Source organism: Shewanella sp. Pdp11 (assembly GCF_002838165.1).
Lineage (GTDB): Bacteria > Pseudomonadota > Gammaproteobacteria > Enterobacterales > Shewanellaceae > Shewanella > Shewanella hafniensis.
The window spans coordinates 4,663,355-4,721,025 of sequence record NZ_CP015194.1 but is presented as its reverse complement, the minus strand read 5'-3'; the positions used below and the strand labels follow the sequence as shown (position 1 = coordinate 4,721,025).

The window sequence follows — 57,671 nt, the reverse complement described above, 5'->3', positions numbered from 1 at the left end:
GAACTTGCTGGTTTTCGTAATATTCGATAAAGGGGGCTACCGAGAGGTTATTTTTATATTGGCCTTCAGCCGAGAGCACGCCACTTTTGTAATAGCTTTTAAACAGGCCTTCCCTGAGTCCTTTCTCTAGGTACATTTCGAGAGACAGTTGGCCATTGTCATGGTACCAGTAGGCCATGCCTTGCTCTTTACCCTGTTCAAATGGGATTTTTGCCTCAAGCTGGCCATTGGCGTACCACTTTTCACGATTTCCCTGTGCGAGACCGTTGTCGAAGTTAAGTTGTAATGCGAGCTGGCCATTAGGGTGCCATTCTTGGCGAATACCATAGATAAGCCCCTGCGGATTAAATTGCTCACGCCATGACAATTGACCATTTTCAAAAAAGGTTTCAAAGCTCTTGCCCGCGTCATTGACGAGTATTTTTTGTTTGAGCTGGCCATTAGGATGAAACCATACCTCTTTAACTAAGTTGCCATGCTCGTGACTCAGTTCGGCCTGAAGGGCGCCACATTCATAGTACATATATTCAATGCCGTGGATTTTATTCGCCAGCATAGGTCGAGTCAGCCAGCGTTTGCCTGACTCATAATAGCGACTCAAGGTATTGACGTAGTTGCCATCACGATCAAGTTCAGCATCCTCTCTGACTTGCCCATTACTGTAATAGCGTTTGACTAATATGCCGCTCGTACTGCGTTCTTCACTCTGGGTTATGTTGCCCTCATGATCATACCAAGCTTGCTGTCCAAGTTGTTGATCATTAATAAAGTTACCTTCAAATAACAAGGTCCCCAGAGCGTCGAACTGGCGGGAAACGCCATGACGTTCACCAAAGTAGTTTGAGTCAACGGCTTCTGTGAGATTGGGCGTTTGGGTGACAATTCTGAGCATACCCGCGCCGTCTTCAGAATCGAGTTGATGATAAGTGCGATGTAGTTGGCCAGTTAAGCTGGCGTAATCTTGAATGTCGCCTTGTACTTTATAGTCTGCATCGAGCGTAAAGTGGCTTATTAACAGAGCATCTCGATTGTTAAGTTCAACCTGCCATAATGTGGTTTCCTGGTGGTTCTTTTGAGCTGTGATACTGCAGACTTTTTCTGTGCCGAGCCAAAAATGTTGCTCTGGAAACGGGAGTTGATTGCCCATTTCAAGGCGGTCAAATTCGGTATGATGAAATTCGCAGCATTCATTAGCATTTTCCCAGCCTAAGAGTTCTATTGCTTGGGGCGCATCGTAGTGATAGAGAGTTAAGTTGTGGTCGGCATTTTCTTCACAAGCGCTCGCGTCTGCCTTTGTTGCATAAATTTTTAAGCTGAAGTGACGCTGGAATAGCGGTACAGCGACTGACGGCGCCTGAGTTAGCGCTTGTTCTTGGCAGGCTACAGGTGATTCAGTTTGAAGCTGAATGTCTTTTGGATCGCGGCTAGTTTGGCTTGAGGGGAATAACTTGGCTTTGAGTGCGCGAAACAACGACATCAGGGGAAATCTCCATATCCATATGTAAAACAATAAGCTTATCTGAGGGATACTCATGGACCTTGAGTATTTCAGTGCGCATATCATAGCGGTTAATGGTTTCGTTTCTCAATGTTTGATTGTTAAAAATACTGTTTAATCAGCAGAGAGAGCGAATAAAAGCAGAGGAATAAACACAAAATGCTTGATAACTTTTTTGCAAAATTACCCACAGATTTATCGGCGGAAGTGTTTGAAAAACTGGCGGGTAATGACTCTGTGACCATAGAGCGCATCGTCTCTAATGGGCAATATACGCCTGACGGTCAATGGTACGATCAAACTCAGCATGAATGGGTGATGCTGCTCAAAGGCGACGCGACGTTTGAATTTGAACAAGGTGAACCCGTTACGCTAACCCCTGGAGATTACTTAACGATTCCGCCCCATCAAAAACATCGAGTCGCTTCGACTTCTATAAGTTCAGAAACCCTATGGCTCGCGGTATTTTACGATTGATTAAGGCTATAGGTTAACGATTCTGCCATAGCCAACTGGGCGTATTGAGTAAGTCTTGGCCTTGGATCTGCGTTTGACCTAAGGTTTTGTCTAGGGCCAAGGTATTGCAGTGTTCAAATTGACTTAAAGCATTGATAAGCCTGTTGGCGTGGGACACCACCCATAGCTGGCAATCCTTAGACACCTTAGCGATTAAGCGGGCAAGTGCGGGCAATAAATCCGGATGCAGACTGGTTTCTGGCTCGTTTAACACCATAAGTTCAGGCGGTCTTGGCGTCAGTAGGGCGGCGATTAACAGCAAATAACGCAAGGTGCCATCCGACAATTCACTGGCATTGAGTGGCCTTAATAAACCATGTTGATGAAACGCGAGCACTAAAATGCCGCCCGCTTGCGGCTCGATTCGTACTTTAGCACCGGGAAACGCATCACTGACCGCATGATCAAATGCGGCTTTGTCACCTATCTCAAAAATGGTTTGGATTGCCGAGGCTAAATCACGGCCATCGTGGTGCAATACTGGTGTGGTCGTACCTAATTGTGGTCGCCTTGCGGGGGCTTCGGTATCGGTTCTGAAGTGATCGTAAAAGCGCCATGCGCGGATACTATCACGAAGCTTGATCACTTCAGGGCTGCGCTCTGGATCGGCAAGCTCAGTAAAAATACTGTCGCCGGTTTGCAGGTGAGCACCTAAGGTTATCCAGCCTTGTCCATTTGCACTGCGGCTTTTCACCATAGAACCGCGGCGCTCGACTAACACAGTAGAGGGGCGATATTTAGGCCCGTTCCAAATGGCTTCGCGCTTGATTTGTGGATCTAAGCCAAATAGCGTTGTGACGTCGGGTTTAGGCAAACCGAGTTCAATAAGATAGCTAAAGTCCTCACCGGCAAAGCCAAGTTTTAAGCGTTTCGGCGCTTGCCTGACGGTGGCTTCAATGGCGGTTTCGCCCGCTAACATGCCTTTGGTGAGGTTTTCTGGCCCCGCCCAAAAGCTAGAGTCGAGCCCGCCTTCTTGGGCTAAAGCATTGACAACGCCACCTTGTGCTGTTTGTGCGAGTAAACGTAGCGCCTTGTATAGATTAGATTTACCACTGCCATTCGCCCCAGTGATCAAATTGAGTTGCCCTAGGGGCAAGACGATTTCACGCAGAGAGCGATAATTGAAAATGGCGAGTGTGGTCAGCATAGAATATCCAAGACTGAAGCGGGTAGATAAGCCAGTAAAATTATCGACAACGTAAATTAAACAGAGCGATAAAACAATGGCGTTTACACTAGTACTTTATTGAGCACGCGTTGCCAGTTACCACCCATGAAACGGTCGCGATCGGTAGCTTTAAAGCGCGCCTTGGCTAAGGCATCATCGATACGGCTCATGCGATCGATATGATTTAGCTCGGGGATCACGACATGCCTTGGCTCTGCATCGAAACCTAGCACGCCTTTCGCCCTTAAGCTGTACCACCATTCTTGATATTCTTTAATGCCTTGGGCGTTGTCATTATTAAGAACGAGCAAGTTTTCTTGGCCGCGCAGTGGGAAGTCGTTGGCAATTGCCACGCTATCTACACCGCCGACGCGCGATACGTATTCCAACTGGCGAATATAATCATCGATCGTAGGCACAGCATTATTAGTGAGCCAGAAGCTCATCATAAATACGCCGAATACGCCGCCGCTATCGCCGATAGCGCGGATCACTTCATCGGGGGAACAACGGGCATGGTTTACTATGCCGCGCGCCGCGCCGTGACTCTGCACTATGGGAGATTTCGTGATTTTTGCGACATCTAAAGCGGTTTGAGCGCTGGAGTGACTCACATCGACCAAGATGTTGGCGTGATTGAGTTTGGTGATAAGTTCGCGTCCGTGGGCGGTGAGCGGCCGATTGAGTCCGCCGTTGGCATCATTGTCTAACGCACCACCAGCGAAGGTGTTGCCATAGTGGTGGGTGAGCTGCAATACGCGCAGCCCTTGTTGATGAAACTCATCCACCTGTGCCCACTGGTTAGCTTCACTGTCTGCTTCGACACAATCTGCGCCTTGGATTTGAAAAAACACCGCAGTGCGCTGGCTGTCGCGAGCACGTTGAATATCTCGTCCACTCAGGCCTTGCAACAAAATGTCAGGATGTTCGCTTACCCGTTTTGCAGCCTGCTTGATACTTTCCATACAGGCTTTATAGGTGCGTTTGTAGTTTTGAGTGCCATCGGCTTGTTCTATAGTCTCAATCGCCGAAATATCGCAAAGATAGGCATCGAGTTTAGCGGCGGTTACATCACTTAAGTCATCGGGTAGGAAGGATAAACCATCGACATATATCCGCCTCTGTGCGGCGGCAAAGCTAGGTAAACTGGCGAGTGGGCTTAACAGGGTTGCTGCGCCAAGACCTTTAAGGAGTGTACGACGGTAGTGATTGACTGCCTTGATGGGCATGCTCGATTCCTATCAATAACGCAAATGTAACTTCTTTATACCTTTTTAGGGCGTAGAAGTCTTTGATTAAATCCCTTTTTTGGCCTTTGCCCCTAGGCTGGAGTGATGATGATTTATTGTTGCAGAGCTGTGTTCATTATCGTTTGTGCCAGTACTTTTGCCAGTAAATGAAACCCTAAGGTTATGATTATCGAGTGGCTTCAAGCATGGCTTTGGCGAGGGAGTTAAGGCCGTTGGTGCGTGATGGGCTGAGCTGGCCTTCTAGTCCCAATTGTTTGAAGTAAGCTGCAGGATCAAATGCTTGGATCTCAGCGCGACTTTTGCCATGGCAGGCGCCAAGTAATAAGCCAATCAATCCCTTGACGATGCGGGCATCGCTGTCGGCTAAATAATAGTGTTTACCAGCCTGTTCTAGATGATAAATCCACGCATCACTTTCACAACCTTTTACTTGAGCGGCTTCGACGCGAAGTTCTGGGCTTAAACTCGGTAAGTCTTTCCCTAACAACATAATTTGGCGATATCTTTCCTGCCAGTTTGCTGCCTTGGTAAAGCGCGCCAGCAAGGTCTCGGCATCTTGCACTGAATAGTGAAAGTCGGCCTCATTTGGCATAGGGCTAGTTGAATCTGTCATAGGGCTAAATCCTGTCTCACTTATTTGAGCGTAACTTGTCTTGAGCTTAACTTATCTGGGACGTAACTTATTTTGAGCACATGAGTCGCGTGGTTCAGTGGCTAAAGACTGGATCACAGCAGCAAGTCTTTTACCGAGACCAACGCGGCAACAAAACGGTCGATATCGTCTTTATTGGTGTAGATCCCGATAGAGGCGCGGCAACAGCCCTTAAGATTCAGACTCTGCATTAATGGCATGGCACAATGATGGCCGCAGCGCACGGCAACCCCTTGTTGGTCCAGCAAAATGCCCACATCTTGATGATGTTCATCGGCAAGATTAAAGGCGACGACACCGATATTGTCATCAAAGGCGCCGTATAAATGCACTTCGCCGAGCGCGCGCAATTGGCTTTGTAAATAGTTAACTAATTCAGCTTCATAAGCTTGAACTTGCGGCGTGAGCTCGGTTTGTAAAAATGTAATGGCCGCGCCCAAACCTATGACTTCGGCAATTGGCGGCGTGCCCGCTTCTAAGCGATTCGGTAGGCTGCCAAATTCTGTCGCTTCAAAACTCACGCGTTTAATCATCTCGCCGCCAGTTAATAGTGGCGCGAGAGTATCTAACAGGTCGAAACGGCCGTAAAGCACGCCAATACCAGTGGGACCATACATTTTATGCCCCGAGAAAACGTAAAAATCACAATTAATTTCAGTCACATCCAGCGTTAAATGCGCCACTGCCTGCGCACCATCAACTAAGGTTATTGCGCCTTGGGCTTTTGCTAGCTGAACTAACTGAGCCACGGGATTAACTGTGCCTAGGGCGTTGGACACATGGCATAGGGCGACAATTTTTGGCTTTAACTCGAGCAAAGTTTTATAGGCGCTGACATCTAAGCGGCAAGCTTGATCGAGAGGGATAGGCTTAATCACTGCCCCCGTGCGTTTGGCCAGTTCCTGCCAAGGTACGATATTGGCATGGTGGGCGGCGGCGTCGATTAATATTACATCGCCTGCGCTTACGTGTGTAGTGAGTCCAAAGGCGACTAAGTTGATTGATTCTGTGGTGCCGTGGCTAAAGATGATTTCTTCACGGCGTTCGGCCTTTAAAAATTGCTGCAGTTGATCGCGTACTTTTTCATAACTTAAGGTCGAGCGCGCCGATAACTGGTGCGCCGCGCGATGCACATTGGCATTGTCGTTAGCGTAAAACTGCGCCATGGCATCTAACACCATTTGCGGTTTCTGGCTGGTGGCTGCGGTGTCAAGATAACACAAGGGATAGTCATCAAGCATTTGATGTAACGCTGGGAATTGCGACCGGATCTGAGCATTTTGCTTTTCTGCCTCTGATGAGCAAAGTGTCACTGTGGAATCAGGCACAGCATTCGCCGAGGCATGGGATGTTTCAATGTCGGCCATTGTATTCGTTGCTGTGTGAGTCACAGTATTTGGCGTAGGTGATGCAGCTTGAGTCATGAATGAGGCTAAAGGCAATGAAAAAGGCCAAGGGATCTTCTGTGATCTGCCATGTTAATGCAAGTTTTAGCGCTTTGTTGACTCCAACGTATCATCGAGCTTAGCTATGATGCGATTTTTCTAATGTTTAAGTTTTTTTTAAAATTCAGCTAATACTTTATGCTTAATTCAACCACCAAAAGTGAAAACTGCGACTATCTTCAATGGGACATCCTTTGATATCTGTGTTTGCTGGAGATTCGTTTTATGGTGCAGTTTTTAAAAGACTTACGGATTAAACATAAAATGATCGCCCTCGTTGGGGTGATGTTAATGCTGATCCTGATTTTGTCTGGTTTTAGTTTGTTGAAGATGCAGCGCGTGTCGGAGGAAATTCAAGGCATTGCAAAGGAAAACATTCCGTTAGTGAGATTATCAACCGACGTTACCATTAAGCAGCTCGAAAGCTCGGTCATTTTAGAAAAAGCGTTTCGTGCGGCGGATATTGAAGCCGCATCGAGTCAGCCCATTTTAGCGGCTTTTATTGGGGAGGTGATTCAGCGTAAAGAAGATATTAATAAGGAGTTACTCTCGACTCAGTCTATGCTCAATGAGGCATTAAAAGAGGCTAAAAATCCGCAATTATATGAAAAAACACAGCAGTTAAATCAAGATATTGGCACGATAATTCAACATTTTGGTGATTATGAAGCTTTACTTACCACTGTGATCACTGGAATTCAGCAAAAAGAAGAACCCGCCGTTTTAGCTAAGCGGGTTGAATCCTTAGAGGTCGCGCAAAACGAGTTTAATACTGAGCTGAGACAGTTGGTTGAGCGGTTAGAGCAAATGACCCAAACCGCAGTTTCTGTGACTGAAGATGAAGAGCTCAGGGCGATTTATGGTTTAACGATTATTTCTATCGTGTCTTTAGTCATAGGCTTATTGATAGGCATCGCTTGCAGTCAATACATGGTCAAATCTATCAATCGGTTACGTAATTCTGCGGCTAAGATGGAACAGGGTAATTTTAACCAAGAGCTGCGCGTCGATTCTAAGGATGAACTGGGCGAACTCACAGTCAGTATGAATCAAATGGCGTGGACCTTAAGTAAAACCGTCGGCCAAGTGATTGCTCGAAGTGAAGAAATTGCCTCTATGGTGACTGAGCTTAATGCGGTAGCCGAAAATAATCGTGAGGCCATGCTAAGACAGCAAGATAATACCGATCAAGTCGCCGCTTCTATGACTCAAATGGCGGCAACGATCACTGAAGTGGCGAGCAGTGCCGAAACCGCTTCGTACTCAGCGGGACAAGCCGAGCATAAAGTGAAAGAAAGTTGCGAGGTTGTCGATGCGAGCGAAAAAATTTCTAAACAGTTAGTTGCCAGCGCCCAGTATTCGAATCAACTTATTCAACAGGTTCAGGCGAGTACAGGAAAAATCCTCAACTTTGTCTCAGTGGTCGATGCGATAGCAGGGCAGACGAACTTGTTGGCCTTGAATGCATCGATTGAAGCGGCGCGGGCGGGAGATCAAGGTCGTGGGTTTGCTGTGGTCGCCGAAGAAGTGCGGTCGTTGGCAACTCGTAGCCAAGCGGCCACGCAGCAAATCAGCGATCTTATTCAAACGCTCGTGAAAGATGCTAAGTCTTCAGTTGAATCCTTCGCCAATAACGATAAGCAAATCAGTGAATCGTCACTGCTCGTTAATCAAGCCAAGCAGCACCTATTTGAGATTTTAGATGCCTTAACTGAACTGACTCAGGCCAATTCTCAAGTCGCGACCGCAAGCGAGCAGCAAGCCGTCACCGCCGAGGATATTAGCGAGCGGATTAATGCGATTCGAGATTCAGGGGAATTGGTACTTGGCAGCGCCAATGAAACGGCAAAAGCCAGTGAGTCATTGTCTCAGCAGGCCAACTCATTAAGGGAAACCATGCAGCAGTTTAAGGTACGCGCTGTTTAGTCATATAATATAAAAAGGTAATTCTCTTAATCCTAATTCTCTTTCTTATATTGGAGAGTTAATGTGAGTTATCTTCACCGAATTCGATACCTATCCCATCTTCTTTGGCGTACAAGGCTTTGATCGCGGTAATTGGCACAATGACTTCTGTGCTTATTTTATCAAAGGTTGCATGAAATTTGAGCGTATTGTTTTGATAGTGGGCTCCCCTTATCGCTGCAGTGTGTATGCTCAGTGTTATTTCATCTTTTACATGATCTATTTTCGATTCAGGTACCGAAACAGCATAATGATTTGTATCGATAATAATATAAGGCGTTTTGCTAGCTTTAATGATATCAGAATAAATTGGATAGAATTTTCTGGCATTATCAGTACTTTCTAACATATCTCTCATTCGGTATAAGTTAAGGCGTGTTGACCAGGGAAAGAATCGATTCCGTTTATAAAAAATAATTATGAACGGCAGTATTAACAAGGTGATTAAAACAGGGCAACCGCATGAGTGTTTAAAATTCGTCCAGCTGCAACCCTGCTAATAGAACCGATTCTAAATATTCAGGTTTCATCCAAGCTCTTTTCTGTTTCGCTGGAATGCTTCCTTTAGAAGGTTCAGCCCTAAGCATATTCAGTGATATTTGCCTAAGCATGGCCCAATTTTCTGCCCCATGATGTTGGTAAATCTGGCAACTATCTTCTTTCATTGAGACATCTAGCACCCAGTGTAAGCTGTTCTCAATCCCCCAATGGCCACGAACTGAATTGGCTAACTGCTGCTCATCGAGTGTGGCTGAACTGATATAGTAACGGTAGGTCAGTTCTGCCTCTTTCCCTTTCGTATACCGATAACTCAAACACATACCTAATGTGTTCAATTTCATCCACTTAGGAAAATAATCTTGGAGCTGGTTTGCAGGTATTACATAGTAGGCTCTTGCCTCGATACGGCCTCTATTTTTTTCAATAACGAGTCCATCAAGAGGATTACTGCGCGCTTCACTGAAAGCACTGACCACGGCCTCATGCAAGGAACTTTGATTTGCCTTTACAGCAAGTAAGTAGTCACCTCCTTGCTCGACTATCTGTCTTGCAATCTCTGTCTGGCAACCCATGGCGTCGATTGATACAAGTGCTCCTTCTATATCTAACAACTGCAGCAGCGCTGGGATTGCGGTTATCTCATTGGATTTATTTGCCGTTTTTACTTGCCCCAGCACCACTTTATTGGCACAGGCAAACGCATTGACCATATGAATGGTTGAGCGCCGATCTTCACGATTGTATGAGGCACGAAGCGTTTTACCATCGATAGCAATAAGATGACCATCACTCATCTCATGGACGGCTCGCATCCAATTGGCGAAGCACAGTCGGAACTGTTCCGGCTCGATACGAGAGATAATACGTGCAATGGTATCATCGACTGGGACACCTTCAGTCAGAATTCCCTTTTCTTTAAACCAGTTATGATGTCCGGCAGCATAGTCATGGATTTCTGACCAGCCTTCGGCACCAGCAATCACACCACACAGAGTAACGAACAATACATCATGCAATGGGTAAGTCACTTTGGCAGATTGTCGGCTGTCAGCAATCGAGTTGAAATGAGACGTGAAGGCTTCAAGGTACATGCTCTGATGTTCTCTATAAGAAAAAGAGAGCATAAGATCATAATCGATACCGTTCGTCAAATTGGGTTCAAAACGGTTAAAATACATTCACGATCTCACCCTGGTGATTAAAATTAGTTCCATTAAATTTTATCCTGCATTTTTCGCTTTTATGTTCACAGTGAGATATTCCTTTACTGTTTTTGTTCTTCAGCTCCCATGGCATCAAGTCATTGAACTTTAGGCGTTACTATGTGAAAAATAGTCATTTAATAGGTATGTTGAGTTAACTTAAGTGTTCCATTATCGACATTTAATGCCACTAGATGCTCATATACAAACTAACGTATGAGCTGATTTTTTCGCTGCTCATGTATGATAAGAAGATTCAGAAGGGAAGGAAAGTTTAGTTGGTGATAATCGACCTTGGTGAACTGGCTTTATTCTGGTATTTGAACATTAATTGCCAGTTTTTTAAACGGAGATTTATCATGGCAGGAAAAAATAAAGCATCTTTGAAAAGTCTGTTCAAGATTGAGACTCAAGAACAGTGTCAGTCTGCAATTAAAAATGGTTGGATAGTGACATTAATCTCACTCAGCATAACATTAGTTTTTAGTACCATTGGTTTCTTTACCCAAACTGAAAACGCGACGCTGAATTATTTCCTTGATCCATTTCTTATGATTGATGTCGTGCTAATGGCTGTGATGGCTTTTTTTATCTATAGAAAATCGAGAATCGCAGCCACTTTGATGTTGTTTTATTTTGTCTTATCTAAAATTCTTCAATGGAGCGATTTGGGTAATGTTCAAGGACTTCCATTAGCCATCGTTTTTATGTTCTTCTATTTTAATGCCATGCGCGCGACTTTTGTATGGCACTCAAAATATAAGATAGTTGATGAATCGTTATCTCTCCATACTGACATGTAACCAGATCATACCTTGCAATCTAGTGACTTATATTGTGTGGTGTACTACATGGTATTGATTAATATAGCTTATTTAGATGTTTTTATGGTGGTGACGTTAAAGGTAGCGCTATAACGACTTAACGGTTCTCAACGTTAACGGTTATTGCCAGATAAACGTATTTTGGACAGCTCATTGAAGCTGTTTATTGGCCGTGTCTGGCTGGTTACTTGTCGATAATCAGATTTGGTTTAAATTGATGTAAACCTTTTTTGCTAAATCAGCCTCGCGATAATAGCCGCTGTGATTTGCTACTGATGTGAATATGCCTGTAGCAACTTGTCTTACGTAGTGACTAATAGATGAATAAAAGCGAAGTCTAGGACTTCGCTTTGGGCTTAACTTATTGTCTTTTACAACTCTTGTTTTTAGAAGTTATAGGTGACACCTAACATAAAGTTGCGTCCCATCAGTGGGGCGTAATCTTTGAGTAACGAGGTGTGTGGCCGCGCGTCTTGGTCGAGTAGATTTGTGCCTTTGACATAGAACAGCATGTCACCCGCAGAAGTGTATAAACGGTAGGTGACGGCGGCATTCACTAGCGCATAGCCTGCTGTTTCGGTTTCATTTTCGGCGGTATCCGTTTGTTTTGCATAGCCAATCGCGCCGACTTCAGCGTGCCATTGTTGTTGGTCAAAGTTTAAAGTTGAACCGATACGCATGGGCGAAATGAGTGGCAAGTTACCACCATCGACCAGCTTGCCACGGGTGTAATCGCTGAACATATCCAATGACCAAATATCGTTAAACGGGATGCTGGCTTGGGCCTCGAGGGAATAAAGCTCGGCATCACCTTGGGTGTATTGGTAAACCGGTAAATCACCTTCAGCATCGCCGTTGACTATATCAGAGGCGACTAAGCCCGTATTTTTCTCGTAATAGAAATTATTGACTCGGTTGTAGGCCATGCTCAATGAGCCTGTCCACGCACCCTCTAATTTGCGCAGGGTTAAGTCGATATTGTTGGCGATCTCTTTATCGTTATTGCCACTGTTAGTGATGATTTGACCAGTTTCAATGCTGAACTGTGAACCAAGCTCAAAGCTTTGGGTGGCATCGTGGGGACCATAGCTGTAAAGCTCTTCGGCGGTGGCCGAACGTTGGGCGCGGGTGAGCGACAGTCCTAAGTTATAGACAGGATCTAAGTCCCACACCATGCCCGCCGATACAGTTAAATCATTATCGACTAAGTCTTCGGCTTGGTAGTGTTGTTCGCCATTTAGCGTGTCTAGTGTCATGCTGTCTGGCGCTAAGCGGTAATGCTCTAAGCGGCCGCCAAGCTCGAAGCGAAAATCCCCGACCTTACGTTCTTGCACGATAAAGGCGGCTAAGGTATCGGTTTTGCTGTCTGGTGTCAGCGCTTCTTCGCCTTCAACGGCAAAGTCACGGTGCACAGCATGTAGCCCCATAGTGCCTTGCCACTCACCCCAAGGATGATTGTTAAGGCTTAAGCGCGCTTCACTTTGTTTGTTGAAGAAAGTTGTGCCGGCAACCCCATCTTCTTCCTCAGCATGTTGATAATCGGTATAGCCCGCATCAAAACGCAGTTTACTGAAGCCTGCAAAAGGATCTAACAAACCACTGTGCAGTTGCCATGCGGTTTTCTTTAAATCTATGGTGATGTCGGGCGCATCGGCTTCGCCGCGGCCGGGAATACCGTAATTCGATTCAGTGCGCGCGCCGGATACGCTGACAAATCCCGTGTCACCGGTATAGCCAACACCCGCGGCATAGTCGTCGAGTTTTTGATTACTATTCGCCAGCTTTCCATGGGTTTCGGGCAGATTGGCAATGGCATTTCCCGGAATATCGACATCGTCGGTAATGCGGTGGGTGCCATCTACATGCCAATTGAACTGACCATTGCCACCATCGATATCACCGTTAAAGGTGCGGCCATTGCTGGCCGTGTCGTAGCGAGTGCCAAATTGTCCCGACAGTTCATCGACTGGGCTCTCGTGGTAGCGTTTATCCACCACATTGACCACGCCGCCAATGGCGCCGTTCCCGTAAAGCAATGTACCTGGGCCGCGCAGGATCTCTATTTGCTGCGCCGAGGCGGCTTCCGCTGTTACCGCGTGATCGGCCGATACCGTTGATGCGTCACCAACAGACAGACCATTTTCAAGCACTTGTACTCGAGGACCACCCATGCCGCGAATGATGGGGCGACTCGCCCCAGCACCAAAGTGAGAGGCTTGTACGCCGGGCAGTTTTTCTAAGGTGTCACCTAGCGTCGGCTCGATATTGAGCTTGAGTTGGTCTTCGGTTAACACACTGATTGGCGTCGTGCTTTCGAGCGCAGAGCGGGCGAGCGGCGATGCGGTCACGACAATGTTTTCCATCGCCGTTTTCGTCAGTGAAATATCCTGCGTCATCGCGCCAGTGGTTATCTGCAAATCCCTGTCAACGTGCTTAAAATCGGCATCGCTAATGTGGAGGTGGATATGGCTATTGTCGGCCACGGTTAACTGATACTGGCCCTGAGAATTGGTGCTTGTGCTCGTCCCACTGTCGATGCTGACAAGGGCGCCAGCGATAGGCGCGCCTTGCAGATCGGTTACTTGACCTTGTAATTGAGCGGCCATAACCGGTGAACACACGCTAGCCACTGCTAGCGCTATTGAAGATAGTGCAAGTTTCATTGTGCCTTTCCTTTAGATAAGCAAAAAAATAGATTTTTTAAATGATTGAATTTGCTTAAGACAGTAAGGGCGGTGCACGCACGTTGAAGTGACGTAACCAAGGTAAACTCGGTTGTTGATAAGGTTTCTGTGGGATGCTTTCAGCTTGCTGCAATCCCATCGGTGGCATAAGCACAGACGATGGGCCCGCATTTTGCTCATGACCAAAATCGCACAGGAAACAGTGGGCATGCTCATGTTCCAAACTGTGTTCAGCAGAATGCGACAGCGCAACCGATTGGATGACAATCAGCCACACGCCGAGCAGTAGCCAAAGCCACTTTCTGTGAGTTGGGGAACTTGAGTGAGTCATTATTCTTCTATGGGTCAGAGTTATCTTAGCGTCGCACCAGTCGAACGCGAGATACAGTTGATCCTAATTTGTGACTCGACCCTACTTGAATTGTCAGTATTGGGTCTAGTTAACCTTTGTTAATAAAGAATATTTAATCGGTTTCGATGATGGGATGATTTAATCTATTAATTTGTTTTTATTATGGATTCTATCATCCTGATTAATGTTGAATGACGAACATGAAGGTTTTAAGACCTTAGTTACATCCTCAATCGTTTCAGCGGATAAGCGTATTAGGCGCGAAGTTTCCCCCTCGTTTAAATTCACTTCCTTGCGCTTTGCTGACTGTTCTTGCTATCTGACGATATTTTCGTCGCAAAAATGCAATGGCTTGTGCAGTGGCGGATAAAAAGACTAACAAACTGTTGTAATATGTAGCGCTAAATAACGACTAGAAATGTGGATTAAATGGGCATGCGTATTCTTTGTTTTTTTGTGTTAACGCTCAGCATGCTTTCCGGTACCGCTGCCGCATCGGATATTGCAAGTAGTGTCAACGGAGGCACCAATCGCCTAGCCGATGGCGGTGATTTTGAACTGGGTATGAGTGTTTACGGGATCAATCAAATTGATGTTCGGCAAACCGATTCCGGCGCTGCGCAATTGTCGCTGTTGGTCAGTGGCATGTATCAATACAAAGGCATGTTTGTTGAGATGATCCACCAATCTCAGGATGGGGTTAATCTTGGGGTTAATCTTTGGAGTTCAGAGGATTGGTCCTTTGATCTGTTACTGGCGAACTTACAAGGTTCATGGTCTCGTCCAGATGTGGACCCCAGCACACTCGATGAAGCTGGCCGCAATGCTTATCTACTATCGGAAGATTCGCTCTATATTGGCGCAGGTTTTCGTGCAACGCGTTATTGGGGCGATAACTACGTTTTCCAGTACAGATTAGTGTCTGATTATTATGATGATCAAGGTATTCAGAGTTCTGCCAGATTGGGTAAGTCTTGGCAGGTACGTAATTGGAACTTTCACGTTTTGGGAAGCGTAGGCTTTTCATCAGCCACCTTGAATCGTTATCTTTTTGGTGTCAGTAAAGAAGAAGCGACCGAACGCTTTCCCGAATATCACCCGAACAGTTCTTTTAGCTATGGCATGGAGCTCGGTGTTGCCTATCCGCTGAGCGAGAGTTTTGTATTTAGAGCCATGTATCGCTTCAATGTGTTATCCCAAGAAGTGACCGACAGCCCTTTCAATCAAGCTGGCTATGCATCGTACTTTAATGCCTCTATCAGCTATGTGTTTTAGGGGCGTGGGCATGAAGCGATTTTATTTGTGGCTAGTGTTACTGAACGCGCCTTTTTTTGCTTGGGGTCAAGATGATTCGGTGATTTTTACTGCGACCCCAGAGCGCTGCATTGCGCTCCATAAGGGGCAAACTTGCTATCAAGATGTGTTGTTTCGATGGCAAACACCTGCGAGCGGCGAGTATTGCCTCATACTGACTGACCGCCAGCACCAGCTAATCTGCTGGAGCGGCAAAGCCATGCAAGAATACCAATATAGTTTTGAAGGCGATAAAACGGCGACCTTTAGTTTGATCCGTAATGATGATGTGCAACCACTGGCGCAGGTCAAAGTGGTGGTGACTTGGGTTTATAAGGCCCCTAAACAGAGTCAGTCAGGTTGGAGGTTATTCTAATATGTCAGTTGAAAAACACATCTTAGTGGTCGAAGACGATATCTCGCTGGCTGAGTGGATCAGTGATTATTTACTCGACCACGGTTACGAAGTCACGGTTGCCAGCCAAGGCGATTTTGCTTTAGAGATGATAGCCGAAGAGATCCCTGACTTAGTGTTACTCGACGTAATGTTACCCGTTAAGAATGGTTTCGATGTCTGTAAGGAAGCGAGAGCATTTTATGCTGGGCCGATTCTCTTTATGACGGCTTGTGTTGAGGATGGGGATGAGATCCGCGGATTAGATGTCGGGGCAGATGATTACCTGACAAAGCCGATCCGGCCACAAGTGTTGTTAGCGCGGATAAAAGCCCTGTTACGCCGTGTGGGTGATGAGGAGCAAAAACAGCAGTTAGTTTTTGATTCGCTGGTGCTCAATGCCACGGCAAAATCGGTCACTATCGATAAACAGCCGCTGGATTTGAATGCCAATGAGTTCGATGTGTTGTGGCTACTGGCATTGAAGGCGGGCACGATTGTCAGCCGTAATGAACTGGTGGCTCAGCTACGGGGCATTGAATACGACGGCCTAGATCGCTCAGTTGATATTCGCATATCGCGTTTACGCAAGAAATTACAGGAAGCGTTGAGTCAGCCCTATAAAGTGAAAACCATCCGTGGCAAGGGATATTTGTTTTGCCGCGACGAAGGTGAGCAAGCTTTATGAAGAAGTTGATGACTTCTCTGGTGCTGGTCGTGCTGGTGGCCATTGCCAGCCTAGGCTGGTCGATAAGCGAGTTTGCTAGTCTGCTAGATCCTGATAATGACACGCAAACCCCAGCCACTCACCTCGCCGCATTAAAACTGCTGGGCGGCACACTGGCGCAAACGCTCGATAACGATAGCGTTAACAATCAAAGTTTTATCGCAAACTGGAACCAGCTAAATTCAGATCAACTCTCTTTAGCGAGTGAAGCCGATTTCGTTTTACCCTCAGATCTAAAAACCGCGTTTTATGCCGGGGAATCACTGCTGCTGGAATCCGATGATGGCATCTCCTTGCATTATTTACTGCCGAAAACGGGGCAGGTATTGAACATCAATACCGATATTGTCACGCCCACCGATGGCAACTTTGACTTGAATAAGCTGTATACCATGCTTTTTTATGCTGGTGTGGTGCTGATATTGTTGGTGTGGGTGTCGCCCTTGATCCGTCAGTTGGTTAATCTCAGTCAGGCGACCCAAGCGTTTGGCATGGGGGAGTTGCAGCAGAGAATTCCTGTTAGTAAAACGTCTTACATAGGCACTATTGAAAGTGAATTCAACCGCATGGCGGATCGTATTCAGCAATTGATCGATGATAACAAACTGCTCAGTCGAGCGGTTTCTCACGATTTAAAAACCCCGATAGCGCGGCTAAGATTTGGTATTGAGGCGCTGGAAGAAACCCAAAGCGAACAGCTCAGAGTGAAGTATTTCCAGCGCTTGAACCGCGATTTAGACACTATGGAAGACTTGGTGATGACGTTGCTGAGTTATGCCCGCCTCGATGAAGCGAATATCCAGCCCGATTGGCAGTCGATTGAACTCAATGCTTGGCTACTCGAAAAGTATCAAGGTCAAGTGTACCCCGATTTTTCAGTTGAACTGGTTCCCTATCCCACAGCACTTAAGATCAAGACAGACCCTAAGTACTTATCAATGCAGGTTAATAATTTGCTCAATAATGCGCTGCGTTTTGGTAAGGCAAAGATTAGGCTGACGTTGGCAGTCGAGGAGGGCGCGACTTGGTTACACGTTGACGATGACGGTCCGGGGATTGATGAACTGGAGTCTGCGCAAGTGATTAAACCTTTTGTGCGTGGTCAGCACAGCCGTGGAAATTCCGGTCATGGCATGGGATTGGCGATTGTCGACAGAATTGGTTGTTGGATGAATTCCCCATTACGAATTGGTCGTGCTCCTGAGCTCGGTGGCGCTCGCATGTCACTAAAATTCAAGGCTGACGTTTAAGGCTGAAATTTAAGGCTGAAATTTAAGGCTGAAGTTTAAGGCTGAAGTTTAAGCCTGAGGGCAGAGTTGTTTTCATCGGCAGTCTAAGGATAAAACGCACCAGTCTTGATGCCTAACGAGGATCTAGACTGGTGCATTTTGATGAGCAATTAACTTTTCACATTAACATTGTTAAGTATGTAATCCGTTTCATAGATGCGAGAACTCGCATTTTCTGGCTTGCTATGTAAACCTGTAACTTCGACCATGACAGAGGTTTCTTGGTTCATCGTTGAACTTCCCCACAGGATATCCTTACTTGTGCTTGCTCCTACTCCAAACTGGCCAATTGCATCACGTTCGGTTTGTTCGTGAGTAAAAGTGAAGTAGTTATAACCAGCCTGTTTGCATAACTCTGCTGACTTACGCATGACGTACTTTCGGGCCAATGCGCGGTCAGTGTTGCTATTGCCAACAAAGCTTATCTGCCAGCTATCGGGTGCAATCTGTGCGGTTTCAAAGCCTTTACCGAAAGACCAAAATTGCTTTTCGGTATCGTAGGAAGTGGCGCAAGCTGAAAGCATCAGGGCTAATCCAGCACATAAAAACGTTTTTCTGATAAGTGTCATGGTCTTGTCTCGTCAGGTTGGTTAGAAGCTATAGCTCACGCCAAGGGTGGTAACCCACTGGTTGCTACTGTCGATTAGCGGAGAGTCAGCCATGTTGGCAGCTATGTGCGAGTAACCTGTGGCTTGAGTAATGTCTAAATGCTTAGTGACTGGAATTACCAAAGCGTAACCTAGCTTATAGGCAAAGGTGCCGTCGGCTTGATAAGCAGGGCGCTGCGCAGTGGCTTCAGATGACGTCACACCTGTGTAGTAGTTTGCGAAGTCTTTACTGAAATAGTGCACACCCGCATAAGGCACCAGATCCCCAAAGCCCAGATTGATTGGATGGTAGTAGGTGATATCAGCTTGAAAACCATCATAAACATTTGTCACATCGTGTTGGAATTTGGTTGATAACGTGCCCGTGCCTAAATGAATGTCGGCGTTTAATCCCAGATCGCCACTGAATTTGCGATCTTTCATGCCAGTTAAAATATCGGCGTCATTGGCATCAAAGCCAGGATTGGCAACCACAAAAATGCTGAAGTTAACGGCACTGTCGTTGGTGCCTAAAAAGCGGTAGTTGATACCGGACAGGTCGGCGTTGAAGTCATCACCGTGGTAGCCGCCATTGAGGTAGACACCTGTCTGGTGATCTTGACCCTTATAAAATTGACTGCCAGTAGCAACACCTGCGCCAGCAAAAAACTGATCTTGATGACTATAGATATTACCGTTACGAATGTAGGTATTGCTTTCAGCAAGCGCGTGGCTCGACATCAAAATACTTGTGATAATAAAGCAAAGTTTTTTCATTTTTTGATCCTTAAGACATCTGTCTAGTGACTGTGGTGCCACTATATTTCAGTTCTTAAAAGGACTCTGTATCCGAATGTAACCTAGATAAGGTTTGAAAGGAGGGGAATCTCTTATTAAACGAGGAGGGATTGGGTTTGTAATAAGGTTTTGAGATTATTAATTTTAAAATTGATAGCATCAAGTGCGTTTCTTGATGCTATTAGGTCATCGAATTAACCAAGTAGCAGACTAATTCCAAACTTTACACTGATTACAAATAGCGACACCGTTATATAGGTCATGCGTTCTTCTACTTTTACAGATACTGCACGGCTGGCCGTCAGCATTTTCATCTAAGATTGCAGTATGTTCTGCTTGGGGTATTTCCTGCGGCACTACCTCTGAGCCACAATGTTTACACTTTCGGGCCGCGCATTTTATTTCTTCAGCGCATTCTGGGCAGTCACGATAAAGTGATTTATCTTCTTGAACATTTTCATTTGGGTGTGCTTGAGCTTCGTTTTTCGCTATTGCAGGCATACAAGCAACGCAAATAATGCCAATCAATGGGCTCACAATAAATGAGATAAAGAACCATAAAATGGCTGATCTGTTTTTACTGGAAGCTATAATTGCAGTGACAAAACATAATATTAGCCAAAAAAGTATATAGAACATGATAAGGTCCATTTAATCAATTGAGGTGAGATTCTACCGCTGAAAAGCTAATAGCATCAGGTGTATTTACCTGATGCTATTGGTAATTCAAACGACTAGCCGACTAAGCCTTGGAGCCAAGATTCCTAAGGTTAGGGCTAAGGGCAAGGTAATCTGAATTTATCGGACAGTTGGTTTAATCGCACTAATAGCTCGGGCGATAAGGTGACTTTCAGGCTGTCGATATTTTCTTTAAGTTGATACAAGTCGGTGGCGCCAATGATGTTGGAGCCAACAAATTTACGTGAGTTAACAAAAGCTAACGCCATTTGTGCGGGCGAGAGTTTGAACTCGCGGGCCAAATCGACGTAGGCTTGTGTGGCCTCCAGTGCCAGTTGCGAACCTGTGTAACGGGCGAAACGCTTAAACAAGGTCAGGCGCGCACCTTCGGGCCATTGGTCGTTGCAATATTTTCCGGTTAGGGCACCAAAGGCTAGGGGCGAGTATGCGAGCAACGGCAACTCTTCACGGTGGCTGATTTCGCTCATGCCGACTTCGAAGCTGCGATTGAGCAAGTTATAGGGATTTTGCACACTCACAATACGCGGCAAGCCGTGTTTTTCGGCGAGTTGCAGGTACTTCATCAAACCCCAAGGCGTTTCGTTCGACACTCCTATATAGCGCACTTTACCTTGGCGGATTACTTCGGCAAGGGCTTCTAGGGTTTCGAGGATTGGGGTTTGAGTTTCTTGATCTTGCGCTTCGTAAAACAGTTCACCAAAGAAGTTGGTATTACGGTCGGGCCAATGAACTTGGTAGAGATCGATAGTATCGATTTGCAGGCGCTCGAGTGACGCATCGACCGCTTGATGGATATTGTTCCAGTCCAGCGCCATATTCTTGCGAATATAATCACTCTTACCACCCGGTGCGGCAATTTTAGTGGCAATCACTAGGTCGTCACGGTTGCCGCGAGCCTTAATATATTGCCCAAGAATACGCTCTGTTTCCCCTTGGGTTTCGGGCTTAGGTGGGACGGGATACATTTCTGCCGTATCGATAAAGTTGATGCCATTGCCTATGGCATAGTCCAGCTGTGCAAATGCTTCGGCTTGGGTATTTTGTTCGCCCCAAGTCATAGTGCCCAAACAGATTTTGCTGACCTCGAGATTAGAATGCGGTATGCGTCTGTATTCCATCTGTTTCTCCTACGAAAACTCTCTTAGTTTGAGGCTACCAAGCTTTTGCTGTAAAGCAAAGGTTAAACCATAGGATGAAATGTTAGTGCGTTAAAAATAGCCAGTACCCAAAGTGGTATTGCGCCATGTTGAGGCATGCCATTGGTTGAAGTTTGTGCTCTGAGTGGTGCTTTTAGCGGTTCTATCGCTTTGCTGCACTGAAATGGGGATTTTGGCTTATTTTCGTAAACCTTAGGTATGACTAAATCAGTAATGACGTAATTATGAATAAATTGTTATAAAACTACATTTATAGATCGCGGCGAGTTTGGAAGTGAACCTGTGTCACAAAACTGCGTAAATTTACGTATCTAACTTACGAATTTGCGGCGGAATGTGACGCCAATATCGGAAACTGCGTTAACAAATCTCTACCCTAAATTTATCTAAAAATTTTTCATGGTTGATATTTGTGATGGCAGATTTTTCAAACCAAATTGTAACGATCAAAAAAGGCCTCGACTTGCCGATTGCTGGCGAGCCGCGACAGGTCATTGAACTCGGTGCTAAGCCATCCCAAGTGGCTGTTCTGGGTGAAGAATTCGTTGGACTTAAGCCGACGATGTTGGTCGAAGAGGGCGATTGGGTTCAAAAGGGCCAAGCCCTGTTTGAAGATAAAAAAACACCGGGCGTGTTGTTCACTGCACCCGCTAGTGGCCAAGTCGTGGCGATTAACCGCGGCGAGCGCCGAATTCTACAATCGGTTGTCATTCGTTGTGATGACGGCGAAAACCGCGATGGACAGATTTCCTTCGACATCCATCAAGACATCGCTGCTCTCCCTCGACCAACCGTTCAAGACCAGTTGGTGAAGAGCGGTCTATGGACTGCACTGCGTACTCGGCCGTTCTCGCGCGTGCCTGCGCTCGATAGCACGCCCGCAGGGATTTTTGTTACCGCGATTGATACTAATCCACTGGCCGCCGATCCGCGTTTAATCATCGCCGAGCAAACCGAGGCTTTTAAAGCTGGCTTGCTGGTGTTGAGCCGTTTAACCGAAGGCAAGGTTTACCTGTGTCAGGATAAGGGCGAAGCGATGGTGAAAGAGGCATTACCACAACTTGAGGTTCGCCGTTTTGATGGTGTTCATCCTGCGGGTTTAGTCGGCACTCATATTCACTTTACGTTACCTGTGAGTTTAGAGCGTCAGGTATGGCATATCGGCTATCAAGACGTGATTGCCTACGGCAAGTTATTCCAAACCGGTGAGTTATATACCGACCGCATCGTCGCCTTAGGTGGCCCGAGCGTACTGAATCCGCGTTTACTGCGCACTCAGTTGGGTGCTGAGTTAAGTGCCTTAGTCAGTGATGAGATCAAACCCGGCCATAATCGCGTGGTATCGGGCTCTGTGCTATCTGGCCATACCGCAGTTGGCGTGCATGACTTTTTAGGCCGATTCCACAACCAAGTGTCAGTGTTGAGTGAAGATGCGCAGCACCATGTACTTTCTTGGGTACGGGGTGGCTCGGATAAATTCTCTATTACCCGCGCGGTGACATCACGTTTGTTTGGTGCCACTAAGTTGTTCGAATTTACCACCCATCAGGGCGGCTCAGCTCGCGCCATGATGGCCTTTGGTCAGCTAGATCGCGTGATGCCACTGGATATTTTACCCACCTTACTCGTTCGAGACTTAGTGGTGCGTGATACCGATGAGGCGCAGGCCTTAGGTGCATTGGAGTTAGATGAAGAAGATCTGGCGCTGTGTACCTTCGTATGTCCCGGCAAATATGACTTTGGTAAAGAATTACGTGCCTGTCTAGATGTTATTGAGAGGGAAGGTTAATGACCAAACAAGTGAAAAAACCTGATTTACAGGACGCCTCTGATTTACAACAAGAGTACTACGCAACGGGTAAGTCGATGAAGGGCTTTTTGCGCTCACTCGTCATTGCCAATGGCCGCAGCACTAAGGGTAAAGTGCATGTGCGTGACGCGATTGACGTGAAACGTACCATGACGTTAGTCGGTTTGTGTTTACTGCCTGCCATTTTATTCGGTCTATATAACATTGGCCTACAGGCGCAGCTTGCGCTCGCGGGCGGATTATCGACCCCAGATGTGTGGAAGTTAGAAATCTTTAATACCCTGTTTGGCGGCCTTAGCCAAGACACTGGGGTATTGGGTTTATTCCTCTACGGTCTTAGTTTTTATCTGCCGATTTACCTGACGGCGCTGCTCACCAGTTTGTTTTGGGAAGTGGTGTTTGCGCGGGTTCGCGGCCAAGAGTTGCACGAAGGCTTCTTCGTTACAGCCCTGCTATTTACCTTAATCTTGCCAGTATCGACACCGCTATGGCTGGTGGCCATGGGGATTTCCTTTGGTGTGGTTGTGGCTAAAGAGCTGTTTGGCGGCATGGGATATAACTTCCTTAACCCTGCGCTGGCGGGCTTGGCTTTTATCTACTTCGCCTATCCCTCTGAAGTTTCAACCATTAAACAGCTGGTTGCCGTTGATGGTTTCTCTGGTGCAACGGCGCTGGCACAAACCGCAGCGGGCAAACTGAGCTTTACCGATTACGCTTGGTTTAGTGCCTTTAGCGATCCTAACTGGTGGAACAATTTCTTTGGCTTTACCGTGGGCGCGATTGGCGAAACCAGCACCTTAGCCATTTTGATCGGCGGTTCACTATTGCTGATCAGCCGTTTAGCGGATTGGCGCATTGTGCTTGGTGTGCTGCTGGGCATGATTGCGACTGCAACCATCTGTAATTACATCGGTTCTAGCAGCAATGACATGATGGCAATGCCGTGGACTTGGCATCTGGTCACTGGCGGTTTTGCGCTGGCTATGATGTTTATGGCCACCGATCCTGTGACCACTTCCTACACTCGCCAAGGCAAATTTGCCTACGGTGCCTTGATTGGTTTTATGACAGTGCTTATCCGTGTCGCTAACCCCAAAATGCCTGAGGGCGTGATGTTAGCCATTCTGTTCGCCAACCTTTGGGCGCCGCTGTTCGATTATCTGGTGGCCCGCGCCAACATCAAACGGAGATTAAAACGTCATGGTCTTTAAGAAAGATACTGTGGTGGGGACCATGATCTTCACCATCACGCTCTGTCTCCTGTGCTCATTTATGATCACAGGCACTGCAGGCATATTGAAAGAACGTAAAGTCGCCAAAAAACGTGACGAAGTTAAGCGTTATGTGTTGATGGCCGCTGATGTGAACTTAGGTCAGGGCACTGAATTTAGAGATATTTTCGCTAAATCGGTTAAGCCATTATTGATCAACTTAGACACAGGTAAGGTGGACTCTGACGCTAATGTGCTCGATTTCGATGAGCGTATGGCGGCGATTAATCCTGAGACCTCAAGCGCACCGAAAAAGGACATCGCCAAGATTAAAACCCGTGCAAACGATGCGCGCGTATTTAAAGTGCTCGATGCCAACGGCAAGTTAGACAGTGTGGTTGTGCCTTTCTACGGTAAAGGTCTGTGGTCGATGATCTACGGTTATGTGGCGGTTGAACCCGATTTCAATACCATCAAAGGGTTAGTCGTGTACGAGCATGGCGAAACCCCAGGTATCGGCGACTTTGTGACCGATCCCCATTGGTTATCGCTATGGAAGGGTAAGCAATTATTTGATGAAAAAGGCAAGTTCTCGATACGTCTTGTTAAAGGCGGTGCCAAAGAAGGCGATGTTCACGGTGTGGATGCGGTCAGTGGCGCGACTATGACAGGCCGCGGCGTGCAGCGCGCGATGGAGTTTTGGTTTGGCGTTGAGGGATTTCAAACCTTCTTCAATCAGCTGAAAGCGTCGGCCGCGCAGGGTGAATTGCAAGGTGAGATGGGAGAGGCAAAATGAGCAACACTTTATCCATGCGTGACATGCTAACGGGGCCAGTGTTTGCCAATAACCCCGTCGCCATGCAAGTGCTGGGCGTATGTTCGGCGCTGGCGGTCAGTAATTCAATGCAAACCGCTGTGGTGATGACGCTGGCAGTGACCTTTGTGTTGGTATTTTCCAACCTGATTATCTCTGCCATCCGTAACTTTATCCCAACCAGTGTGCGCATTATCGCCCAGATGACGGTTATCGCCTCTTTGGTGATTATCGTCGATATGGTACTGCAGGATGTGGCCTACGAGTTATCTAAACAACTTTCTGTATTCGTTGGGTTAATTATCACTAACTGTATCATCATGGGCCGTGCAGAAGCCTTCGCCATGAAGTATCCACCGCATTTAGCGGTCGTCGATGCGCTCGGTAATGCGACGGGTTATGGCTTGATTTTGATCAGCGTTGCCTTTGTACGCGAGCTGTTAGGAACGGGCAATTTATTCGGTCATAGCGTGTTTACCACCATTGAAAATGGCGGCTGGTACTTGCCAAACGAGATGTTCAAGTTACCACCGAGCGCCTTCTTCCTGATTGGTGTGTTGATCTGGACCATCAATGTGATCCAGCGGAAACGGGGTTAAGGAGCAGATATGGAACACTATATAAATCTATTTTTGCAGGCCACTTTTATCGACAACATGGCGCTGTCATTCTTCTTGGGCATGTGTACTTTCTTGGCCGTGTCTAAAAAAGTGTCAACCGCCTTTGGTTTAGGCGTCGCCGTGATTGTGGTCATGACCTTAGCCGTGCCGTTAAACCAGCTGATTTACGTCAAAGTGCTCGCACCTGGTGCATTGTCTTGGGCGGGATTACCCGGTATCGATTTAAGTTACCTGCAGCTGATCACTTTCATCGGTGTGATTGCGGCGTTAGTGCAAATCCTTGAAATGTTTTTGGATAAGTACATTCCTAGCCTGTATGACTCCCTTGGGATCTTCTTACCTTTGCTCACAGTAAACTGCGCGATTTTTGCTGGGGTGATCTTTATGGCGAACCGTGATTACAACTTCGGTGAGTCAGTGGTGTTTGCTATGGGCTCGGGTTTTGGCTGGGCGGTGGCAATTGTGCTGCTGGCGGGGCTGCGTGAAAGAATGAAATTCAACGCGATTCCCGAAGGCTTACAAGGTATTGGTATCACCTTTATCACAACAGGCTTGATGGCGCTGGGCTTTATGTCTTTCTCAGGGATCTCGCTGTAACGCTACAGTAGGCGAGCCAAGAATTGAGAAAGTGAAACCAGATTCTTTTTAGAAAAGAGCTAGAAAAGGGTAATACGATGGAAATGGCAATTGGCATAGGCATGTTCACGCTAGTGGTCTGTCTATTGGTGATAGTGATTCTAATCGCCAAAAAGAAATTAGTGGCTACAGGTGAAGTGACGATTGGCATCAACGAAGATGCTGAAAAAAGCATACAAGTTGCCGCGGGTGACAAGTTACTCGGCGCCTTGGCGAGTCAGAGTATTTTTATTCCGTCTGCCTGTGGTGGCGGCGGAACCTGTGGTCAGTGCCGAGTGAAAATCAAATCGGGCGGCGGGGATATTCTGCCGACTGAAATGGGCCATATCACCAAGAAAGAGGCTAAAGAAGGTTGTCGTCTCGCCTGCCAAGTCTCAGTGAAAACCGATATGGAACTTGAGCTCGACGAAGAAATCTTTGGGGTGAAAAAGTGGCAATGTAAAGTGATCTCTAACGATAATAAGGCGACTTTTATCAAAGAGTTATTGCTTGAGTTACCCGAAGGTGAAGATGTTCGCTTTAAAGCCGGTGGATATATTCAAATTGAAGCGCCAGCCCATGTGGTGAAATACGCTGACTTTGATATTCCGGCTAAGTACCGCGACGATTGGGAAAAATACGGCCTGTTTGATATTGTCTCTACCGTCAACGAAGAAGTGTTGCGCGCTTACTCTATGGCCAACTATCCCGATGAAAAGGGTCGCATTATGCTGAATGTGCGGATTGCGACGCCGCCATCGGCCAACGTGCCAGCGGGAAAGATGTCATCTTACATCTTCAACCTGAAAGCGGGCGATACAGTGACGATTTCTGGTCCATTCGGTGAGTTCTTTGTGAAGGAAACCGATGCGGAAATGGTGTTTATCGGCGGCGGTGCGGGCATGGCACCTATGCGCTCACACATTTTCGATCAGCTTAAGAGTAAGAAAACGAAGCGTAAAATGAGCTTCTGGTACGGCGCACGTTCGACCCGTGAAGTGTTTTACCAAGTGGATTTCGATGCCCTAGCGGCCGAGAATGACAACTTCGTCTGGCATGTGGCGTTATCTGAGCCATTGCCTGAGGATAATTGGACGGGCTACACTGGCTTTATTCATAATGTGATTTATGAGAATTATCTTAAAAATCATAAGGCACCAGAAGACTGCGAGTACTACATGTGTGGTCCTCCAATCATGAACTCTTCAGTAATTAAGATGCTTGAAAGCCTAGGCGTTGAGCCAGAAAACATCCTACTCGATGATTTTGGTGATTAGCCGTTAAACTTAAGCTAGAGCTTAATCAGAGCTTCAATTAGCGGTTAAAGCTTGAAACTAAAAACTCGCGTTAAGGCAACTTAACGCGAGTTTTGTTTATTGCTTGTTAGCGTTTTTTAAGTTCAAAGCCTCTAACAATGACATATGCAATAAGGGCAAATATGAATACGATAAGGTACATCCATGCGATACTTTGCAAAGTTTCAATAATTGTTCGATATATCTCAATAGTCCAACGTTCTAGAGTTAGCTGTAGAATTTCAACATCTTTATGTCGAGCGGTAATGTAGCGTTCTAAATCATAAATTCTAACTCCACCAGAAATACCCACAACGTATGTGGCAAAAATAATATATTTTTGCCAAGCGGCACTTATTGAATCTTGAATTATTCGAGAAAATATTTCTCCTAGTGGTCTTTTGAAAATCGAAACAACAAGAAATGAAACGGTTATAGATAGTGCAAATGTAATAAGCAGTAATGTAAAGAACATGCTCTCTCCTTAGAACAGATAATCAAATCGACAATTTTACCAGTCATTTAAAATCAACAACATAATCCGCTTTCGGCTTACGTTCAAGTGAATAGTAATTGAGGTTGCTTTAAGGATAGGTACCTTCATATTAGCCAAGATGCCCCTAACGAAGTTGAAAGCGCCTTGGGCATAAAGCGTACTTATGCTATCGCGTCAGACGTTTGACCCTGACCGTTGTGTCCCATCTTTCGATTGCGGCCTTTTGGCAGAGGTGAATCAAGGTCGTGGGGCTTCACCCCACACCCGACCAAAAGGGGAAAAGCGCCCGTCCCCCTTTTGGAAATCCCCCGCCGTCCCTAGCGAAGTTACATGCATTGATTAGTGGCTTCGTGCTTATTCGAAAATCGCTAACGTTTCCGATGGGCTGTCCCTTCCCCCCGAAAGCTACGCAGACGTCCTGTCTGCGTCACGCGATTTTCTTCAACGCCCTTCAGCAACTTCGCAGGGGAAGGTGAACTTCTGCGGTCTGGATGTTGGCAGTTAATCTCAAAGAGTTATGCATGTCCCATCTTTTCGATCTTTTCAATTTAGTACCTCACCTAGCTAAAGGATTTACCACCATGGCGAGTTAAATAGCTCACCATGCGCTCACTCTCAGCGGTATAGCATCCCATGCGAAACTCTCCTTGCCAGTAAGCAATATCGAGCGGACTATACCCCAGCGCATTTGGATGATTTACATCGGCCCCCGCATCCACTAATAGTTTGAGAAGTTCAAAAGACTGTAGCTCACAGGCATGCAACAGTGCCGTCATCCCGCCATCGTCCACGCCTTCAAGATTAGCGCCATTGGCAATAATAAGCGTATCTTTGGCTTTAACCGCATCGATGAGTTCAGTGCTCATTTGATCGCTATTTAACCTCATCCAAAGGATTTAATTTAAGTGGATTTAGTCTAGGTTTCTTTAACTTGTGGGCGAAACTCCGTAAGCTGAGTAGCATATACCTAAATGCTTATGTCTACAGGTATAACTTATCATGGATGTAATAGTTGTAGGATAGGAGGCTTGTTTGAAAAAGTTAGCAGTAGTATCACTTATCTGTTTCTCCCTCTGCGCATGCTCTTCACTCAATCAAGTTAAATTGGATTCTCAATCGGTATCCAGCTACATAGGTGAAAAGGTCAAAGTCACCACAATATCTGGCGAACAAATGGAATTTCAAGTCGAAAGTGCAACGGAACAGCAGATCGAGGGAGAAGGGCAACTAGTCAAAATTGAAGATATACAGACGTTGGAAGTTGAGGAGTTTAGCCCACTAAAATCGATATCACTTTCTGCAGGCTTATATATGTTAGGTGCGATAATTATTACTATTGTCGTTTTATAGCCATTTTGAATGTGTATTCGCTGCAACTTGAGATATTCAGTCTACAAACTGGGGCAGACTGCCACTTGGTTTATACTGCTCGGATTAGCTTCGTCGCCCTAGGTATCACTTTGTTGTGTCATTTTTATATGGAATATTTCTTTTATAATTCAATTGTAAAGATTAAATTGTATTATCCATAAAAAGCGCTTGTGATAAGCTTGCTTTTTTCTAGCAGGTAGCATTATTTGTTAATTACGTTAAGGATAACCCATGCGTTTGAGTGTTATCAGTACCCTGTTGACTGGTTTTTTATTATTCCCAAGTGCCAATAGTTTTGGTCTGTTATTAGAAACAGGTGCTGAACAAGAGCAAATCGGGCAAGGCAGTAATTCGATTGCCGTTGAAAGTCAAACCGCATCCTCTGTCTCAAAGTCGGCAGAGATTAAGACCTTAATCCAAGCGGCAATAATGGATTCGCCGCAACCGTTTAGTGGCAGTGTTATCCTGCTTGAGCAGGGCAAGCTGCAGCTTGAACTGCAAAAGGGCGAAGGTATTAATCAAGATTCGCGCTTTGTGATGGCATCGCTCTCTAAACAAATTACCGCAACGCTAGTGTTGCAGGCACTTGATACGGGGAAACTCGATTTAAATCAAACGCTAAATCATTACCTTTTTGGCGATCTTGACGTGGAAGCTAGGGGGCTAAAAGCCACTGAAGCGGCCACAAATACGAGTGTTTTGAACCCCAGTCGTTATGACGTGCGGATTACGCTGCATCAACTGCTGACTCATACATCGGGTGTCGATAAACTGGGTAAGGCCAATCGCTTTGAGCCCGGAAGCCAATTTGAATACTCTAATTTGGGTTATTCACTGCTTGGGCAAGTGCTTGAGAAGGTCAATCACCAATCCTTTGCCGAGCAAGTGGCGCAGTTTGCAACGCGATACCAGCTTAATGGCCTGAGTGCTGAGCTTGGCAGTATTGAGACTATTCGCGCTAAAGTGCCTTTACTCGCCGTAGGTTTACAGGAAAGCGAGGTGATTTCCCCCTCTGACTTAGTGCTTGATGAAGCTTTGTTGCCCGCAGGGGGATTAATTGCTTCAGCGCCAGCTTATGCCGCCTTTCAGCATCTATTACACTCTGGCAAGTTGCTGAGTGCAAAGAGTTATCAACGTATGACTACGGCGTATACCGGGATCCAATTTTTATGGCCGAATATGCGCTATGGCTATGGGGTGAGGCTTAATCAGGATGATGGTCTCGTTGAATACAGCCATACGGGCTATTTATCTGGCTATATGTCGATGACACTGCATTATCCCGAATTTAATTTGGATCTGGTGATGCTGGAAAACCTCTCCTTAAACCTTAACGACCGTAACCGAGTATTTGAACTGCACAATCAGATACGTCAAATCATTCGTAGCCAGTTACTGCGTGCTAAAGCCTCTAATGTTTAAGCCTCTGATATTTAAACCTTAGCTTTCGCCATTATGCTGGCTGATAGGCCGCTAAGTTTGCTGGTGTCAGTCTCCTAAGCGTCACTTTTTGTTAGCGTTAACCTTGAAAGCATAAAGCCCCAAAATTGGGGCTTTATGCTTGGTTCTCGTTGGCAGTTAAGGTGCTAACCGCTACCCAAAGTAGGTGATAACAGTTACCAAAAGCGCTTTCTCAGTGCGGTTTCAATCTCGATATCAACCCTAAAGTACTGCAAAATCGTCCAGACAGAATCGACTAAGGCTTCGGTTAGGGCGGGATAGTCATCCTCGATTAACTTGTTTATCTCATCGACCGTATCATCAATATATTCCTGCACGCTTTCTTCAAACTCCGCTTGGGTGGCCTGATTGCGGAAAAAGCTAAAATCATTCAGTTTTTCAATCAGCAGATCGAGCTGTTCTTCTATGCCTTTAAATTGGGCGACAGTGATATCGGGATCCTTTGCGATAAGTTTAAAGAAGCTCTGCACTTTGGTTTTGAGATCAAACAGCGTTAGGATTTGGTTTTTATCTGAAGCCGCATTACTTACCTCTAATTTGGCCTTTTTAGACACTATATCTGGTTGGCCAGCAGGAGCGTTATCATCTGCCGTCTCGGTTGTCTGCATATTTGATATAGGCTTAGTTTCAGTTTGGACCTGAGCTTGAGTCGGCTGTTGCATTGTTTCGCCATTAATATGTTGCTGTAGGCGACGGCTGAAATAGCTTTCTGGCTCCGCTACTTCGAGTGCTCGCTTAAGCTGAGTTTCACTGTAGGAGGCTATTTGCAGCAGCGCTTCGAAAATTTCCTTATATTCCAGCTCTATAGCCGCGACCAGCGCGCTATTGCCGCGGCAGTTCTCAGTAGTTAAGTTGGCGCCATATTGTTGCAATAGCCTTAAGATCCGCACCGCCGTTGATTCAAAGCGGGGGAACTCGATTGAACTGCCGCCTATCACAGCGCAAAGGGCGGGGGTGGTGTCTTCGGCATTGATGGCATTGGGATTGGCGCCATGTTCGAGTAGCACCTCAACGCAGGACTGTGCGCCGTAGTAACTGGCGCACATGAGTGGCGTAAATTGCTCATCTACTGAGAATTCTTCAATTTTAGCTCCGTGGCGCAGTAAGAGTTCCACGGTATTGCGCCGCATGGGGCCAGAGATTTGATCCCACCAGTAGGTCGAAATCGCCTTGTGTAGAATGGGCGAGTTATCATGGCCGCAATGGGTAAAAATATCCCCGCCTTGGTTAATAAGCCATTCAAGTAGTTGGGTTCGACAGGAGATAGCCGCCGCAGACACATAGTTAGTGTTGTAGATATTGGTGAGGCTTAAATCCAGCCCTTTGGTGAGCAGATATTCCATCACTTGGATAAGTGTTGCTTGATCTTCTTTACCTGAACCACGCTGGCAGAGAGTGAGTAAGGTCGGTTCATCCACCGCACCAAATTTTTTATTGATATCCATGCCATATTGCAGGAACAGATCGAGGAACTCGGGCAGAAAGGTTTTGTTTTCGACCATGGGATAAATCAGTAGTCGTAAGTTCGACCAGACTAACATCTCATAGGCTTTACCCGTATTTACAAATTCGGCATTAGGATTAGCGCCATATTTGAGCAAGAGTTCAAGGGCTTGATAGATGTAACTCCGTTTATTCACATCGGTAAATTTAGCAAGATCAAGATATTGGTTGAGCAAGGGGGAATGGTCGGCCTCGGGCGGAGTCATCCTATAGATGCGATTGATATCGACGGTGGCCTTAATTAGTTTTTCGATAATCCTAAGGTCAAATTCTGAGGTCAATGCCGCATAGACTAAACTTTTAGCGTGGGAGTCGGCTTTGAGCTGCGGATAATGGTCTAGCAGATATTCAGTATATTCTTGTGATTTAGCATAAACACAAAGCTCGAGTAAATTGGCATCGTCCCAGAAGCTACTGTCATTTGCCATAATATAACGGGACTTTTTATATTCAGGAAAGCGTTTTACTAAAGGAGCAAAGGCTTCAACTCCCCAAAATTCGCTCGAGGAAATAATATTTTCAATTAGACTTAATTTACCTATTTCTAATGGGATGTCTTTATTAATGATATGCAGAAATAGTTCTTTACTTCGTTCATCATATAATATTTCTAGCGGGTGGTTTACTTCACCATTGGTCCAGAAACTCACCGGTTTATTGATGTCTAACTTAGCTGCAAGTAGAAGGTCGATCATATCTCTACGTTGATGATCCTGGTAGATATACTGCGGATTAGGATGAAATAGATAGTTGAGCCAGCAATTATTGTATTGATTTTGAAAGTAAAGATTGGCACTAGAGTCTAGGTATAAGGTAACGAGTTCAGAGTTGTTATATTCAATAGCCGAATGCAAGGCACTGAAACCATTACATTCGATTTTAGCGCCTTTACTGAGCAAGTATTTTATAAGCACTAAATCGGACTGAGGACGGCAAGATAGTGGAACTAATATATTGCAGGGCGAAACATTGAGATCAACAAAATTGAGATCTCCACTATCGGCAAGAAATTGATCGACTTTCTTTATTTTAGTCGCGGTCGAAAGTGTGTTATCTAGGCATATTTCCCGAAGTGTGAGTTTCTTATCACTAAAAATCCAACTGAGCATAATGTTCCCTATTTAATGCCGTTAACAAAATGGTATCAAACACCTTTCAATTTATTAAAAATTGATCGAGGTAAAATTGCCATATTTTAATGCAATTAAGTTAAGAAAAACTATGCCCTAAGACTGATAATTTAAATCATCTTGCTGAATAACATTTGCTGATACAAATTGATAATGCCAAACATGCTTAATCATGGCTGTTTGGCATTGTGACTTCTGTTTAAATTTTGCTGTGTATTTTATTGATTAAGTTCTAGCAGCATAGGCATTTCGCAGGCGTCGTGGCCTGTGTTCCCTAGGGGAGCCGACAGATGCACAAAGCCCAATTTCTCATAGAGTTTTACGGCTTCATTTAGTACAGCGGTGGTTTCTAAATAGCAGCTTTGATAACCCGTTTCGCGGGCGAAATCGAGTGCCAACAGCGCTAAACGTTTAGCTAAACCTTTACCGCGAATTTCGGGCATAAAGTACATTTTTTGCAGTTCGCAGACGCCATCATTGTTAGCTAACGGCGCAATACCGGCGCCGCCTAAAATGCGCCCCTCTAATTCAATAACCCAATAGTTGGCGCCCGCTTGGGAATAAATCTGGCTGAGGCAATCTAAGGTCGGGTCGGCCACGCTATAGCCTTTATCCGCAGTTAAGCCGTATTCGGCCGAAACATCGCGGATGACTTTGGCAATTGCGGTATCATCTTGGGCTGTGGCTTGGCGAATGTGGCAGCCACTTTGGTGTTTGGCGTTATGTACGGCTTGGTTATACAACATGAGCGCCTCTTCGATTTGTGAGGTTTGTGCTGGGGTCAGTTGGGCTAAGATTTCTTGAAATAATTGATTTTGCTGAGCGTCTAATTTTAGGAGTAACTTCTTCCCTGCGGGTGTGAGTTGTACCACTAAACAGCGGCTATCCCTTGGATGAATTTGACTCTGGGCAAGATTTTTATCAATCAGATGCTTAATCGCTCGGCTCGCATTGGACTTATCTATGCTGAGTTTGCAGGCCAGCTCTTTGATGGTCAGGGGCTGCTTACCTATCTCAAACAGGGCGTGGGCTTGCACGGGTGATAAGGGGAGATCCCCAAAGGCGGCGTTGAGCATGCCTAAATTTCTCACCAGATAGCGAGATAAATGCCTAAGTTGGGCGGATGAGCCTGACTCCGCCGTTTGCTTAGCGTGAGTCATAGGCATAACTGGAGTCGATGGTGCGTCTGTTTGAGCCATAGTCGAATGGGTTTGGTTGCATGTCACAACTAAGTTAGCGGGCTTCAACTGCGCTTGCAACATGTTACTAACAATTCTGTACGTAAATATCGGGATTTAATAGCGGCGCCATGGCGAGAATAATCGCTTGGGTATAATTGCTTTCACGGGTGGCGTGGCCGTGGGTGAGCAGGCCTATGGCACCGCCTTTTTGTTTAATATTGATAGTATTGAACAATCTATCCATCACATGTCCGAGTTCTTCACCCGCTTCTAATGCCCGATAAACCTGCATTGGCAGAGGTAAAATTGCGCTGCGGCCAATGGCAAGCTGATCTTTATGCCCAATGGCGATATAGGCGAATGTGGCTGGGCCAAAGTCGAAACAATCGACACCGCCTTCCATCGCAAAATAGTAGTCGGCCTGAGTATCTTGTTGATCCTGCTGTTGACAATAGCACACCCGATTAATCGCCCCTTGGCGAGTGTCTTTATCTGTCATTGGCTGCGCCGCAACACCTGAAGGCGCATCCATACCACTGGCTTCTATTATGCTGTCGGGGAACAGTTGTGCCATGGCGTTAGTTGCCGCGTTGATTTTTACCGGGTTTTTAGAACCCACTGTTATCTTGATAATGTTTTGTTGCATATAAGTTATTTAATTCGGCTTTTAATGTAGACGCTCGTTTGAATCATTGCTTAAATGGTATGAGGTGTCTAAGTGTTTGGGTTTTCTATTCTGCCACAGTCGTCGGCGAAGCTCAGTAAAAAGCCAACAGTAGGGGAGGCAATAGCCAGCCTTAGGGACTAGGAAGCGACATATGTCTATTGCTCTTTCAGTAATGGAGGCAGGGATAGGCAATTGAAGGAACCAAAACCAAGAGATAATAATAATGAAATTCAACAAACTCGTGATCGCTATGGGGATGGCCTGCGGTGTAATACTCGTTGGCTGTAACGATAGCGAAGATAGCACTACGCCCACCGAACCCGAAACTCAACTGCAAGCTTTTGCCCCCAACGGTTTACTCAAAGCCAATATTCGCCGCACCACCTACGGCGTGCCGCATATCCAAGCCGATAACTTAGAAAGCTTAGGTTTTGGTAGTGGTTATGCGCAGGCGCAAGATAATTTATGCGTGTTAGCCGATGGCTTTATTAAGGCTAACTCGCAGCGTTCCATGTACTTTGGCCCCCATGCGTCGATTGACTTCACTACGGGCCAACCCACAGCGGAAGATAACGGTAACCTTATCTCAGATTTTGCCTACAAAGCGTTAAAGATTAGAGCGCAAGCCGAAGAAAAATGGCCACAGTTTAGTGAAAACTCTCGGGCACTTATCCAAGGTTTTACCTCTGGTTATAACCAATATCTGGCCGATGTTGAAGCGGGTACACAAACGGCAGAACCTTTCTGTAGCGGTCAGCCTTGGGTGAAACCCATAGTGCCAGAGGATGTGGTAACTTATCTGTTTTCAATAGCTTTGTTACCGGGCGCCGCCAACTTCCTCGATTTGATTTTTTACGCGAACCCAGGAGATGCGCAGGAATATATGCCACGTATCCTAGGGCCAGCGCCAAGCCAAGACCAAACGGTATTTGTGGCCGATATGCAGTCTAAGTTGATTGCCCGCGCGGCTCGCATCACCACGCCAGAGACTAACCCCCGTGGACTCGGCTCTAACGGTTGGGGTTTAGGTAAGGATAAAACCGAGAACGGTAAAGGTATGGTGCTCGGCAATCCGCATTTTCCGCATACGGGTAACCTGCGTTTTTGGCAGTCCCATATTACGATCCCTGGACATTTAGACATGATGGGCGGCTCGTTAGTGGGTATGCCCGGGCCGATTAATATCGGTTTTAACAAAGATTTAGCTTGGACTCATACCTTCTCAACCGCCGAACATTTTGTGATGTATAACTTAGAGTTAGTCTCGGGCGATCGGATGCAATATCTGTTCGATGGCAAACCTATGCCGATCACTAAAGAGACGGTATCGATTCTAGTGAATGCAGGTCCTGCGGGCATGTTAGTGGCCGAGAAGGATATTTACACCACGGCAAAAGGCCCTATGGTCGAAGCGCCGCCCGCTTTAGCGCCTTTTGGTTGGGATGATGGCAGTGCCTTTATGCTCCAAGATGCCAATATGGGCAATATGGACCCCGTTGACCATTGGTTAGCGATGGACATGGCGACCAATAAAGAGGAGTTCCAACAGGCCTTTAAGGACTACGACGGCGTTATCTTCAATAACACTATGTACGCCGACAAAGAGGGCAATGCTTTCTACATCGACGACTCGACAGTCCCGGGATTGTCTGAATCGGCAGTGGTGTTGTTAAAAACCTCACCGGATATTAAAGCGGCTAAGGCTAAGGCCGGATTTACGATTTTACCCGGTAACACATCGTTGTTTAGTTTTGATGGCCCAACACCCTATGAGCGTGCGCCCAAGCTTGAGCGCAGCGACTTTGTGCAAAACTCCAATGACTCATTCTGGTCGACCAACTTGAACGAGCCGCTGACTTACTTCTCGCCTATGTATGGTCCAGAAGCTGGGCAGTTGTCGCTGCGAACGCGTATGGGCTTGAGCTTAATGCAAGATGCGGCTGGGGCAGATGGCAAGTTTAGCTTAGAAGAACTCGAAGCGGCTGTGTTGTCCAATCGCAGTTATCTTGCTGAGTTAGTGCTGCCAGATTTGATTGCCCAGTGTGAGGCCCAAGGCAGCACGCCTGTGGTAGTGTCGGCGAGTTTATCTAAGGATGTCACTTCGGCGTGCGCGGCGTTAAAAGCGTGGAATGGTAAGCAAGATAACGACAGCAAAGGCGGCGCTTTACTGCGTGAGTTTGCCCACCAATTCAGCCAAACGACCATGTTGACCCAAGGATTCGATCCCGCCAATGCGGCGACGACACCTAAAAGCTTGACTACAGATGGCAGCGCCTTAGTGGCCTTGGCCCATAGTGCACTGAATCTTGAGGCGGCGGGGTTTGCCTTAGATGCGCCATTGGGTGAGGTGCAATTTGTGGAGAAATCGCTGCCGGATGGTACGCCAAGCGGGTCGCGTTTACCTTGGCCGGGTAGCCACAATGCCGAGGGTGGATTCAACGTGTTCTCGACCAGTCTGTCGGGTGACGACACTTTGATCCCGCAGCACAAGTACGCAGCTGTGATGGACGTGGTTACAGGCAAGGCGATGAGTTCTGGCTTAACGGCGAAGGGATACCAAGTGCGTTATGGGTCGAGCTGGATGATGGCGGTGAACTTTACTGACGAAGGGCCAGTGGCGCGGGGAATTTTAACTTACTCTGAGTCGAGTAATATCCTAACGCCAGCGTTTGCCGATCAAAGTATCTTGTACTCAAGCGAGAAAAGTTTCCGTCCGTTGTTGTTCAAAGAGGCCGATATAGCGCCAGCCGTGGTGTCGACCACTGAGCTCACGTTACAGAAACCTTAAGTCTGATTTTGCGTTAATCGTTAACGGCTCACTCCGGCGTTGGTTCCGCAGTGAGCCGTTTTTTATACGCGTTTACAACTGATAGCGACTTGTAAAAATTTAACATTAGCGGATGTGATCTTGATCGACTCTAGTTATCGATATGCGGTACTGGATCATGTTTTGCTGATTTTTGTGATCTATCTCCGAATTGGTGTTTTTCTCGGCGCTTATGCTATGTCACTGGCTTTGGTTTGAGGTGAAAATATTGTGTCGTTAAGCGGTTTTTTATGTGTGTTTTTTGCTGCTGTATTGAAAATTTATTACATCAAATCAGCGATCTAGATCTCAATATCAGTTTATTATGAAATTCCCTTACATAAAGCCGTGTCAGATCAACTTTTATGAGCTTTTTTTGGTTATCCTTAGCGCGAATTTATTATGCTAGTCACACCGTAAGGTAACTTTTATATGCAAAAAGATGCGACCAGTGTTCTTGGAACACCTCAAAGCACACAGAGTTTAGATTCAACGAAACACTTACCTTGGACTCGCCAAGATACGACTTGGATGTTGAGTTTATTCGGCACTGCCGTAGGCGCTGGAATTTTATTTTTACCCATCAATGCGGGCATGGGCGGCTTTTGGCCTTTGGTATTAATGGCGGCAATTATCGGTCCTATGACCTATCTTGCCCACCGCGGTTTATCTCGTTTTGTTTGTTCATCAAGCATTCCCGGTAGCGACATTACCCAAGTCGTAGAAGAGCATTTTGGTGTTGGCGCAGGTAAGGCCATTACCGTACTGTATTTCTTTGCTATCTATCCGATTGTATTAATTTACGGTGTGGGTATTACTAACACTGTTGATAGCTTTATCGTCAACCAATTAGGTATGGCCTCGCCACCACGCTTCATTTTATCGGGTGTATTGATCCTCGGTATGATGGCTGTGATGGTTGCGGGTGAAAAGTTCATGCTGAAAGTGACACAATTACTGGTGTATCCGCTGGTGGGTATTTTGGCTTTTATGTCTATCTACCTGATCCCAGAATGGAAAATGGATGCTTTACAAGTTGTGCCAGAGGCGGGTGCATTTTTAGGCACAGTGTGGTTAACGATTCCTGTGCTCGTGTTCGCCTTTAACCATTCTCCTGCGATTTCACAGTTCTCTGTGTCACTAAAACGTGATCATGGCGCCAATGCTTCTCGCAAAGCTGATGTTATTTTACGTAATACTTCCATGATGTTAGTGGGCTTTGTGATGTTGTTTGTGTTTTCTTGTGTGCTGTCATTATCGCCAGCACAATTGGCCGAAGCGAAAGCTCAGAATCTACCGATTTTGTCTTATCTCGCCAACGTGCATTCAAGTGGTTTTGTGAGCTACTTTGGTCCATTAATTGCCTTTATCGCGATTGTGTCCTCTTTCTTTGGCCATTACATGGGCGCGACAGAAGGCATGAAGGGGATTATTGTTAAGCAGTTAGACACGAATAAAAAAGGCATTTCAGAGCAAAAAATCAACAAATTTATTCTGGTGTTTATGTTTGTGACGATTTGGGCCGTGGCAATCAAAAACCCAAGTATTTTGAATATGATTGAAGCTTTAGGTGGCCCAATTATCGCGGCTATCCTGTACTTGATGCCTATGTACGCTGTATACAAAGTGCCAGCATTAAAAGCGCACCGTGGTCGCATCAGCAATATCTTCGTGGTTATAGCGGGTTTATTGGCAATGACGGCTATTCTGTTTGGTTTCTTTCGTTAAGTTTTAATCTAGTAGGAACGCGGTTTGAATGTGAATCGTGAGTCGTAAAAAGAAAAGGATCGTGCCATTGGCCCGATCCTTTTTTATTACGTATAACATTTGAATCGCTTATTTTTCTTCGTACATTAAGTAGTAACTCTGCTTCATCCCTAACGCTTGATAGGTCTGCTGTGCGGCGAGGTTTTCTTGCTCTACATATAAACGGAAGCTGGCGGCACCACCATTGGCTTCGGCCAGTTGTTTGACTTCGCTGTAGAGTTTGGCATAGATGCCTTGGCGACGATTTTTCGGGCGAATATACACACTCTGGATCCAGTAATAATCCTTCGCACGCCAATCGCTCCATTCAAATGTCACCATCAGCGAGCCGACTATCTCACCTTCAAGTTCGGCGACAAGGTAAAAGCCTTTTTGCGGACTTTCAAGTAGCGTGCCTACGCCGCGGGTCAGTGTTGCTTCATCTAAGGCTAAGCCTTCAGTTTCTTGGGCCATCGCCTGATTAAATTGGACTAAGGCACTGAGGTCCTGAGCTTTAGCTTTACGGATCAACATACAACAACTCCTAGGCGGTTATTGAGTAATACCGCTCTTGTTTAGTGAACAACCATTTTGTGGCTCACTTTAGCATGGAACATTGTGGGATAACGAGTTCGGCAGTGGCAGGTTTGGCACTGATATTATTTGTTGTTGCGGATTTTTGTACGACTAAAGTCTTATCTGCTAGGCTTATCTCTAGTACCCTTTTTGAACTAAGTGAGCTAATGATGGGATTCGTTAAGTCGACACGCCGCTATAAGCTTAAGGTTTTACCTGCCTTTGAGCTTGGTGCTGATGAGAAAATTAATCATCGTTTACACTTTGTATTCACTTTATTGAGCTTTGGTTTATGGGGATTAGTTTGGTGGTGGTTGATCTTGAAAGCTAAGGGTAAGTCTGACTTTATTTTCAGTGGTTTTGATGACGATTACTGGAGTTATTTGATTGAACGTGAGCAACCGCCAGCAGCGCTTTATCGTCAGCAAATTGCACCCGTTATGGTGACAGTCTATTTTGATGCTTAATATAAAGGTTAAGTATGCAGTCGCGTTGGTCGATGTCGTTGGCATATTTGGCTGGTTTTACGGCGGTTGGCATCAACGTGATACAGATCATCCTTAGATTTTTGCCCGTTATGCTAGACTCTGCGCTCAGCTAATTTGGGGAATAAATTAGTGCCAGCCAAGGATAGGCATTCGCCCGTTCTTCATTTCAAATTCAAGGTTATTAACATGTCAAAACAAACGTCATCAATGTTAGGCCGTACATGGTCCTACTGGATGTCAGTGCCCCTGTGGCTACAAATTCTAGTCGGTATGGTGCTCGGAATTACGGTTGGCGTAGTATTAGGTGAGCAAGCGACGGTGTTAAAACCGATTGGAACCTTATTCGTCAATATTATTAAGATGTTGATTGTGCCGTTAGTGTTTTGTTCACTGATCGTGGGTGTGACTTCGATGGAAGACACTGCCAAGATGGGTCGGATTGGTTTTAAGTCTTTTACTTTCTATCTTTGTACTACGGCAATTGCTATCAGTATTGGATTGGCCGTTGGATATGTTATCCAGCCAGGTGCGGGTCTTGATTTACCCTTACCCTCAGGTGTTTCTGATGTAGCGAAGGAAGTGCCTTCGGTAATGCAGACTCTGATTGATATAGTCCCAACCAACCCTATCGCGGCGTTAGCTAACGGTCAGATCTTGCAAGTTATCGTTTTTGCGGTTGCCTTAGGGATTGCCTTAGTGTTGATCGGTGACCATGGAAAACCAGCGATTAAAGTGTTCGAGAGTCTTGCTGAAGCCATGTACAAGTTAACCGATATGGTGATGAAGCTGGCGCCCTATGGTGTATTTGGATTGATGGCTTGGGTGGCGGGAGCATACGGGATTGAAATGTTACTCCCTCTGCTTAAGGTTATTGTTGCCGTCTACGTTGGCTGCATTATTCACGTATTAGGCTTCTACAGTATTGTTTTGAGTATGTTTTCTAAGCTGAATCCTTTACATTTTTTCAAGGGGATCAGTAATGCAATGGCTGTGGCATTTACTACCTCTAGTTCAGCGGGTACCTTACCTGCGAGCATGAAATGCGCCAGCGAATACTTAGGTGTGAACAAGAAAATTTCCAGTTTTGTATTGCCGCTGGGTACAACCATTAACATGGATGGCACCGCTTTATATCAAGGCGTGACGGCTCTTTTTGTCGCCCAAGCTTTTGGTATTGACTTAACTTGGGTAGATTACCTCACCATCATTTTAACGGCGACCTTAGCCTCAATTGGTACGGCGGGCGTACCAGGCGCGGGTTTGGTGATGTTGACGTTAGTATTATCGACAGTCGGTTTACCCTTGGAAGGCGTGGCGTTAATTGCTGGGATTGACCGGATTTTGGATATGGCACGCACGGTAGTTAACGTATCCGGTGACTTAGTGGCGACAACTGTGATTGCTAAATCTGAGGATGAATTGGATATGGAGCACTACAATGCCGATATGGTGCAAAGTGCCGTGCTAGCCGAGCAGAATATCGCCCTCGAAACCGCGGCTGAGCAAAGCGCTAAAGTCTAGTCGTCTTTGGTTGCTGGTTGTAGAACGAAAAAACCGCCAATGGCGGTTTTTTTATGCGAGTCAATTGTACTTTGCTGAAGCTTATCTCGTTGAGTTTACTTCAGTTAGCTTACTTCACAGGGCTTACTTCAATTGACTCAAGACTAGCACTGGCTTGCCGTCGCTGTTAAGTAGCGTCAGGCGACCTTGCACTAACTTAGCTTTGGCCACTAATGGCATTGCTTGCATGACTTTGTGCTCTTGCTGCATTAGCGCATCGACACAGGCTTTCATTGTGCTACCAGCAGGAGATAGCTTAAGCTCTTGGCCTTGCTGGGTATATTGACCGAAAAAGTTATTACAGCTGTTGTTGCCGTGTAATTTGCCTTCGGCCTCAAAGGTGATTTGCGCTGGGCTGTAATCGATAGTCGGTTGGCCTTGAACCATCTCAATGTGCCAGCTGCCCTCTAATGGAATGGTCTCATTTTGGGCGACATCGGTACTTTGGCAGGCGGTGAGTCCCAACAGTAGCGCACCTAAGATGAATGTTTGTTTTAACATCGTTACGGTTCCTTTTTCCATGGTTATGGCCATAGTGTGACAAGTTTTATCAAAGATCTAAAGAGGTTTATATGTCGGACTCATTTAAAAGTACTATGAATTTGTTGAAGTTTTTACATTGGTTAGGCGTATTGATGCTAGTTTGTGGACTTGGGTTCTATATGTTGACTCAATGGAGTCTAGAGATAAGCGGCATGTTACTGATCTCAAGCCTGATTGGCTTAGGATTGGTCCTGATGTCACCCTATCCCGTGGTGCTGTTTATCCAATGGGCGAAGCGCCAGGATGAGCAATCCAAGTGATTTTGTACTGCCTCAAATTAAATCTATATTTCAGTTAAGCCTAAAATTGATTACATCACAGCTTGATTAACTTAAAGCGCCGCCGAATCTGCGGCGGGATTATCGTATAAGCTTGAGTCTATGGCGGGCTTAATTGGCGAGTCTTCAATCTCAGGCATGGCTGGGCGCATAGAATCGAGTTTACCCCGCGCGAGTTCCATCATGGGCGCGAGTTTGGCGCTGGATTCCGGGGTGAAAAAACTGTAGCTCGCATCGAGTCTAAGTCGATGATTTTGCTGTTCAAGCAGTTTTTCAACCCGCTTCATAATATGTTGAATATCCCGTTCACCATCCACAAAGGCCAGTACCACAAATTGCGTGGTGTTGTAGTGGGCGGCTACGTCGGCGGTCCGTATCGTATCTTGAATTAACTTACCCAACAGCCTGTGATGATTATCCTCAAGCGGGACTGGCGCGTTATCCGGACTCAATAATTCAAAGAAGATTATGCCTGCATGGGCACCAAAGCGACGACCTAAATTGAGCTGTCTTGGCGCCATCATCAAAAAACCATAATGATTGAGCATGCCGGTTTCTTGATCGCGCATCGAAAGGGATTCAATGCGATGGTTCTGGCACAGCAGAGATAATTCCTGTTGCAGCAATATCTGGAACGGTTCGAGCATAGCGGCATTGGCTAGCGGCTCTGCCATATGTGGGTTGAGTACGCACAGGGCGCCAAATTGGCTGCCATCGGGCCAAGCGATTGGGCGCGAGAGAATGTGCTGAATGCCATCGAAATCCCGTGGTAAATCATCCAACATAAAACTGCCAAGGTTGTGATATAAGCCATCGGGTTGGCTATTTTGGATTTGTTGGAAAAGTTCGAACTCAGCGGGGTACAAAGTACCCGCTGTAAATTGTGGTGTTTCAGTGATTGCACTGACAATGATCTCAAATCTGGCGCTGGTCTTTTGGAATATAAAAACCGTGTTAGCGTTGTAATAGCTTTTGATTAGCTCACATTGGTGCATCCAGCGAGTGAGATTCACTTGCTGATTGTCGCTATCAAGTAAACTCAGGTTGGGATTGATGGTCTCGGGCAACATACAAACGCCTAACTAGGGCTAGATATCCATTAAGTTTGGGAAATAAAAGGGGATTTAGCAAATCAAGGCACTAAATAGCACCTTGTTCTAGCTGTGCCTACTAAGCCAACCGAGTATACTGACGGCCTTAAATTGGGCCTAAAGCCAACATTATGCTGTGAGAACACTGTGAAGATTAGATTAGCCTTACCCCAAGATGTTGATTTATTAGCGATGCTAGAGAAAAAACATCTCAATGACGAATTAGCCTCCGCCAATATGGGACTGCAAGGGCAAGCTTTTTCCCACAGTGAATTGAGCGAATTAGTGCAGCATCATTGGGTCGTAGTGGCGCAGGTTGAGCAGCAGATCGTCGGTTATGTGATTGCCGGCCGTTGGGGATTTTTCGAACATTGGCCCATTTACCGCACTTTGTTGAATCGTTTGGGGCAACTCGATTGGGATGGGCCAAAATTAACTAAGACTAACTCTTGCCAATACGGGCCGATTTGGGTGCAGCAAGCCTACCGTGGGCAAGGGATTTTTGAGGCGTTAGTCAGTGAAATTCGTCGCCAAGTTGCTCCGCATTTTAGCTATATGTTGACCTTTATTGCCGAAGATAATGAACGTTCCTTTGCCGCCCACTCGGGAAAAGCGCACATGCAGGTGGTGGATTTTTTCACTGTGTCGGCGCGGGATTACTATTTAATGGCGGCAAAGACCCAAGTTTAGTTGTTCGATGATAGACATTAAGGATTCAATCTCTACTGCGTAAATAACCCGAGTTCAGGTTAAATAACGGAGATAAATACATGAAAGTACAATTTGTTGAGTCACTCTTAACGGCCTATGCTGAAGTCAATTTATCGGCTTGGGACAACTTGAGATTGGTCTTATCTGAGTGCGCTCACCATGGGTGTGAGGCGAGGGGATTTGAAGTCGAGTTTGTTTCCGATTCAGGGCAAGCGCAGCATTATTGGGTCGAAGTAGGGGATATTTGGCTCGATTGTGGCCGAACCAATGCCTATTCTGCGACGATAACGCGACTGACGGATGCGCAAGTCAGCCGCGCGAATACAAAAAAGGCGCTAGAGTGCGCCATTTTATCCCAAGAGCAGATTGGTCTACTGTGCATGCAAAACGCCCATTTCGACCATTGCTGAGTGTGTTAATTCAGTCTGTTTCTCAATCGCTTTTTTGATCAATACTTCTTCATCAGAAAGATGCGCTGAGGGTCAGTGGTGACTGTGCCTATAATCTCAAATCCTTGTTTTTCATAAAACACAGGTGCTTGAATCGATAAGGTATCCACTTGAGCTACCAAGCAACCCCGTTGTTTCGCCTCAGCTTCAGCAAGCGCCATGAGTTTGCACCCAAGCCCTGTGCCTCTGGTTTGATCATCAACCCAGACAACATTGATTAAGAAGTTTTTATAGATAGTCCGGCCACCCACACCACCAATCAACTTGCCAGTTTCATCACGTGCTATGACAGTCAAAGGCACTGATTTCTCAGGTCCTAACAGCCCAGCATTAAATTGCCTAACGCCGTCTACTAGCGCATCCACAATCGCGTTATTTTCTTCATGAATAACTTCAAATTTCACTTAAATTTCTTCCTTAAAAATATTTTTTTGCTTTTAAATCATATAGCAACTATCAGTAAACTCAATGTTGGACAGAAATGTGTTGGAAAGTCGTGTCGGGGGAACTGTCACTTTAGTTGTTAGCAGTTTAGCGTTTGCTGATATCCACTCACACAGGCTTGCCATGGCATTCGCTCGTCAGTCCTTGGATGCTCAACCGCCCCGTCCATGGGGCGGACGGTCGTCTCGCTATCACCATGGCTCACTTTTTTGGTATTAGCGGAACCTGTGGATTGAAAAGATTGCACAACATACTTTGGGACAAAAGTGTGATAGACCCTTTGCTCAAACTCGTCAGTTTCGGATTAAGATTTCTATGGAGATAACGCCCCAATCACGGCCAGCGGAGTGGAGCAATATTTGTGGTATAAAGGAGCGTAGCGACACCACAAAATATTGCGTAACGTAGCTGGCTCCGAGTGCATTGGATTGTTAGACCCGAACAATAACACTTGGTTACAACGCGTCCGTTTTTGCATATGTATTAAGCAGTAATTTTGCTGAAAGAACTCTTTTATGTTGGTTCAAACTTAACTGGCTATACAATTCGTTAAGCAACCGGAACGTTTCGCGAGGGTACACGCGATTGGCCTTGCTATAACCGCGTGCGTTAGCTTCCCAATGGGCAAAAGCCCCATTTTCATCGTCTCTCGACGTGTCGAGACAATACTGTATAAGCTCTTTAGGATCAGTAAGTGAGTGGTAAAACTGAGTAATCAATGTTTGATCATACCGCCAAGGAAAGCGTGATAGCTCCACTTTCCAATGATCGAGATATCCAGAAGTACGGAACGCGTTAGCAATTGAATGATCTAAATCTTCCCGCCGAATTACCAAACTATCTATATCATTAATGCTTTCGACATTAGGGTCTAATGCTCGTATGGCCATAAGCAAATTGTTAGTTTTTTCTCGCATTCCTTCGGTTGTATCACCTACCAGCTTTATTGTTTTGACTTCATTGTCTGAAACCACAACCCATGGATTCTCGACGTGCATCAATAGCTCAGAGTTCTTTAGATCATTCGGAGTGCAGTAATCAGGATTATTCACCAACATGATTCCTGCAGATGCATAGGCTCTAGCTACCATTCGTGAACAGAATTGCTTAATCCCTCCTTTTCCAGCGATTTCCGGTGCTATTGATTTTGCAGCCTCTATTTTTGTATAAGATGTTCCTGTAGAGGCTCTTGCATAATTTACAATACTATCTGCTTGAACCTGTGAAAGAGGTATTTTTAGTCTCAAAATGTAGATCGCACATTCATCATCGTATAGGAGCTTCTGTATATTCCTTGCTTGCACACCTTCTTCCGTCGAATCAATGACAGACCCATAGGCAACACAAATCATAGCGTGAGATATATCACTGCGAGTTACTTTACGGATAAACCCACTGTCTTTCCCGGAAGTGGTCGTGAGAACAACATCGCCTTTCATCAGAATATCAGTATTAATTCTTTTCATAACGTTCCCAAAGGTTTAACGCCGCATTAAGGAGTGAGCAACGCAATACCGAAGCCGACGTAAACCACCTTAATCACTTAAACTAACGCTTAGTAAAAATGCTACGCGTGGCCTATCCTTATTTGTTATATTTTACAAGTGTACCCAGCTATTGCCGGAATACGAAATAGCTCTCGACTTTTTGCTTTCTCAAGCCAAGGAAAAGCATTGTTAGTACCGTAAATGTCCATTAGCTCAAGCGCCAAATCATCATAGTTTAGGAAGAATAAACTCATAACCAAGTTATCAAAAAAATTGGTTTTGTCAGCCAAATGCATAAAACTCTCCCATAAGCTATCAATACCACCCTTGAGGTATACTGTGGACTCTTCTAGCTCTCGCTCATATGTGCGAACATATGTTTCAGAAAATATCTTATCTTTTGCGAAGTAGAATAATGCTTTTAACCCTGCTAAGGTTTCAGCAGTCAAATAACCGCATAAGTTTGCCCAAAATTTCTTTTTAATCTCAGCATCACGTTTTAGCGACTCAAAAATATTATCTGTATCTACTTCAAATAAACCCTTGTCATGTCTAATCAGTATTTCAGGGTTAAGCTGCATCCAGAAATCTAGGAACCAAATTAAAAGATATTCATCAACTCCTCTTAAAGGTAGCCGATTATCGATTTTAAACGAAAGTTCATAATTGGACTTGATCAGGTCTATTGCTTTAGTAAGGTCATTACTAGTTAATGAGAATTTCTCTCGGATTACCAGCTTGGTTTCTTTGAATTCATCAAGTTTCCATGATGATAGTTTTGGTAGTTCATCTGCCAATAAAAACAGTTGATGTCTCGAAAGCTTTTTTGTACATGAACCTAATGAATATTCCTCGATGAGAAATTCAATTAAGTACAGCAAATTATCTAGTTCTTTTTCTAAAGTGCCAAACTTATCTTTTAGAACGATAAAATTAATAAGGGCAACATCAGTTAAGTGCTTCTGGCTCTCGTTGTCGATTGGATATCTGAATGTTTGTCCTGTAGAATCAACGTCAGCAATATCGAGGATAGTTGGTTGGATCCGATCATTTATTACTTTATATCGTTGATCTATATTTTCAGATTCTTCTTTGAAAAATGACCATATATTGCCGATATCATGAGACCCAGCCAAGTCAAATTTTAGTTGAATACCTTTCCATTCAGCAATAATTTTAAGATCTTCAATAGCTCCCTTTAACCTTAGTTCAACAGAATGTCGCATGTTAAAACATACGGGATAAACCATATCATCGACACTCAAATGAAAATCTCTAGAGCTAAGCACTTGATCAATTATGAGGTTTGCAGCTTTAGAAAAACCTATCGCGTACTCGACATAGCTTGGTGAACCGTTATTCCCGACACAAGCATTAGCCCAAGTCGGCTCACCACCACAAAATGTAGAATTTCTTTTTTTCATTCACCGAACACCAAGTAAAATATAACGCCCGCCTCAACTGCCGGAGGCTACTGGCGGCTTCTGTGCGGGGTTTTGCACAAAAGGTGTCAGTGGCCGGAGGTCAGATTGCAGGCGCTTGTTAACTTTTTCTACGTATCAAGCATATCCCAATCATCACCTAGTACCCATCGAAGTGCGGATAGCTTGCCATTTAACATTCCCCATTCGAAATCATCCCAAGGGCCTGTATCATCATATTTGTCGGTTACGCGTTGCGCCGCCTTTACCGCTCCAGCCCAAATACTCTCATGTATCACATCATTACCATATCTTTCCGTACCATCTGGAACAATTTCTATATTCCCATTTTCAATATGGTACGCACGATTACAATGACGGTTAAACCAAATTTTATCCACAAACTCATCCATTGCATTGAGAATTTCACTGAGTCCACGCGTTTCCTCTGTGAAGTCATACTCAAACTGAACTTCATCTAGAAATTCATCATCAATTAGAGAGATTGCAGAAGCAACATTATTGCAGTAATGCACATTATCCTTTTTAAAAATTTCCGAAAAGTCTTCATGTGGTTGGCGATGGTCTTTTGAAGAAAAATCATTGTGATTATGAGTTATAAAAATAAATACATTCTCTTCTGAATCGTTGTCAGAAATATACTCAGAAAAAAGCTCTATGATTATAGCGTCTGCTACAGAGTTCTTGCTTATATGAAAAGGTGCCTTTTTATCTAAAGCTCTCTGGACGGATGAAAGTTTAGCTCTATCTGAAACAGGATAATTCACCGACTCTTTGATTAATTTTTCAACTCTAGCAATAGTTCCGTAATTAGCTTCGGACAACAGTGGTAGACGCGTATTCACATCATTTAATATTTCAATGGCCTTATCCTTGTCATCTCCACCGAACTCATTAATCACACTCTTTACTTGCTTAAACTCTTGAGAAAGGCGTTTTCTAGTCTTCTCTGCAACATCATCTTTGTTTCTGTCATATTCATCAATAACCAAGTCAGGGATAACTAAAGTGACTTCGCCACAATTTACTAAACTTTCCAAAGCCGCAACAATCGGTAAATCATTTTTCCTTGTCGATATATCTAGTAACACACAAGTATCAAGCATTAAATAATGCATTTATTCTTCCTAAATAGAGCAGAGTTGAAAAGTTGCGCCAAAGTTAACATTTTATTCGTGCGCATGCGCGTTTACCTCGTTGGACCAGTGAAAATGCGCACGGTTAACTACTTGTATGCAAAGAACTTATCAGCTTTCAGCCAAATACACCATCTGGGAAAACGCGCATGCGCGTTTTCTAAACCTATTAACTAAAACTCAGCCACTATAGTTAATTGATTTTATAGCATTTTATTTTTTGTAAATGGAGTTAATTCGCACTGATTTTGTCTGAAAATCATACCAAAACACCTAAATTTAAATACGACTGTATACCTACTCCACCATGTTCAGAGAAGAGCCATACCCATACATTGTTAGCCGATTTCTGGTAAGGCCAAACATAGTAAATAGATAAGAATTTGTATGGCAGCAGGAGTGAGAACTTTCGATTGAGCTAACGAGCCGAAACACGGAATGGGGCAATAGCTTTTTAGCTAAACGAACAGCAGAAGTGTTAGTTAAGATTGGCATTGTTGCAACTGTGACCGTTGGCGACATGGTCGCTTATTCACATCCATGTGATCGCGACATTAGTATGTCCTATACAGCAGATGTCGCCGTCGAGCCTCTGGAACGCTTTTTGTTAAACAAAGAGGTGGCGAGTCACAGGGGAAACAATGACAATGAATGCTGCACAACTGACGATACAATTATCTTGCTTTGGGGAACCAAATTGCAGGCATAAAAAAACCGCTGGGTAGCGGTTTTTATATTTTGCAATCTTAGCGGGTTTTAATCGAAACCGATTATAGACCCGCGTCAGCGCGCAGTGCTTCAGCTTTGTCAGTTGCTTCCCAAGGGAATTCGTTACGACCAAAGTGGCCATAAGCGGCAGTCGCTTGATAAATCGGACGTGCTAAATCGAGCATGGCCGTTAAACCGTATGGACGCAGTTCGAAGTGTTGACGTACTAACTTGATCAGCAAATCTTCAGACACTTTACCCGTACCGAAGGTCTCGATGCTGATAGAAGTAGGCTCTGCTACACCAATAGCGTAAGACACTTGGATTTCACAGCGATCAGCAAGACCTGCTGCCACTATGTTTTTTGCCACATAACGGGCAGCGTATGCCGCGCTACGGTCAACTTTTGATGGATCTTTACCAGAGAATGCGCCACCACCATGACGGGCCATGCCGCCGTAGGTATCAACGATGATCTTACGACCCGTTAAGCCGCAATCGCCTACTGGGCCACCGATAACAAAACGGCCAGTTGGGTTGATAAAGAACTTAGTGTCTTTGTTTAGCCATTGAGCTGGTAATACTGGCTTGATGATGGTTTCCATCACGCCTTCAATTAAGTCGGCTTGTGATACGTCATCTCTGTGCTGAGTTGACAATACGACGGCATCAATACCAACAATTTTGCCATCATCATAGGCAAACGTGACTTGGCTTTTTGCATCTGGGCGCAGCCATGGCAGGGTACCGTTTTTACGCACTTCAGACTGACGCTTCACTAATGCGTGGGCATAAGTGATAGGCGCTGGCATGAGGACGTCGGTTTCGTTGTTGGCATAGCCAAACATTAACCCTTGGTCGCCTGCACCTTGCTCAGCAGGGTCGGCACGGTCTACACCTTGATTGATATCAGGTGATTGCTTACCAATGGCGTTTAATACCGCGCACGAGTCTGCATCAAAACCCATATCTGAGTGGGTATAACCAATTTCACGCACGGTTTTACGGGTGATTTCTTCAATATCAACCCAAGCAGAAGTCGTGACTTCGCCACCGACTAATACCATGCCAGTTTTGACATAAGTTTCACACGCCACGCGTGCTTTTGGATCTTGAGCCAGAATTGCATCTAGCACAGCATCAGAAATCTGATCTGCAATCTTATCGGGATGACCTTCTGAGACCGACTCAGAAGTAAACAAGTGCTTTGCCATAGTAGGAAAATCTCGTCGTTAGCATTCAAACGTGTAGAAGCATCTACATCTAGACGGCTATTTTAGTTTAAATCCGATTGCCGATCACCCCCAGTGAGAAAAAATCCTCTCAGATTGTGACCTGAAAACGACTATGTTTAGTCTTAAAGAAGTTATTTTTATTATATTTCATGGTATTAGGAATAATCGATTTTTAATAAATTTATTTCTCCATTACAAGTGATCCTTGCGATGCCCACTCAAGTAAACGCCAGTAAAGTGACTAGCTTGTTTCTGCAGCTTATATATCTAGCTACCTGAATCCTGCATCTTCAGGTTGTTTGGGAATATATTCAGCCATCTTTTGCTGAGTGAATGATAATTTTAGTTTGCGTCACACTGGCATGTAGGGGAAAATATGCATCCAAATTGCCCGCTAGACCCCACAAACAAGCAGGAGAGAGCATGTCTTCCCGTAAAGTACTCGCAAACGCAATCCGTGCGTTAAGTATGGATGCAGTTCAAAAAGCAAATTCAGGCCATCCCGGCGCCCCAATGGGTATGGCAGATATTGCTGAAGTGCTGTGGAATGATTTCCTTAAGCACAACCCGACCAATCCTAAATGGGTAGATAGAGACCGTTTCGTCCTTTCTAACGGTCACGGTTCAATGCTGATCTACTCTTTACTTCACCTGACAGGTTATGAATTACCAATCGAAGAACTGAAACAGTTCCGTCAATTGCATTCAAAAACTCCGGGTCACCCAGAATACGGTTACACCCCAGGTGTTGAAACCACAACGGGTCCACTTGGCGCGGGCATCAGCAACGCTGTTGGTATGGCGATAGCTGAAAAAACCTTAGCGGCACAGTTTAACCGTGACGGTCACGATATCGTTGATCACTACACTTACTGTTTCCTCGGTGACGGCTGTTTGATGGAAGGTATTTCCCACGAAGCCTGTTCATTAGCCGGTACTTTAGGTCTAGGCAAACTCGTTGCATTTTGGGATGACAACGGTATTTCTATCGATGGCCATGTTGAAGGCTGGTTCACCGATGATACGCCAAAGCGTTTTGAAGCTTACGGCTGGCATGTGATTGCCGGTGTTGACGGTCACGATAGCGCGGCAATCCGTGCTGCTATCGAAGCGGCGAAAGCGGTGACTGATAAACCAACCATGATTTGCTGCAAAACCATTATCGGTTTTGGTTCACCTAACAAATCAGGCAGCCACGATTGCCACGGCGCGCCATTAGGGGATGCGGAAATCGCAGCCGCCCGTGAATTCCTTGGCTGGCCACATGCGCCATTTGAAATCCCTGCTGACGTTTATGCGGGTTGGGATGCCAAAGAAGCCGGTGCTGCCCGTGAAGCAGCGTGGAACGAGAAGTTTGCGGCTTATAGCGCAGCTCACCCAGAACTGGCTGCTGAATACGAGCGCCGTGTACTGAAAGGTGAATTGCCTGCTGATTTCGAAGAAAAAGCGCAGGCATTTATTCAAGCATCACAGGACAAAGCCGAAGGGATTGCGAGTCGTAAAGCCTCACAAAATGCCATCGGTGCTTTCGGTGCTATGTTACCTGAACTGTTAGGCGGCTCTGCTGACTTAGCAGGTTCTAACTTGACACTGTGGTCAGGTTCTAAAGGTATTCAAGACGATCCAGCTGGTAACTACATTTACTACGGCGTGCGTGAATTCGGCATGAGCGGCATTATGAACGGTGCTTCGCTGCATGGTGGTTTCATCAACTATGGCGCAACTTTCATGATGTTCATGGAATACGCGCGTAACGCAGTGCGTATGTCGGCGCTGATGGGTATTCAAAACATCTTCGTTTATACCCATGACTCTATCGGTCAAGGTGAAGATGGCCCAACGCATCAACCAGTTGAGCAATTAGCTAACCTGCGTATGACGCCAAATATGGCCGTATGGCGTCCATGTGATGCGGCAGAAACGGCGGTTTCTTGGAAAGCTGCGATTGAACGTCGCAATGCCCCAACGTCACTGATCTTCAGCCGTCAAAACCTGAAAGCCCAAGCACGCAGTGCTGAGCAATTAGCCAATGTGGCAAAAGGTGCTTATGTACTGCAAGACTGTGCGGGTACACCAGAGCTGATCCTGATCGCAACCGGTAGCGAAGTACAATTGGCAATGGATGCCGCCGCTGCACTGACTGAGCAAGGTAAACAGGTTCGCGTAGTTTCTATGCCATCGACAACTGAGTTCGATAAGCAAGATGCCGCTTATAAAGAATCGGTATTACCACGCGCTGTGACTAAACGTGTGGCTATCGAAGCGGCACATACCGATTTCTGGTACAAGTACGTCGGTTTTGAAGGCACAGTTGTTGGCATGACCACGTTTGGTGAGTCAGCGCCAGGTAACGTGCTGCTCAATCACTTCGGTTTCACCGTTGAAAATGTGCTGAATGCTGCAAAATCATTGGGCTAATCGCTCAAGAGATTAGATTCAATACAAAAGGTTAAACTTTTTAAGTGTTAATCTGTATAATGCGGCCTGCAATCGTTTGCAGGCCGTTTTTGTATTTAGAGGAAATTGAGACCTCAATGATCCGAGTCGCTATCAATGGTTATGGCCGTATCGGCCGCTCTATTCTCCGTGCTTTATATGAGTCGGGAAAACGGCAGCAAATGCAGATTGTCGCGATTAATGAATTAGCTAAACCTGAAGCCATTATTCATCTGACACAGTACGACACCACCCACGGTCGGTTTGCGCACAAAGTGAAACTCGTCGATGATCACATGCTGATTGGCGACGATGCGATAAAAATTCTCCACGAGCCCGATCCCACAAAACTCCCTTGGCATGAAATGGACATAGACATTGTCTATGAGGCCACAGGTGTATTACTCGATCGTCAAAGCTGCGAAGCCCATATTCATGCTGGCGCTAAGCAAGTGCTGATAAGCCATCCATCCTCAGCCGATGTCGATGGCACGATTGTCTATGGTGTGAACCACGATTTACTTCGCGCCGAACACACAGTGGTGTCCAACGCTTCTTGTACGACTAACTGTATCGTGCCTGTGATCGACGTGCTCGATCGCCATTTTGGCGTTAAAAGCGGTGCCATTACCACTATCCATTCTGCAATGAACGATCAGCAAGTGATTGATGCTTATCATGATGATTTGCGTCGTACCCGCGCCGCTGGCCAATCGATTATCCCTGTCGACACTAAACTTGCCCGCGGGATTGAGCGGATTTTGCCGCATATGAAAGATAAGTTTGAAGCGATTTCGGTGCGCGTGCCTACTATCAATGTGACCGCGATCGATTTGTCTGTGACGCTTGAGAAAACCGTCGATATTGCCACTGTGAACCAGGTGTTAGAATCGGCCGCCAATGGGCGATTTAACGGCATTTTGGGTTATACTGATGAGCCCTTAGTTTCATGTGATTTCAACCATGATCCGCGCTCCAGTATTGTTGACGGTACCCAGACCCGTGTCAGCGCCGGTCAGCTGGTGAAGCTGCTGTTGTGGTGCGATAACGAGTGGGGTTTTGCCAACCGTATGTTAGATACGAGTTTGGCGATGATCGCGGCCAAGCGAGGCTGATAAAAGTAGATTATTCACCGGTGGGTCACTCAGTTGTATGCCAATTCGACGGGATGTCGAGCGCCTAGCGGCAGTAAACTGATACCGGCCATGTGTGAAACCAGTTTGTTTTTTGATTATAAAAGGAAGCGTTACTATGGCAATTATCAATATGTCAGATTTGGATCTACAAGGTAAGCGTGTGCTTATCCGCGAAGATCTCAATGTGCCTGTCAGCAACGGCGTCGTCACCAGTGATGCACGTCTGCGCGCCTCTCTCCCAACTATCGAGTTGGCCCTTGCTAAAGGTGCCGCTGTGATGGTGATGTCGCACTTAGGTCGTCCGACCGAAGGTGAATACAATCCCGAATATTCTATGCAACCTGTGGTCGACTACTTGGCTAAAGCCTTGTCGTGTCCCGTGCGTTTAGCGACCGACTATTTAGACGGCGTCGACGTTGCTGTGGGTGAAGTCGTGGTATTCGAAAACGTGCGTTTCAACGTGGGCGAAGGTAAGAACAACGAAGCGTTGTCACAAAAAATGGCGGCATTGTGTGATGTCTATGTGATGGACGCTTTTGGTACCGCACATCGCGCCCAAGCATCGACGCACGGCGTGGGCATGTTTGCCCCCATCGCCTGTGCTGGCCCATTACTGGCGCAAGAATTAGATGCTTTAGGCAAGGCATTAGATAATCCTGCGCGTCCTATGGTGGCGATTGTCGGTGGCTCTAAAGTGTCGACTAAGCTGACCGTGCTAGAGAGCCTTTCAGGTATCGTTGATCAGTTAGTGGTTGGCGGCGGTATTGCCAATACTTTCATCGCGGCGGCGGGCTACAATGTCGGTAAATCGCTGTATGAAGCGGATTTGATCGACGAAGCTAAGCGTTTAGTCGCTAATGCGAAAAGCCGCGGCGCCGATATTCCTGTGCCGACTGATGTAGTCGTGGCAGGCGAGTTTAGCCCAACGGCTGCGGCAACCTTAAAATCGGTTAGCGAAGTCGCTGATAGCGAAATGATTTTTGATATTGGCCCTGATAGCGCTGAAGCACTGGCTAAAATCATCGAATCTGCAGGCACTATAGTATGGAACGGCCCTGTGGGCGTGTTCGAATTCGACCAATTTGGTGAAGGTACTAAGCGTATTGCTCAGGCGATTGCCGATTCAAAAGCTTTCTCTATCGCAGGCGGTGGTGACACTTTGGCTGCGGTTGATAAGTATGGTATTGCCGATAAAGTGTCTTACATTTCTACTGGCGGCGGCGCTTTCCTCGAGTTCCTCGAAGGTAAAGAATTACCGGCTGTGGCTATGTTAGAAAAGCGCGGCGCTTAATTATTAAGTTTTAAAATACGCGGCGCATAAGACGCCGCGAAAGCGCTGATAAGATCAACGCTTTGATAATAAAGAATTATAAAAAAACCGCCCGTGTTTATCTTAGATATTGATTAAATATATCGAGTTAAATACGGGTATAAAAATCCATCCAAACGATAGCGACCTCGGTGACCAAGCGTTGCAGAATGCGACAGTCACCCTATTATTGGAGTTACAAAATGGCGTTAATTTCCCTACGACAACTACTCGACCACGCGGCAGAACATGGATACGGTGTGCCTGCGTTCAACGTTAACAACTTAGAGCAGATGCGTGCCATCATGCAGGCCGCTGAAGCAACAGACAGCCCTGTTATTGTGCAAGCTTCTGCTGGCGCGCGTAAGTATGCTCGCCCACAGTTCTTAAAATATTTGATGGCTGCAGCCCTTGAGCAGTATCCAGATATTCCTGTGTGTATTCACCAAGACCACGGTACCGATCCTGATATTTGTCAGCGTTCTATCCAATTAGGCATGTCATCAGTGATGATGGATGGCTCTTTGATGGCTGACGGCAAAACACCAGCATCTTATGACTACAACGTCGATGTTACCCGCCGTACAGTGGCATTTGCCCATGCGTGTGGTGTGTCAGTTGAAGGCGAAATCGGTTGTTTAGGCAGTTTAGAAACTGGTCAAGCAGGCGAAGAAGACGGTGTTGGCGCGGCAGGTATTTTAAGCCACGATCAAATGCTGACTACCCCTGATGAAGCGGCGCGTTTTGTTGCCGATACCCATGTCGATGCACTTGCCATCGCAATCGGTACTAGCCACGGTGCTTATAAGTTCAGCCGTAAACCTACTGGTGATGTACTGCGTATTGACCGCATCAAAGAAATCCATGCGCGTATTCCTAACACACACTTAGTGATGCACGGTTCATCTTCTGTGC

The 57,671-nt window shown here is 45.7% G+C and carries 52 protein-coding genes (2 of these 52 running past the window's edge); 26 read left to right on the top strand and 26 right to left on the bottom strand.

Going from position 1 to position 57,671, the window contains the following annotated elements; genetic code table 11:
- Positions 1-1,477, bottom strand: the 5' portion of a protein-coding gene (locus AYJ58_RS20715; protein ID WP_106651555.1) for a toxin-antitoxin system YwqK family antitoxin. 986 nt of this gene lie to the left of the window's left edge; only the first 1,477 of its 2,463 coding nucleotides appear in the window; the start codon lies at positions 1,475-1,477; its stop codon lies off the left edge, out of view.
- Positions 1,478-1,657: 180 nt separating this feature from the next.
- Here AYJ58_RS20715 and AYJ58_RS20710 point away from each other — a divergent pair, with 180 nt between their 5' ends.
- Positions 1,658-1,975: a cupin domain-containing protein gene (locus AYJ58_RS20710; protein WP_106651554.1), complete on the top strand. Its 318-nt coding sequence runs from the start codon at positions 1,658-1,660 to the stop codon at positions 1,973-1,975.
- A gap of 13 nt (positions 1,976-1,988) precedes the next feature.
- Here the strand turns inward: AYJ58_RS20710 and AYJ58_RS20705 are convergent, their stop codons facing one another.
- The 4 genes from AYJ58_RS20705 to AYJ58_RS20690 form a co-directional block, all read right to left on the bottom strand.
- A complete protein-coding gene (locus AYJ58_RS20705) occupies positions 1,989-3,161 on the bottom strand; it encodes an AAA family ATPase (protein ID WP_106651553.1) in 1,173 nt (390 codons plus the stop codon).
- An 83-nt stretch (positions 3,162-3,244) separates the two neighbouring features.
- Positions 3,245-4,411, bottom strand: coding sequence for a membrane dipeptidase (locus tag AYJ58_RS20700; RefSeq protein WP_198555546.1), 1,167 nt, complete (start codon positions 4,409-4,411; stop codon positions 3,245-3,247).
- Between the two features lie 187 nt (positions 4,412-4,598).
- Entirely contained in the window at positions 4,599-5,045 is a 447-nt protein-coding gene (locus AYJ58_RS20695; RefSeq protein ID WP_106651552.1) for a SufE family protein, read from the bottom strand.
- A gap of 113 nt (positions 5,046-5,158) precedes the next feature.
- Entirely contained in the window at positions 5,159-6,508 is a 1,350-nt protein-coding gene (locus tag AYJ58_RS20690) for a cysteine desulfurase (protein WP_106651551.1), read from the bottom strand.
- A 246-nt stretch (positions 6,509-6,754) separates the two neighbouring features.
- On the opposite strand from AYJ58_RS20690, the gene AYJ58_RS20685 reads away from it, so the two are divergent.
- On the top strand, positions 6,755-8,455 hold the full coding sequence (locus AYJ58_RS20685; protein WP_106651550.1) for a methyl-accepting chemotaxis protein: 1,701 nt from the start codon (positions 6,755-6,757) through the stop codon (positions 8,453-8,455).
- Between the two features lie 58 nt (positions 8,456-8,513).
- Here the strand turns inward: AYJ58_RS20685 and AYJ58_RS20680 are convergent, their stop codons facing one another.
- Positions 8,514-8,843: a ClpXP protease specificity-enhancing factor SspB gene (locus AYJ58_RS20680; protein WP_157825792.1), complete on the bottom strand. Its 330-nt coding sequence runs from the start codon at positions 8,841-8,843 to the stop codon at positions 8,514-8,516.
- Positions 8,844-8,964: 121 nt separating this feature from the next.
- Entirely contained in the window at positions 8,965-10,086 is a 1,122-nt protein-coding gene (locus tag AYJ58_RS20675) for an ISAs1-like element ISSod22 family transposase (RefSeq protein WP_106651753.1), read from the bottom strand.
- A gap of 470 nt (positions 10,087-10,556) precedes the next feature.
- On the opposite strand from AYJ58_RS20675, the gene AYJ58_RS20670 reads away from it, so the two are divergent.
- Entirely contained in the window at positions 10,557-11,000 is a 444-nt protein-coding gene (locus tag AYJ58_RS20670; RefSeq protein WP_106651890.1) for a hypothetical protein, read from the top strand.
- Positions 11,001-11,407: 407 nt separating this feature from the next.
- Here the strand turns inward: AYJ58_RS20670 and AYJ58_RS20665 are convergent, their stop codons facing one another.
- Together AYJ58_RS20665 and AYJ58_RS20660 are read right to left on the bottom strand one after the other, a co-directional pair.
- Positions 11,408-13,684 (bottom strand): TonB-dependent receptor, encoded by a 2,277-nt coding sequence (locus tag AYJ58_RS20665; protein ID WP_106651548.1) that lies wholly within the window; start codon positions 13,682-13,684, stop codon positions 11,408-11,410.
- A 55-nt stretch (positions 13,685-13,739) separates the two neighbouring features.
- A complete protein-coding gene (locus AYJ58_RS20660) occupies positions 13,740-14,036 on the bottom strand; it encodes a hypothetical protein (RefSeq protein WP_106651547.1) in 297 nt (98 codons plus the stop codon).
- A 456-nt stretch (positions 14,037-14,492) separates the two neighbouring features.
- Between AYJ58_RS20660 and AYJ58_RS20655 the strand changes: the two genes are divergently transcribed.
- The 4 genes from AYJ58_RS20655 to AYJ58_RS20640 are packed head-to-tail and all read left to right on the top strand — an operon-like array spanning position 14,493 to position 17,721.
- Positions 14,493-15,332, top strand: a complete 840-nt coding sequence (locus tag AYJ58_RS20655; RefSeq protein ID WP_106651889.1) for a MipA/OmpV family protein — start codon at positions 14,493-14,495, stop codon at positions 15,330-15,332.
- A gap of 10 nt (positions 15,333-15,342) precedes the next feature.
- Positions 15,343-15,726 (top strand): DUF3019 domain-containing protein, encoded by a 384-nt coding sequence (locus AYJ58_RS20650; RefSeq protein WP_071938536.1) that lies wholly within the window; start codon positions 15,343-15,345, stop codon positions 15,724-15,726.
- A 1-nt stretch (position 15,727) separates the two neighbouring features.
- The gene (locus AYJ58_RS20645) at positions 15,728-16,432 is read left to right on the top strand and encodes a response regulator transcription factor (RefSeq protein ID WP_006080306.1); all 705 of its coding nucleotides are present in this window, start codon (positions 15,728-15,730) and stop codon (positions 16,430-16,432) included.
- Positions 16,429-17,721 (top strand): ATP-binding protein, encoded by a 1,293-nt coding sequence (locus tag AYJ58_RS20640; protein WP_106651546.1) that lies wholly within the window; start codon positions 16,429-16,431, stop codon positions 17,719-17,721. The genes AYJ58_RS20645 and AYJ58_RS20640 overlap by 4 nt, the downstream gene beginning before the upstream one ends.
- 149 nt (positions 17,722-17,870) lie before the next feature.
- Here the strand turns inward: AYJ58_RS20640 and AYJ58_RS20635 are convergent, their stop codons facing one another.
- From AYJ58_RS20635 to AYJ58_RS20620, 4 genes are all read right to left on the bottom strand, one after another.
- Positions 17,871-18,329 carry a CC0125/CC1285 family lipoprotein gene (locus AYJ58_RS20635; RefSeq protein ID WP_106651545.1) on the bottom strand — a complete coding sequence of 153 codons (459 nt, stop codon included), beginning with the start codon at positions 18,327-18,329 and terminating at the stop codon, positions 17,871-17,873.
- Between the two features lie 21 nt (positions 18,330-18,350).
- Positions 18,351-19,124, bottom strand: coding sequence for an outer membrane protein OmpV (gene ompV, locus AYJ58_RS20630; protein ID WP_106651544.1), 774 nt, complete (start codon positions 19,122-19,124; stop codon positions 18,351-18,353).
- A gap of 231 nt (positions 19,125-19,355) precedes the next feature.
- On the bottom strand, positions 19,356-19,784 hold the full coding sequence (locus tag AYJ58_RS20625; protein WP_106651543.1) for a hypothetical protein: 429 nt from the start codon (positions 19,782-19,784) through the stop codon (positions 19,356-19,358).
- Between the two features lie 137 nt (positions 19,785-19,921).
- Positions 19,922-20,962 (bottom strand): NADP(H)-dependent aldo-keto reductase, encoded by a 1,041-nt coding sequence (locus AYJ58_RS20620; protein ID WP_106651542.1) that lies wholly within the window; start codon positions 20,960-20,962, stop codon positions 19,922-19,924.
- A gap of 454 nt (positions 20,963-21,416) precedes the next feature.
- On the opposite strand from AYJ58_RS20620, the gene AYJ58_RS20615 reads away from it, so the two are divergent.
- From AYJ58_RS20615 to nqrF, 6 genes are all read left to right on the top strand, one after another.
- A complete protein-coding gene (locus AYJ58_RS20615) occupies positions 21,417-22,790 on the top strand; it encodes a Na(+)-translocating NADH-quinone reductase subunit A (RefSeq protein ID WP_106651541.1) in 1,374 nt (457 codons plus the stop codon).
- The gene (locus tag AYJ58_RS20610; protein ID WP_106651540.1) at positions 22,790-24,022 is read left to right on the top strand and encodes an NADH:ubiquinone reductase (Na(+)-transporting) subunit B; all 1,233 of its coding nucleotides are present in this window, start codon (positions 22,790-22,792) and stop codon (positions 24,020-24,022) included. The genes AYJ58_RS20615 and AYJ58_RS20610 overlap by 1 nt, the downstream gene beginning before the upstream one ends.
- Positions 24,012-24,818, top strand: coding sequence for a Na(+)-translocating NADH-quinone reductase subunit C (locus AYJ58_RS20605; RefSeq protein ID WP_106651539.1), 807 nt, complete (start codon positions 24,012-24,014; stop codon positions 24,816-24,818). Before AYJ58_RS20610 ends, AYJ58_RS20605 begins: the two co-directional genes overlap by 11 nt.
- Positions 24,815-25,435, top strand: a complete 621-nt coding sequence (locus AYJ58_RS20600) for an NADH:ubiquinone reductase (Na(+)-transporting) subunit D (RefSeq protein WP_006080314.1) — start codon at positions 24,815-24,817, stop codon at positions 25,433-25,435. The genes AYJ58_RS20605 and AYJ58_RS20600 overlap by 4 nt, the downstream gene beginning before the upstream one ends.
- Positions 25,436-25,444: 9 nt before the next feature.
- Positions 25,445-26,053, top strand: a complete 609-nt coding sequence (gene nqrE / locus AYJ58_RS20595; RefSeq protein ID WP_106651538.1) for an NADH:ubiquinone reductase (Na(+)-transporting) subunit E — start codon at positions 25,445-25,447, stop codon at positions 26,051-26,053.
- Positions 26,054-26,130: 77 nt separating this feature from the next.
- On the top strand, positions 26,131-27,348 hold the full coding sequence (gene nqrF / locus AYJ58_RS20590; protein WP_106651537.1) for an NADH:ubiquinone reductase (Na(+)-transporting) subunit F: 1,218 nt from the start codon (positions 26,131-26,133) through the stop codon (positions 27,346-27,348).
- Positions 27,349-27,454: 106 nt separating this feature from the next.
- Here the strand turns inward: nqrF and AYJ58_RS20585 are convergent, their stop codons facing one another.
- Complete coding sequence (locus AYJ58_RS20585; RefSeq protein WP_106651536.1) at positions 27,455-27,841, bottom strand: hypothetical protein; 387 nt, start codon at positions 27,839-27,841, stop codon at positions 27,455-27,457.
- Between the two features lie 581 nt (positions 27,842-28,422).
- Entirely contained in the window at positions 28,423-28,728 is a 306-nt protein-coding gene (locus AYJ58_RS20580; RefSeq protein WP_106651535.1) for an ankyrin repeat domain-containing protein, read from the bottom strand.
- Positions 28,729-28,894: 166 nt separating this feature from the next.
- Here AYJ58_RS20580 and AYJ58_RS20575 point away from each other — a divergent pair, with 166 nt between their 5' ends.
- Positions 28,895-29,212 (top strand): hypothetical protein, encoded by a 318-nt coding sequence (locus tag AYJ58_RS20575; RefSeq protein ID WP_106651534.1) that lies wholly within the window; start codon positions 28,895-28,897, stop codon positions 29,210-29,212.
- Between the two features lie 252 nt (positions 29,213-29,464).
- Positions 29,465-30,655, top strand: a complete 1,191-nt coding sequence (locus AYJ58_RS20570; protein WP_106651533.1) for a serine hydrolase domain-containing protein — start codon at positions 29,465-29,467, stop codon at positions 30,653-30,655.
- A 194-nt stretch (positions 30,656-30,849) separates the two neighbouring features.
- Here AYJ58_RS20570 and AYJ58_RS20565 read toward each other — a convergent pair whose 3' ends face one another.
- The 3 genes from AYJ58_RS20565 to yjjX all read right to left on the bottom strand — a co-directional run bounded on the left by AYJ58_RS20565 (position 30,850) and on the right by yjjX (position 35,154).
- A complete protein-coding gene (locus AYJ58_RS20565) occupies positions 30,850-33,306 on the bottom strand; it encodes an ankyrin repeat domain-containing protein (protein WP_106651532.1) in 2,457 nt (818 codons plus the stop codon).
- A 239-nt stretch (positions 33,307-33,545) separates the two neighbouring features.
- The gene (locus AYJ58_RS20560) at positions 33,546-34,589 is read right to left on the bottom strand and encodes a bifunctional helix-turn-helix transcriptional regulator/GNAT family N-acetyltransferase (RefSeq protein ID WP_198555542.1); all 1,044 of its coding nucleotides are present in this window, start codon (positions 34,587-34,589) and stop codon (positions 33,546-33,548) included.
- A gap of 4 nt (positions 34,590-34,593) precedes the next feature.
- The gene (gene yjjX, locus AYJ58_RS20555) at positions 34,594-35,154 is read right to left on the bottom strand and encodes an inosine/xanthosine triphosphatase (RefSeq protein ID WP_106651531.1); all 561 of its coding nucleotides are present in this window, start codon (positions 35,152-35,154) and stop codon (positions 34,594-34,596) included.
- A 244-nt stretch (positions 35,155-35,398) separates the two neighbouring features.
- Between yjjX and AYJ58_RS20550 the strand changes: the two genes are divergently transcribed.
- Both AYJ58_RS20550 and AYJ58_RS20545 read left to right on the top strand, forming a co-directional pair.
- Positions 35,399-37,963 (top strand): acylase, encoded by a 2,565-nt coding sequence (locus tag AYJ58_RS20550; protein ID WP_106651530.1) that lies wholly within the window; start codon positions 35,399-35,401, stop codon positions 37,961-37,963.
- A gap of 450 nt (positions 37,964-38,413) precedes the next feature.
- Complete coding sequence (locus AYJ58_RS20545) at positions 38,414-39,709, top strand: HAAAP family serine/threonine permease (RefSeq protein ID WP_106651529.1); 1,296 nt, start codon at positions 38,414-38,416, stop codon at positions 39,707-39,709.
- Positions 39,710-39,817: 108 nt separating this feature from the next.
- Here the strand turns inward: AYJ58_RS20545 and AYJ58_RS20540 are convergent, their stop codons facing one another.
- Positions 39,818-40,261 carry a GNAT family N-acetyltransferase gene (locus tag AYJ58_RS20540; RefSeq protein WP_106651528.1) on the bottom strand — a complete coding sequence of 148 codons (444 nt, stop codon included), beginning with the start codon at positions 40,259-40,261 and terminating at the stop codon, positions 39,818-39,820.
- A gap of 212 nt (positions 40,262-40,473) precedes the next feature.
- On the opposite strand from AYJ58_RS20540, the gene AYJ58_RS20535 reads away from it, so the two are divergent.
- Together AYJ58_RS20535 and AYJ58_RS20530 are read left to right on the top strand one after the other, a co-directional pair.
- Positions 40,474-40,770 (top strand): hypothetical protein, encoded by a 297-nt coding sequence (locus AYJ58_RS20535; RefSeq protein ID WP_106651527.1) that lies wholly within the window; start codon positions 40,474-40,476, stop codon positions 40,768-40,770.
- Between the two features lie 207 nt (positions 40,771-40,977).
- Complete coding sequence (locus AYJ58_RS20530; RefSeq protein ID WP_106651526.1) at positions 40,978-42,312, top strand: dicarboxylate/amino acid:cation symporter; 1,335 nt, start codon at positions 40,978-40,980, stop codon at positions 42,310-42,312.
- A 123-nt stretch (positions 42,313-42,435) separates the two neighbouring features.
- Here AYJ58_RS20530 and AYJ58_RS20525 read toward each other — a convergent pair whose 3' ends face one another.
- Complete coding sequence (locus AYJ58_RS20525; RefSeq protein ID WP_106651525.1) at positions 42,436-42,852, bottom strand: META domain-containing protein; 417 nt, start codon at positions 42,850-42,852, stop codon at positions 42,436-42,438.
- A gap of 71 nt (positions 42,853-42,923) precedes the next feature.
- Here AYJ58_RS20525 and AYJ58_RS20520 point away from each other — a divergent pair, with 71 nt between their 5' ends.
- The gene (locus tag AYJ58_RS20520; protein ID WP_106651524.1) at positions 42,924-43,154 is read left to right on the top strand and encodes a hypothetical protein; all 231 of its coding nucleotides are present in this window, start codon (positions 42,924-42,926) and stop codon (positions 43,152-43,154) included.
- A gap of 71 nt (positions 43,155-43,225) precedes the next feature.
- Here AYJ58_RS20520 and AYJ58_RS20515 read toward each other — a convergent pair whose 3' ends face one another.
- Complete coding sequence (locus tag AYJ58_RS20515; RefSeq protein ID WP_106651523.1) at positions 43,226-44,242, bottom strand: GGDEF domain-containing protein; 1,017 nt, start codon at positions 44,240-44,242, stop codon at positions 43,226-43,228.
- A 168-nt stretch (positions 44,243-44,410) separates the two neighbouring features.
- On the opposite strand from AYJ58_RS20515, the gene AYJ58_RS20510 reads away from it, so the two are divergent.
- Both AYJ58_RS20510 and AYJ58_RS20505 read left to right on the top strand, forming a co-directional pair.
- Positions 44,411-44,953, top strand: coding sequence for a GNAT family N-acetyltransferase (locus tag AYJ58_RS20510; protein WP_106651887.1), 543 nt, complete (start codon positions 44,411-44,413; stop codon positions 44,951-44,953).
- A gap of 80 nt (positions 44,954-45,033) precedes the next feature.
- Positions 45,034-45,384, top strand: coding sequence for a hypothetical protein (locus AYJ58_RS20505; protein ID WP_106651522.1), 351 nt, complete (start codon positions 45,034-45,036; stop codon positions 45,382-45,384).
- 38 nt (positions 45,385-45,422) lie between these two features.
- On the opposite strand, the gene AYJ58_RS20500 is transcribed toward AYJ58_RS20505, so the two are convergent.
- The 5 genes from AYJ58_RS20500 to metK form a co-directional block, all read right to left on the bottom strand.
- Positions 45,423-45,827 (bottom strand): GNAT family N-acetyltransferase, encoded by a 405-nt coding sequence (locus AYJ58_RS20500; RefSeq protein WP_106651521.1) that lies wholly within the window; start codon positions 45,825-45,827, stop codon positions 45,423-45,425.
- Positions 45,828-46,322: 495 nt separating this feature from the next.
- Positions 46,323-47,333 carry a YiiX/YebB-like N1pC/P60 family cysteine hydrolase gene (locus tag AYJ58_RS20495; protein WP_106651520.1) on the bottom strand — a complete coding sequence of 337 codons (1,011 nt, stop codon included), beginning with the start codon at positions 47,331-47,333 and terminating at the stop codon, positions 46,323-46,325.
- A 125-nt stretch (positions 47,334-47,458) separates the two neighbouring features.
- Complete coding sequence (locus AYJ58_RS20490; RefSeq protein WP_106651519.1) at positions 47,459-48,778, bottom strand: hypothetical protein; 1,320 nt, start codon at positions 48,776-48,778, stop codon at positions 47,459-47,461.
- A 128-nt stretch (positions 48,779-48,906) separates the two neighbouring features.
- Positions 48,907-49,914 carry a PIN domain-containing protein gene (locus AYJ58_RS20485; protein WP_106651518.1) on the bottom strand — a complete coding sequence of 336 codons (1,008 nt, stop codon included), beginning with the start codon at positions 49,912-49,914 and terminating at the stop codon, positions 48,907-48,909.
- A gap of 788 nt (positions 49,915-50,702) precedes the next feature.
- Positions 50,703-51,854, bottom strand: coding sequence for a methionine adenosyltransferase (gene metK, locus AYJ58_RS20475; protein WP_006080333.1), 1,152 nt, complete (start codon positions 51,852-51,854; stop codon positions 50,703-50,705).
- Positions 51,855-52,298: 444 nt separating this feature from the next.
- On the opposite strand from metK, the gene tkt reads away from it, so the two are divergent.
- The 4 genes from tkt to fba all read left to right on the top strand — a co-directional run.
- Entirely contained in the window at positions 52,299-54,293 is a 1,995-nt protein-coding gene (gene tkt, locus AYJ58_RS20470; RefSeq protein ID WP_106651517.1) for a transketolase, read from the top strand.
- Positions 54,294-54,409: 116 nt separating this feature from the next.
- The gene (gene epd, locus AYJ58_RS20465) at positions 54,410-55,426 is read left to right on the top strand and encodes an erythrose-4-phosphate dehydrogenase (protein ID WP_006084022.1); all 1,017 of its coding nucleotides are present in this window, start codon (positions 54,410-54,412) and stop codon (positions 55,424-55,426) included.
- 136 nt (positions 55,427-55,562) lie between these two features.
- Positions 55,563-56,738 (top strand): phosphoglycerate kinase, encoded by a 1,176-nt coding sequence (locus AYJ58_RS20460; RefSeq protein WP_106651516.1) that lies wholly within the window; start codon positions 55,563-55,565, stop codon positions 56,736-56,738.
- Between the two features lie 221 nt (positions 56,739-56,959).
- Positions 56,960-57,671 carry the 5' portion of a class II fructose-bisphosphate aldolase gene (gene fba, locus AYJ58_RS20455; protein WP_106651515.1) on the top strand. The gene runs 356 nt beyond the window's last position, so the window shows 712 of its 1,068 coding nt (coding positions 1-712); the start codon lies at positions 56,960-56,962; the stop codon falls past the right edge of the window.

What these genes read in the sequence shown, in the direction of transcription:
- AYJ58_RS20495 (WP_106651520.1), bottom strand. Translation starts at nt 47,333, where the DNA reads ATGAAAAGAATTAATACTGATATTCTGATGAAAGGCGATGTTGTTCTC.
- AYJ58_RS20460 (WP_106651516.1), top strand. Translation starts at nt 55,563, where the DNA reads ATGGCAATTATCAATATGTCAGATTTGGATCTACAAGGTAAGCGTGTG.
- AYJ58_RS20545 (WP_106651529.1), top strand. Translation starts at nt 38,414, where the DNA reads ATGCAAAAAGATGCGACCAGTGTTCTTGGAACACCTCAAAGCACACAG.
- AYJ58_RS20675 (WP_106651753.1), bottom strand. Translation starts at nt 10,086, where the DNA reads ATGTACCTTGAAGCCTTCACGTCTCATTTCAACTCGATTGCTGACAGC.
- AYJ58_RS20585 (WP_106651536.1), bottom strand. Translation starts at nt 27,841, where the DNA reads ATGTTCTTTACATTACTGCTTATTACATTTGCACTATCTATAACCGTT.
- AYJ58_RS20620 (WP_106651542.1), bottom strand. Translation starts at nt 20,962, where the DNA reads ATGGAATACAGACGCATACCGCATTCTAATCTCGAGGTCAGCAAAATC.
- AYJ58_RS20540 (WP_106651528.1), bottom strand. Translation starts at nt 40,261, where the DNA reads ATGTTGATCCGTAAAGCTAAAGCTCAGGACCTCAGTGCCTTAGTCCAA.
- AYJ58_RS20600 (WP_006080314.1), top strand. Translation starts at nt 24,815, where the DNA reads ATGAGCAACACTTTATCCATGCGTGACATGCTAACGGGGCCAGTGTTT.
- AYJ58_RS20695 (WP_106651552.1), bottom strand. Translation starts at nt 5,045, where the DNA reads ATGACAGATTCAACTAGCCCTATGCCAAATGAGGCCGACTTTCACTAT.
- AYJ58_RS20655 (WP_106651889.1), top strand. Translation starts at nt 14,493, where the DNA reads ATGCGTATTCTTTGTTTTTTTGTGTTAACGCTCAGCATGCTTTCCGGT.
- AYJ58_RS20605 (WP_106651539.1), top strand. Translation starts at nt 24,012, where the DNA reads ATGGTCTTTAAGAAAGATACTGTGGTGGGGACCATGATCTTCACCATC.
- ompV (WP_106651544.1), bottom strand. Translation starts at nt 19,124, where the DNA reads ATGAAAAAACTTTGCTTTATTATCACAAGTATTTTGATGTCGAGCCAC.
- AYJ58_RS20645 (WP_006080306.1), top strand. Translation starts at nt 15,728, where the DNA reads ATGTCAGTTGAAAAACACATCTTAGTGGTCGAAGACGATATCTCGCTG.
- AYJ58_RS20625 (WP_106651543.1), bottom strand. Translation starts at nt 19,784, where the DNA reads ATGTTCTATATACTTTTTTGGCTAATATTATGTTTTGTCACTGCAATT.
- nqrE (WP_106651538.1), top strand. Translation starts at nt 25,445, where the DNA reads ATGGAACACTATATAAATCTATTTTTGCAGGCCACTTTTATCGACAAC.
- AYJ58_RS20610 (WP_106651540.1), top strand. Translation starts at nt 22,790, where the DNA reads ATGACCAAACAAGTGAAAAAACCTGATTTACAGGACGCCTCTGATTTA.
- AYJ58_RS20665 (WP_106651548.1), bottom strand. Translation starts at nt 13,684, where the DNA reads ATGAAACTTGCACTATCTTCAATAGCGCTAGCAGTGGCTAGCGTGTGT.
- AYJ58_RS20680 (WP_157825792.1), bottom strand. Translation starts at nt 8,843, where the DNA reads ATGTTAGAAAGTACTGATAATGCCAGAAAATTCTATCCAATTTATTCT.
- AYJ58_RS20700 (WP_198555546.1), bottom strand. Translation starts at nt 4,411, where the DNA reads ATGCCCATCAAGGCAGTCAATCACTACCGTCGTACACTCCTTAAAGGT.
- AYJ58_RS20615 (WP_106651541.1), top strand. Translation starts at nt 21,417, where the DNA reads ATGGCAGATTTTTCAAACCAAATTGTAACGATCAAAAAAGGCCTCGAC.
- AYJ58_RS20635 (WP_106651545.1), bottom strand. Translation starts at nt 18,329, where the DNA reads ATGACACTTATCAGAAAAACGTTTTTATGTGCTGGATTAGCCCTGATG.
- AYJ58_RS20685 (WP_106651550.1), top strand. Translation starts at nt 6,755, where the DNA reads ATGGTGCAGTTTTTAAAAGACTTACGGATTAAACATAAAATGATCGCC.
- AYJ58_RS20640 (WP_106651546.1), top strand. Translation starts at nt 16,429, where the DNA reads ATGAAGAAGTTGATGACTTCTCTGGTGCTGGTCGTGCTGGTGGCCATT.
- AYJ58_RS20565 (WP_106651532.1), bottom strand. Translation starts at nt 33,306, where the DNA reads ATGCTCAGTTGGATTTTTAGTGATAAGAAACTCACACTTCGGGAAATA.
- AYJ58_RS20560 (WP_198555542.1), bottom strand. Translation starts at nt 34,589, where the DNA reads ATGTTGCAAGCGCAGTTGAAGCCCGCTAACTTAGTTGTGACATGCAAC.
- AYJ58_RS20485 (WP_106651518.1), bottom strand. Translation starts at nt 49,914, where the DNA reads ATGCATTATTTAATGCTTGATACTTGTGTGTTACTAGATATATCGACA.
- AYJ58_RS20660 (WP_106651547.1), bottom strand. Translation starts at nt 14,036, where the DNA reads ATGACTCACTCAAGTTCCCCAACTCACAGAAAGTGGCTTTGGCTACTG.
- AYJ58_RS20490 (WP_106651519.1), bottom strand. Translation starts at nt 48,778, where the DNA reads ATGAAAAAAAGAAATTCTACATTTTGTGGTGGTGAGCCGACTTGGGCT.
- epd (WP_006084022.1), top strand. Translation starts at nt 54,410, where the DNA reads ATGATCCGAGTCGCTATCAATGGTTATGGCCGTATCGGCCGCTCTATT.
- AYJ58_RS20570 (WP_106651533.1), top strand. Translation starts at nt 29,465, where the DNA reads ATGCGTTTGAGTGTTATCAGTACCCTGTTGACTGGTTTTTTATTATTC.
- AYJ58_RS20535 (WP_106651527.1), top strand. Translation starts at nt 40,474, where the DNA reads ATGGGATTCGTTAAGTCGACACGCCGCTATAAGCTTAAGGTTTTACCT.
- yjjX (WP_106651531.1), bottom strand. Translation starts at nt 35,154, where the DNA reads ATGCAACAAAACATTATCAAGATAACAGTGGGTTCTAAAAACCCGGTA.
- tkt (WP_106651517.1), top strand. Translation starts at nt 52,299, where the DNA reads ATGTCTTCCCGTAAAGTACTCGCAAACGCAATCCGTGCGTTAAGTATG.
- AYJ58_RS20520 (WP_106651524.1), top strand. Translation starts at nt 42,924, where the DNA reads ATGTCGGACTCATTTAAAAGTACTATGAATTTGTTGAAGTTTTTACAT.
- AYJ58_RS20690 (WP_106651551.1), bottom strand. Translation starts at nt 6,508, where the DNA reads ATGACTCAAGCTGCATCACCTACGCCAAATACTGTGACTCACACAGCA.
- AYJ58_RS20705 (WP_106651553.1), bottom strand. Translation starts at nt 3,161, where the DNA reads ATGCTGACCACACTCGCCATTTTCAATTATCGCTCTCTGCGTGAAATC.
- AYJ58_RS20505 (WP_106651522.1), top strand. Translation starts at nt 45,034, where the DNA reads ATGAAAGTACAATTTGTTGAGTCACTCTTAACGGCCTATGCTGAAGTC.
- AYJ58_RS20580 (WP_106651535.1), bottom strand. Translation starts at nt 28,728, where the DNA reads ATGAGCACTGAACTCATCGATGCGGTTAAAGCCAAAGATACGCTTATT.
- AYJ58_RS20515 (WP_106651523.1), bottom strand. Translation starts at nt 44,242, where the DNA reads ATGTTGCCCGAGACCATCAATCCCAACCTGAGTTTACTTGATAGCGAC.
- AYJ58_RS20525 (WP_106651525.1), bottom strand. Translation starts at nt 42,852, where the DNA reads ATGTTAAAACAAACATTCATCTTAGGTGCGCTACTGTTGGGACTCACC.
- metK (WP_006080333.1), bottom strand. Translation starts at nt 51,854, where the DNA reads ATGGCAAAGCACTTGTTTACTTCTGAGTCGGTCTCAGAAGGTCATCCC.
- AYJ58_RS20710 (WP_106651554.1), top strand. Translation starts at nt 1,658, where the DNA reads ATGCTTGATAACTTTTTTGCAAAATTACCCACAGATTTATCGGCGGAA.
- AYJ58_RS20530 (WP_106651526.1), top strand. Translation starts at nt 40,978, where the DNA reads ATGTCAAAACAAACGTCATCAATGTTAGGCCGTACATGGTCCTACTGG.
- nqrF (WP_106651537.1), top strand. Translation starts at nt 26,131, where the DNA reads ATGGAAATGGCAATTGGCATAGGCATGTTCACGCTAGTGGTCTGTCTA.
- AYJ58_RS20650 (WP_071938536.1), top strand. Translation starts at nt 15,343, where the DNA reads ATGAAGCGATTTTATTTGTGGCTAGTGTTACTGAACGCGCCTTTTTTT.
- AYJ58_RS20670 (WP_106651890.1), top strand. Translation starts at nt 10,557, where the DNA reads ATGGCAGGAAAAAATAAAGCATCTTTGAAAAGTCTGTTCAAGATTGAG.
- AYJ58_RS20550 (WP_106651530.1), top strand. Translation starts at nt 35,399, where the DNA reads ATGAAATTCAACAAACTCGTGATCGCTATGGGGATGGCCTGCGGTGTA.